The 57,671-nt window shown below is 68.2% G+C and carries 45 protein-coding genes, 1 other RNA gene, 1 pseudogene and 1 riboswitch (1 of these 48 only partly in view); of the genes and pseudogenes, 14 read left to right on the forward strand and 33 right to left on the reverse strand.

The annotated features are described in order from the left end of the window. Positions 1 to 253: 253 nt before the first annotated feature. On the forward strand, positions 254 to 1,030 hold the full coding sequence (locus tag LL964_RS02590; RefSeq protein WP_104584917.1) for an NRDE family protein: 777 nt from the start codon (positions 254 to 256) through the stop codon (positions 1,028 to 1,030). Next, a pseudogene (locus LL964_RS02595) lies at positions 1,021 to 1,173 on the forward strand (CcdB family protein); the annotation flags it as partial. The gene LL964_RS02590 and the pseudogene LL964_RS02595, both read left to right, overlap by 10 nt. Before the next feature lie 469 nt (positions 1,174 to 1,642). On the opposite strand, the gene rnpB reads toward LL964_RS02595, so the two are convergent. Continuing rightward, an RNA gene (gene rnpB, locus LL964_RS02600) (RNase P RNA component class A) lies at positions 1,643 to 2,069 on the reverse strand. A gap of 136 nt (positions 2,070 to 2,205) precedes the next feature. Further along, entirely contained in the window at positions 2,206 to 3,027 is an 822-nt protein-coding gene (rsmI, locus tag LL964_RS02605) for a 16S rRNA (cytidine(1402)-2'-O)-methyltransferase (protein ID WP_104584919.1), read from the reverse strand. Between the two features lie 82 nt (positions 3,028 to 3,109). Between rsmI and LL964_RS02610 the strand changes: the two genes are divergently transcribed. The 4 genes from LL964_RS02610 to LL964_RS02625 are packed head-to-tail and all read left to right on the forward strand — an operon-like array spanning position 3,110 to position 7,164. Beyond that, complete coding sequence (locus tag LL964_RS02610; RefSeq protein ID WP_104584921.1) at positions 3,110 to 4,840, forward strand: penicillin-binding protein activator; 1,731 nt, start codon at positions 3,110 to 3,112, stop codon at positions 4,838 to 4,840. Positions 4,841 to 4,845: 5 nt separating this feature from the next. Continuing rightward, positions 4,846 to 5,214, forward strand: coding sequence for a YraN family protein (locus tag LL964_RS02615; protein ID WP_104584923.1), 369 nt, complete (start codon positions 4,846 to 4,848; stop codon positions 5,212 to 5,214). A gap of 28 nt (positions 5,215 to 5,242) precedes the next feature. Then, entirely contained in the window at positions 5,243 to 5,782 is a 540-nt protein-coding gene (locus LL964_RS02620; RefSeq protein ID WP_104584925.1) for a metal-dependent hydrolase, read from the forward strand. After that, positions 5,779 to 7,164 (forward strand): FAD-binding oxidoreductase, encoded by a 1,386-nt coding sequence (locus LL964_RS02625; RefSeq protein WP_104584927.1) that lies wholly within the window; start codon positions 5,779 to 5,781, stop codon positions 7,162 to 7,164. Before LL964_RS02620 ends, LL964_RS02625 begins: the two co-directional genes overlap by 4 nt. A 13-nt stretch (positions 7,165 to 7,177) precedes the next feature. Here the strand turns inward: LL964_RS02625 and LL964_RS02630 are convergent, their stop codons facing one another. The 12 genes from LL964_RS02630 to LL964_RS02685 form a co-directional block, all read right to left on the reverse strand. Beyond that, positions 7,178 to 7,894: a response regulator gene (locus LL964_RS02630; RefSeq protein WP_104584929.1), complete on the reverse strand. Its 717-nt coding sequence runs from the start codon at positions 7,892 to 7,894 to the stop codon at positions 7,178 to 7,180. Next, positions 7,884 to 10,544, reverse strand: a complete 2,661-nt coding sequence (locus LL964_RS02635) for a sensor histidine kinase (RefSeq protein WP_104584931.1) — start codon at positions 10,542 to 10,544, stop codon at positions 7,884 to 7,886. The genes LL964_RS02630 and LL964_RS02635 overlap by 11 nt, the downstream gene beginning before the upstream one ends. Positions 10,545 to 10,783: 239 nt before the next feature. Beyond that, positions 10,784 to 11,377, reverse strand: coding sequence for a potassium-transporting ATPase subunit KdpC (gene kdpC, locus LL964_RS02640; RefSeq protein ID WP_104585571.1), 594 nt, complete (start codon positions 11,375 to 11,377; stop codon positions 10,784 to 10,786). A gap of 30 nt (positions 11,378 to 11,407) precedes the next feature. Continuing rightward, on the reverse strand, positions 11,408 to 13,456 hold the full coding sequence (gene kdpB / locus LL964_RS02645) for a potassium-transporting ATPase subunit KdpB (protein WP_104584933.1): 2,049 nt from the start codon (positions 13,454 to 13,456) through the stop codon (positions 11,408 to 11,410). A gap of 12 nt (positions 13,457 to 13,468) precedes the next feature. Next, positions 13,469 to 15,283: a potassium-transporting ATPase subunit KdpA gene (gene kdpA / locus LL964_RS02650; protein ID WP_104584935.1), complete on the reverse strand. Its 1,815-nt coding sequence runs from the start codon at positions 15,281 to 15,283 to the stop codon at positions 13,469 to 13,471. 15 nt (positions 15,284 to 15,298) lie between these two features. Continuing rightward, positions 15,299 to 15,391 (reverse strand): potassium-transporting ATPase subunit F, encoded by a 93-nt coding sequence (locus LL964_RS02655; RefSeq protein ID WP_104584937.1) that lies wholly within the window; start codon positions 15,389 to 15,391, stop codon positions 15,299 to 15,301. A 514-nt stretch (positions 15,392 to 15,905) separates the two neighbouring features. Then, positions 15,906 to 17,486 (reverse strand): CocE/NonD family hydrolase, encoded by a 1,581-nt coding sequence (locus tag LL964_RS02660; protein WP_104584939.1) that lies wholly within the window; start codon positions 17,484 to 17,486, stop codon positions 15,906 to 15,908. A 353-nt stretch (positions 17,487 to 17,839) separates the two neighbouring features. Further along, on the reverse strand, positions 17,840 to 18,814 hold the full coding sequence (gene thiL, locus LL964_RS02665; protein WP_104584941.1) for a thiamine-phosphate kinase: 975 nt from the start codon (positions 18,812 to 18,814) through the stop codon (positions 17,840 to 17,842). 215 nt (positions 18,815 to 19,029) lie between these two features. After that, on the reverse strand, positions 19,030 to 19,500 hold the full coding sequence (gene nusB / locus LL964_RS02670; RefSeq protein WP_104584943.1) for a transcription antitermination factor NusB: 471 nt from the start codon (positions 19,498 to 19,500) through the stop codon (positions 19,030 to 19,032). Then, complete coding sequence (ribH, locus tag LL964_RS02675; protein ID WP_104584945.1) at positions 19,497 to 19,961, reverse strand: 6,7-dimethyl-8-ribityllumazine synthase; 465 nt, start codon at positions 19,959 to 19,961, stop codon at positions 19,497 to 19,499. Before ribH ends, nusB begins: the two co-directional genes overlap by 4 nt. Positions 19,962 to 20,334: 373 nt before the next feature. Next, on the reverse strand, positions 20,335 to 21,474 hold the full coding sequence (gene ribB, locus LL964_RS02680; protein ID WP_104584947.1) for a 3,4-dihydroxy-2-butanone-4-phosphate synthase: 1,140 nt from the start codon (positions 21,472 to 21,474) through the stop codon (positions 20,335 to 20,337). Then, entirely contained in the window at positions 21,471 to 22,073 is a 603-nt protein-coding gene (locus LL964_RS02685) for a riboflavin synthase (protein ID WP_104584949.1), read from the reverse strand. Before LL964_RS02685 ends, ribB begins: the two co-directional genes overlap by 4 nt. 167 nt (positions 22,074 to 22,240) lie before the next feature. Beyond that, positions 22,241 to 22,410, reverse strand: a riboswitch (FMN riboswitch). Between the two features lie 215 nt (positions 22,411 to 22,625). Here LL964_RS02685 and LL964_RS02690 point away from each other — a divergent pair. After that, a complete protein-coding gene (locus tag LL964_RS02690; RefSeq protein WP_104584951.1) occupies positions 22,626 to 23,249 on the forward strand; it encodes a hypothetical protein in 624 nt (207 codons plus the stop codon). Between the two features lie 93 nt (positions 23,250 to 23,342). Here LL964_RS02690 and ribD read toward each other — a convergent pair whose 3' ends face one another. The 5 genes from ribD to LL964_RS02715 all read right to left on the reverse strand — a co-directional run bounded on the left by ribD (position 23,343) and on the right by LL964_RS02715 (position 27,552). Next, positions 23,343 to 24,437, reverse strand: a complete 1,095-nt coding sequence (ribD, locus tag LL964_RS02695; RefSeq protein WP_104585573.1) for a bifunctional diaminohydroxyphosphoribosylaminopyrimidine deaminase/5-amino-6-(5-phosphoribosylamino)uracil reductase RibD — start codon at positions 24,435 to 24,437, stop codon at positions 23,343 to 23,345. A 17-nt stretch (positions 24,438 to 24,454) separates the two neighbouring features. Then, positions 24,455 to 24,931: a GNAT family N-acetyltransferase gene (locus tag LL964_RS02700; protein WP_104584953.1), complete on the reverse strand. Its 477-nt coding sequence runs from the start codon at positions 24,929 to 24,931 to the stop codon at positions 24,455 to 24,457. A 6-nt stretch (positions 24,932 to 24,937) separates the two neighbouring features. Beyond that, entirely contained in the window at positions 24,938 to 25,462 is a 525-nt protein-coding gene (nrdR, locus tag LL964_RS02705; RefSeq protein ID WP_104584955.1) for a transcriptional regulator NrdR, read from the reverse strand. A gap of 138 nt (positions 25,463 to 25,600) precedes the next feature. After that, a complete protein-coding gene (gene glyA / locus LL964_RS02710; protein ID WP_104584957.1) occupies positions 25,601 to 26,854 on the reverse strand; it encodes a serine hydroxymethyltransferase in 1,254 nt (417 codons plus the stop codon). Between the two features lie 197 nt (positions 26,855 to 27,051). Next, on the reverse strand, positions 27,052 to 27,552 hold the full coding sequence (locus LL964_RS02715) for an RcnB family protein (RefSeq protein WP_104585575.1): 501 nt from the start codon (positions 27,550 to 27,552) through the stop codon (positions 27,052 to 27,054). A gap of 225 nt (positions 27,553 to 27,777) precedes the next feature. Here LL964_RS02715 and ettA point away from each other — a divergent pair, with 225 nt between their 5' ends. Beyond that, positions 27,778 to 29,439, forward strand: coding sequence for an energy-dependent translational throttle protein EttA (gene ettA / locus LL964_RS02720; RefSeq protein ID WP_104584959.1), 1,662 nt, complete (start codon positions 27,778 to 27,780; stop codon positions 29,437 to 29,439). Between the two features lie 258 nt (positions 29,440 to 29,697). Here the strand turns inward: ettA and def are convergent, their stop codons facing one another. Continuing rightward, positions 29,698 to 30,213 (reverse strand): peptide deformylase, encoded by a 516-nt coding sequence (gene def, locus LL964_RS02725; protein ID WP_104584961.1) that lies wholly within the window; start codon positions 30,211 to 30,213, stop codon positions 29,698 to 29,700. Between the two features lie 79 nt (positions 30,214 to 30,292). Further along, a complete protein-coding gene (arsC, locus tag LL964_RS02730) occupies positions 30,293 to 30,727 on the reverse strand; it encodes an arsenate reductase (glutaredoxin) (protein ID WP_104584962.1) in 435 nt (144 codons plus the stop codon). 620 nt (positions 30,728 to 31,347) lie between these two features. Here arsC and LL964_RS02735 point away from each other — a divergent pair. The 4 genes from LL964_RS02735 (at position 31,348) to LL964_RS02750 (ending at position 35,799) form a co-directional block, all read left to right on the forward strand. After that, complete coding sequence (locus LL964_RS02735) at positions 31,348 to 31,767, forward strand: post-PEP-CTERM-1 domain-containing protein (protein WP_146092301.1); 420 nt, start codon at positions 31,348 to 31,350, stop codon at positions 31,765 to 31,767. Further along, positions 31,760 to 33,418, forward strand: a complete 1,659-nt coding sequence (locus tag LL964_RS02740; RefSeq protein WP_104584966.1) for a PA domain-containing protein — start codon at positions 31,760 to 31,762, stop codon at positions 33,416 to 33,418. The genes LL964_RS02735 and LL964_RS02740 overlap by 8 nt, the downstream gene beginning before the upstream one ends. Before the next feature lie 301 nt (positions 33,419 to 33,719). Then, the gene (locus LL964_RS02745; RefSeq protein WP_104584967.1) at positions 33,720 to 34,130 is read left to right on the forward strand and encodes a hypothetical protein; all 411 of its coding nucleotides are present in this window, start codon (positions 33,720 to 33,722) and stop codon (positions 34,128 to 34,130) included. Further along, entirely contained in the window at positions 34,123 to 35,799 is a 1,677-nt protein-coding gene (locus LL964_RS02750) for a PA domain-containing protein (protein WP_104584969.1), read from the forward strand. Before LL964_RS02745 ends, LL964_RS02750 begins: the two co-directional genes overlap by 8 nt. A gap of 88 nt (positions 35,800 to 35,887) precedes the next feature. Here the strand turns inward: LL964_RS02750 and LL964_RS02755 are convergent, their stop codons facing one another. The 12 genes from LL964_RS02755 to LL964_RS02810 form a co-directional block, all read right to left on the reverse strand. Next, on the reverse strand, positions 35,888 to 40,414 hold the full coding sequence (locus tag LL964_RS02755) for a cellulose biosynthesis protein BcsC (protein WP_104584970.1): 4,527 nt from the start codon (positions 40,412 to 40,414) through the stop codon (positions 35,888 to 35,890). Then, complete coding sequence (gene bcsZ / locus LL964_RS02760; RefSeq protein ID WP_104584971.1) at positions 40,396 to 41,577, reverse strand: cellulose synthase complex periplasmic endoglucanase BcsZ; 1,182 nt, start codon at positions 41,575 to 41,577, stop codon at positions 40,396 to 40,398. Before bcsZ ends, LL964_RS02755 begins: the two co-directional genes overlap by 19 nt. Further along, a complete protein-coding gene (gene bcsB / locus LL964_RS02765) occupies positions 41,574 to 43,892 on the reverse strand; it encodes a cellulose biosynthesis cyclic di-GMP-binding regulatory protein BcsB (RefSeq protein ID WP_104584973.1) in 2,319 nt (772 codons plus the stop codon). The genes bcsZ and bcsB overlap by 4 nt, the downstream gene beginning before the upstream one ends. Positions 43,893 to 43,936: 44 nt before the next feature. Beyond that, complete coding sequence (gene bcsA, locus LL964_RS02770; RefSeq protein ID WP_104584974.1) at positions 43,937 to 46,081, reverse strand: UDP-forming cellulose synthase catalytic subunit; 2,145 nt, start codon at positions 46,079 to 46,081, stop codon at positions 43,937 to 43,939. 82 nt (positions 46,082 to 46,163) lie between these two features. Beyond that, positions 46,164 to 46,640, reverse strand: a complete 477-nt coding sequence (locus tag LL964_RS02775; protein ID WP_104584975.1) for a hypothetical protein — start codon at positions 46,638 to 46,640, stop codon at positions 46,164 to 46,166. A 28-nt stretch (positions 46,641 to 46,668) separates the two neighbouring features. After that, positions 46,669 to 47,124: a cellulose biosynthesis protein BcsD gene (gene bcsD, locus LL964_RS02780; protein WP_104584977.1), complete on the reverse strand. Its 456-nt coding sequence runs from the start codon at positions 47,122 to 47,124 to the stop codon at positions 46,669 to 46,671. Positions 47,125 to 47,299: 175 nt separating this feature from the next. Then, a complete protein-coding gene (gene pncB / locus LL964_RS02785; protein WP_104584978.1) occupies positions 47,300 to 48,508 on the reverse strand; it encodes a nicotinate phosphoribosyltransferase in 1,209 nt (402 codons plus the stop codon). Between the two features lie 78 nt (positions 48,509 to 48,586). Continuing rightward, positions 48,587 to 49,555, reverse strand: a complete 969-nt coding sequence (locus LL964_RS02790; protein ID WP_104584979.1) for a glycoside hydrolase family 113 — start codon at positions 49,553 to 49,555, stop codon at positions 48,587 to 48,589. After that, on the reverse strand, positions 49,537 to 50,808 hold the full coding sequence (locus LL964_RS02795; RefSeq protein WP_167395195.1) for a hypothetical protein: 1,272 nt from the start codon (positions 50,806 to 50,808) through the stop codon (positions 49,537 to 49,539). Before LL964_RS02795 ends, LL964_RS02790 begins: the two co-directional genes overlap by 19 nt. Positions 50,809 to 50,857: 49 nt before the next feature. After that, entirely contained in the window at positions 50,858 to 52,765 is a 1,908-nt protein-coding gene (locus LL964_RS02800; protein WP_104584982.1) for a glycosyltransferase family 2 protein, read from the reverse strand. 13 nt (positions 52,766 to 52,778) lie between these two features. Beyond that, positions 52,779 to 53,669 carry a hypothetical protein gene (locus LL964_RS02805; protein WP_104584984.1) on the reverse strand — a complete coding sequence of 297 codons (891 nt, stop codon included), beginning with the start codon at positions 53,667 to 53,669 and terminating at the stop codon, positions 52,779 to 52,781. Between the two features lie 258 nt (positions 53,670 to 53,927). Continuing rightward, positions 53,928 to 54,767, reverse strand: coding sequence for a glycosyltransferase family 2 protein (locus tag LL964_RS02810; RefSeq protein WP_104584985.1), 840 nt, complete (start codon positions 54,765 to 54,767; stop codon positions 53,928 to 53,930). 495 nt (positions 54,768 to 55,262) lie between these two features. Here LL964_RS02810 and LL964_RS02815 point away from each other — a divergent pair, with 495 nt between their 5' ends. Both LL964_RS02815 and LL964_RS02820 read left to right on the forward strand, forming a co-directional pair. Next, on the forward strand, positions 55,263 to 56,420 hold the full coding sequence (locus LL964_RS02815; RefSeq protein ID WP_104584986.1) for a phosphotransferase enzyme family protein: 1,158 nt from the start codon (positions 55,263 to 55,265) through the stop codon (positions 56,418 to 56,420). After that, positions 56,417 to 57,671, forward strand: the 5' portion of a protein-coding gene (locus tag LL964_RS02820; protein ID WP_146092303.1) for a TonB-dependent receptor. The gene runs 944 nt beyond the window's last position; the window shows 1,255 of its 2,199 coding nt (coding positions 1–1,255); the start codon lies at positions 56,417 to 56,419; its stop codon lies off the right edge, out of view. Before LL964_RS02815 ends, LL964_RS02820 begins: the two co-directional genes overlap by 4 nt.

Genomic DNA, 57,671 nt, shown 5'->3' on the forward strand with positions numbered 1-57,671 from the left:
TCCGATGCCCACCTTAGCAGCGCGTCAAAGGTTGTCAACAACTTTGATGACCCCAAATCGCCAGTCACATCAATGAGTTGCAGCACTCTTTAGAGACTTGTTCAAAGCTTATCCACAAGTTGCTGTTTCGTCTCAGATTTTGAGATTGAACGAAAATTCAGGGCGGTGAAGACCATGTAAACCCGACCCCGGTCTCACTTCACGCTGCGTCAGCTGCACACCGCAACTGCGCAAACCGGCGACAATCTGCAACATGTGCCTGGTTGCTCTTGCCTGGAAATCCCACCCGCGCTGGCGCCTGTTGCTGACCGGCAACCGCGACGAATTCCATGAGCGTCCGACCGCCCCACTCGCGCGCTGGGCAGCACCCGCCGACAACGTGCTGGCCGGGCGCGACCTGCGCTCGGGCGGCAGTTGGGTCGGGTTGGGCAACGACGGCCGCGTTGCGGTGGTCACCAACGTGCGCGACCCGCTCGCCACTGCCTCGGGCCGCTCGCGCGGGCACCTGATTGCGGACTATCTGTCCGGCGGCCTGGATGCCGCCGCGTACGCCCACGCGCTCGCTGGCGCCGCGCACGCGTTCCCGCCGTTCAATCTGCTGCTGTGCGACGCAGACCGCTGCGAGCACCTGAGCAACCACCCACCGTTGGCGCGCCAGCTGGAGCCAGGCATCCACGGCATGTCCAACGGCCCACTGGACGCGGCCTGGCCGAAGACACGCGCCTTGACCGATGCCCTGCACGACTGGTGTCGCGTCGGCAGCGACGACCTGCAACCCCTGTGGGACGCGCTGGGCAACCGTGCCACCGCACCCGATGCGGTCCTGCCCAGCACCGGCGTGGATCTGGCCACCGAGCGCCTGCTCTCGGCGGCCTTCATCGCCGGCCCGGCCTACGGCACCCGCGCCAGTACCGTCGTGGCGGTGGACCATCGAGGCCAGGGATTCATTCACGAGCGCCGCTTCGGCCCGAATGGGATCTTTCAGGGGCAGACCCGGCTGGAAATCACCAAAACGCGCTACTCACCGTGACTGGCCAAAGCGTCATCCTGCAACCGCTGGAAATGACCTCCGTGCCGCTGGCCGCCCTCAACACAGCGGCCGGCACATTGAAGGACCAGGGCCAGAGCATCATCGACGCACTGGGCGAGCTATTCACCCGCTCGTTCGGTTGAGCGCGATACAGAAAACGCCTCAAACAAGCCGCAGCAACGCACACAGCCTCCGCGGCGAGGGCAAAGCCCAAACCAAGCACCAATGAGCGAAGCACCGGATCGCCTGGATCGCAGACGCGGCTGCACCAGGTGCTCGCCCCCATCCGCCCTTCGGGCACCTTCCCCCGCAAGCGGTGGAAGGGAGTCGATCACGTAGTGCGCAGCGCCCCCGCCAACGACCTATCTGCAAGCCCCCTTGAGTCAAGGGGGCGCGGCGACAGCCGCGGGGTTGTGGCATGCCCGGAGCCGGGGCCCATGTTTTGTACCGCCATAGGCGGTACGAAGCGTGGGTGCCTTCTTGGGCGAACGCCCCAGAAGGCAGCGATACAGCCGCGGGGTTGTGGCATGCCCGGAGCCGGGGCCCGCGTTTTGTACCGCCATAGGCGGTACGAAGCGTGGGCGCCTTTTTTGGGCCTACGCCCAAAAAAGGCGGCGGAGCCGGCCGATAAGCCGGGTTCTGTCGTGGACAGTCATTCGTCTAGGCGCTACGTCACCGCAGCGCTCAAGCAACCTACCCGGATCCAGCGCGGGCCACGCCAATGGATCCCTATTTGGTCTTGCTCCAGGTGGGGTTTGCCGTGCCGGTCCGTTACCGGACTCGCGGTGCGCTCTTACCGCACCATTTCACCCTTACCGGCCCCTCGCCACCCCTCTGCGGCCTCCGAATGCACGCGACGATGCGATGCATCGCCGACATGCTCCGGTGGCGCCAGAGGGGTGACGAGGGACGTAGGCGGTATCTTTCTGTTGCACTTTCCGTCGGCTTGCGCCGCCCAGGCGTTACCTGGCACCTTGCCCTATGGAGCCCGGACTTTCCTCGGCACCCTTGCGGGTGACGCGACTGTCTGGCCGACTCCGCCGGGGCGCATTCTACGCTATCGCCGGCATGCAAGACGGCGCGACGATTCCGAGCGCGCCACTGCACGGCAGGAGCCCCCGGGCGCGGGGGCTGACCGACCAACCCTGGGCAGGCACGCCCCTGCCACCACAACCCTAGCCGCCATACAGCGCCTTGCGCGGCGCCCCGGTCAATTCGGCGGCAAGCTTGGCGGCGGTGGACGGCGGCAGGTGCTCGGCGAGCTTGGCATACACACGGCGGCCTTCGGCGAGCTGGCCGTCGGCGGCGTCGGCGGCGCCCTGCACCATCACCACGAACTCGCCCTTGCGCTGGTTGTCGTCGGCTTCGATCCGGGTCTGCACTTGCGCCAGGCTGCCGTCGAGCACGGTTTCGAACAGCTTGGTCAGCTCGCGCGCGATCACCGCCGGGCGGTCGTCGCCAAAGGCAAAGCGCAGATCCGCCAGCGATTCGACGATGCGGTGGGAGGACTCGTAGAACACCAGGGTGCGGGTCTCGCCGGCCAGCCGCGCCAGGCGTTCACGGCGGGCGGCGCTCTTGGCAGGCAGGAAGCCTTCGAAACCGAAGCGGTCGCTGGGCAGGCCGGCGACGCTGAGCGCAGCGATCGCCGCGCATGCGCCGGGCACCGGGCTGACCTTGATGCCGGCCGCGCGGGCGGCACGCACCAGCTTGAAACCAGGGTCGCTCACCAACGGGGTCCCGGCGTCGCTGACGATGGCCAGCGACTCGCCCTCGCGCAGGCGTGCAACGATGCGCTCGGACATGGCGTCTTCGTTGTGGTCGTGCAGGGCCAGCAGCGGGCGGTCGATGCCGAAGTGGCCGAGCAGCTGGCGGGTATGGCGGGTGTCTTCGGCGCAGATCGCGGCCACGCCACGCAACACCTCCTGCGCGCGCGGCGACAGGTCGGCCAGATTGCCGATCGGCGTGGCGACCACGTGCAGGGTTCCAGGGGACGTCATCAGCGGTCTTCCGGGGGCAAAGGGTAGAATCGTAGCGGTTTTCCACGGGCCGCCCTGGCGGCCCCTGTCCAATGGATCTGAAATGAACAAGCGTGTTGCAAGGATCTCCGCCCTGTCGCTGCTGGTCATGCTGGCCGCCGGTTGCGCCACCAGCAGCGTGACCCAGACCGCATCGCCGACACAGAGTGCGGCGCTGGCGTTGCTGGACCAGGGCAAGCCGCGCGAGGCGGCGCAGCAACTGGAAGCCGAGGCCGCCAGCGCCAGTGGCGCACAGCGCAGCCGCCTGCTGGCCGCCGCCGCATTCGGCTGGCACGACGCCGGCGACGACGCGCGTGCACGTACACTGCTGGCACAGGTCAACGCACGCCATCTGGGCGGTGAAGACCGCGCCCGCTTCGGCCTGCTGACCGGCGAACTAGCGGTGCTCGACAAACAGGGCGCCCAGGCGCTGCAGGCGCTCGGCGACAGCCCGCAGGGATTGCCGCAGCCGCTGCAGACGCGCTGGCTGCTGGCCCACGCCGCCGCACTGGAAACCAACGGCGACCTGTTCGGCGCCGCCGCCGACCGGGCGCGTGCCGACGCCAGCCTGACCGGCAACGCGCGCAGCGAGAACCAGCGCGCCATCGTGCGCCTGCTCGCCGCGCTCGACGACGCCACGCTCAAGGGCCGCACTGCCGCGCTGCCGGCCGGCGACCCGCTGTACAACTTCGCCGGGCGTGCGTTGATCAGCCGCGGCCTGGCGCTACCCCGCGCCTTCGAGCGTGATGCGCAATGGGGTTTCGACACCAGCAAGCGGCCGCCGGCCGAACGCGACGGTTATCGCCCACCGGTCAAGCTGGGTGTGCTGCTCCCCCTCACCGGCAACCTGGCCACCGCCGCCGCGCCGGTGCGCGACGGCTTGCTGGCGGGCTATTACGCCGAAACCCGCCGCCGCCCCGAGCTGCGGTTCTTCGACACCGCAGGGACCGCCGCCGGTGCCAATGCCGCCTACGACAAGGCGGTGGGCGCAGGCGTGGACTATGTGGTCGGTCCGCTGGGCCGGGACGAAGTCAGCGCATTGTTCGCGCGCGGTCAGCTCGCCGTGCCGGTGCTGGCGCTCAATCGCCCCACCGACAACAAGGCTCCCCCCACCGGCAGTGCCGGCTTCTCGCTGGCGCCGGAAGACGACGGCATCATGGCCGCCGAATACCTGCTCTCGCGCGAGCGCCGCAACGTGCTGATTGTCGGCACCAGCGACGACAACGGCAAGCGCACCATCAAGGCCTTCCGCGACCGCTTCACCGAACGCGGCGGCACGGTCGCCGGCAGCATCAGCGTGGCCGATGCGCCCGGCGACATCGGCGCGCAGCTGCGCAATTACGGCACCGCCGATGCGGTGTTCCTGGCGGTGCGCGGCAATACCGCGCGCGCGCTGGCCCCGCAGCTGGCACTGGCCGGTTTTGCCGGCAAGTCGCGCGTGGGCACTTCGCAGCTGGTGGCTGGCACCGGCAAGGTCGAAGACGACCTGGCCCTGGACGGCATGATCTACCCCAGCGAAACCTGGACCGCCCTCGGGGTCTCCGGCCTGCCGGCGGCCAGCCAGGTGGCCAGCACGCTGCCCAGCGCGCGCGGCCCGGCCGCCCGCCTGTTCGCGTTCGGCTACGACGCCTGGAAGATCAGCGCCTATCTGGAGAAACTGGCAACCGGCACCGATGGCGGCCTGCGCGGCGCCACCGGCGTGCTGCATCTGGATGGCTTTGGCAATGTACTGCGCACGCCGGCCTGGTCCACCTTCAGCGGTGGCCGCCCGACGCCGATCGCCGACGGCCGCTGATCCCGATGCCGGCAGCGCGCCAGCAACGCGGGGCGGCGGTGGAAGCGGCTGCGCGCGCGTTGCTGGAACAGGCCGGGCTGCGGCTGGTGGCAGGCAATGCCAACTACCGCGGCGGCGAACTGGACCTGGTGATGCGCGACGCTCAAATGCTGGTGTTCGTGGAAGTGCGCTACCGCCGCGATGCCCGCTTCGGCGGCGGTGCGGCGTCGGTGGATCTGCGCAAGCGCCGCAAGCTGGTGCTGGCCGCGCAATTGTTCCTGGCCGCGCACCCCGCCCTTGCCTCGTTGCCGTGTCGCTTCGATGTGGTGGACGCCAGCGGTGAGCCGCCGCAACTGCACTGGATCCGCGACGCGTTTCGCGCCGACGAGTGCTGATTCTTCCAGAAGCTCGCACCGACATCCGATGCCGACCATCATGACCCACGCTGCGGTTCCGCTTGCGCTCTGGTGCGCCAGCGAACGCGGTCGCATCTCGCCACGCCTGCTCGCTGCAGGCATTGTGGCAGCGATGTTGCCCGATGCCGATGTATTGGCGTTCGCGCTGCATATTCCCTACGCCGATGCGTTTGGCCATCGGGGCGCCAGCCACTCGCTGTTGTTCGCTGCGTTGATGGCGTTGCTCGGCGCCGCGGCGCATCGCCCGTTGCGCGCCGATGCCGTACAGGCCGCTGCCTTCCTGCTCGTCTGCACCGCATCGCACCCGCTGCTGGATGCGATGACTTCGGGCGGGCTGGGCGTGGCCCTGGCGTGGCCCTGGAGCGAGACGCGCTGGTTCTCACCATGGCGGCCGATTCGCGTGTCGCCGTTCGCCAATGGATTCTTCAATTCGCGCGGCCTCTCCACGCTGCTCTCCGAGCTGCGCTGGGTGTGGCTGCCGCTCACCGTCGCAGTGCTGGGCTGGAAATGCATCCAGCGCACGGCACCACAGGATCACCCGTCATGACCGATGTGCTTCCCACTGCCCTGGCCGCGTTGCTGGCGGCGCGGCTTGGCCCCGATGGCTGGTTGACCGGCGACGACGCGCGGCGCCGCTATGGCGAGGACGATTCGCGCCGCTGGGCGCTGCCCGCCGCCGTCGCCTTGCCGCGCGATACCGAGGATGTGGTGGCGATCGTGCAGGCCTGTCGCGCGCATGGCGTGCCGATCGTGGCGCGCGGTGCCGGCACCGGCACCACCGGCGCGGCGGTGCCGTTTTCCGGCGGCGTGGTGCTCTCGATGGCGCGTATGAATCGCATCGTGGCCTTGCGCCCGGAAGACCGCTGCGCGGTGGTGCAGCCTGGCGTGCTCAATGGCGATCTGCAGCAGGCCCTGCAACCGCATGGCCTGTTCTGGCCGCCGGATCCGTCCAGCGCGGAGATCTGCAGTATCGGCGGCAATCTGTCGACCAACGCCGGCGGCCCGCGCGCGGTGAAGTACGGCGCCACCCGCGACAACGTACTCGGCCTTGTCGCCGTCACCGGCAGCGGCGAAGTCATCCGCTGCGGCGGGGCGTACACCAAGAATTCCACCGGCTACGACCTCACCCATCTGCTGGTCGGCAGCGAGGGCACCCTGGCGATCATCGTCGAAGCGACCTTGAAGCTGACCCCGCGCGCGGTGGCACAAGCCGGGCTGCGCGCCTTGTACCGCGATGCGGCCAGCGCCGCGGCTGCGGTATCGCGACTGATGGCGCAACCGACCACGCCGACCATGCTGGAATTCATGGATGCCAGCGCGATCGCGCTGCTGCGTCGCAATGGCAGCGACGTGCCCGAGGCCGGCGCGATGCTGTTGATCGAAGCCGATGGCGATCACGACACCCTGCCCTATGAGTTGCAGGCGCTGCACGACGCGGCCGATGGCGAGGGCGTGCTGAGCCTGGACATCGCCGCCGACGGCAGTGCCCGCGACAAGCTGTGGGCCGCACGCCGTGCGTTATCGCCGGCACTGCGCACCATCAAGCCCGGCAAGATCAATGAAGACGTGGTGGTGCCGGTCTCGCGCATTCCCGAACTAGTGACCGGCGTGGAAGCACTGGCGGCGGAATTCGCACTGCCGATCGTCGCCTTCGGCCATGCCGGCAATGGCAACCTGCACGTCAACATCATGTACGACCCGGCCGACGCCGACGAAGACGCCCGTGCGCACGCTGCCTTGCCGCGGCTGTTTGCCCTGGTCCTGGCGCTGGAAGGCACCCTCTCCGGCGAGCACGGCATCGGCGTGGCCAAGCGCGATTTCATGACCCAGGCCTTCAGTCCCGCCACGTTGTCAGCCATGCGCGCGATCAAGGCGGCGCTGGATCCGGATGGGATCCTCAATCCGGGCAAAGTGTTGCCGGACGCCTAGCGACAGGCTCGCCTCAACGCGCCACCCCGATAAACCGCAGTCCCACCCCCGGCTCGGTGACGATGTAGTGCGGGGCGGCGGCATCGTCGTGCAGTTTCTGGCGCAGTTTGCCGACCAGGATGCGCAGGTAATGGGTGTCTTCTTCGTGGGTGGGGCCCCACACTTCGCGCAGTAATTGCGGCTGCGTCACCACGCGGCCGGCGTGCTTGAGCAGCAGCGCGAGCAAGGCGTACTCCTTGCGGCTGAGCGGCACCGCTTCGCCATCGAGGGTGACTTCGCGCAGGCCCAGGTGGATATGCAGGCGGCCATCGTCGAACACGCTTTCTTCCACCGTGCTGCCGGCGCCTGCCTGGCGCAGCAACGCGCGGATGCGTGCCATCAGTTCCTGCACGCCGAAGGGTTTGGTGACGTAGTCGTTGGCGCCGGCGTCGAGTGCGGCGACCTTTTCGGCTTCGCCCGCGCGCACGGTGAGCATGATCACCGGCACGCCGGACCACTGACGGATCTCGCGCAGCACCTCGTGGCCGTCGCGATCGGGCAGGCCGATGTCCAGCACCACCAGCTCGGCGCCCTGCCCGGCCAGCATGGCCAGCCCCTCTTCGGCGGTGCCGGCCTGCAGCACGCGGTAGCCTTGCGCGCGCAGGCTGATGTCGAGAAAACGGCGGATCTGCGGCTCGTCGTCGACGATCAGCACGCGGGCGGGCGGGATGGCAGCGGGGTCAGTCGGCATCGGGGCGTGGTGGCGCGGCAGGAACGAGCAGCGGCAGCGTAATGCGGATCGTGGTGCCCTGGCCATGCATGCCGGCCAGTGCCTGCACACTGCCCCCGTGCGCGCCGATCATGCCCTGGCAGATGGCAAGGCCCAAGCCGGTGCCGTTGCGCCCGCGGTCGCCACGTTCCACGCTGTAGAACATGTCGAAGATGCGCGCGCGCTCGTCTTCGGGAATGCCCGGGCCCTGGTCGCCGATGTCGATCTGCAAGGCTCCACTGCGCAGCTGCGCATGCACGCTGACCGCCGCTTCCGGCGGAGAGAATTTGGCCGCGTTCTCCAGCACGTTGAAGATGGCCTGTTCGACCAGCGCCGGGTGCACCCAGATCGCCGGCAGGTCGGCAGCCAGGTCCAGCTGCAGGCGCACCTCGGGCTGGTAGCGCTGCAACCGGCGCGTGGCAGAGCCGATCAATTCGTCCACGCCGATCCAGTCGCGATTCAAGGTCAGCCCGGTGTGGCCGAGCCGGGTCATGTCGAGCAGGTTCTGGATGTAGCGGTCCAGCCGCTCGCCCTCGAGCTGGATGGTGTCGAGCAGACTGTGGCGGTCGTGCGCGTCCATCGCATCGCCGTAGCTGGCCAGGCTGCTGGCCGAACCGATCATCGAGGCCAGCGGCGAGCGCAGGTCGTGCGACACCGACGACAGCAACGCCGAGCGCAGGCGCTCGGTTTCGCCACTGACGCGTGCGCCTTCCAGATCGGCGACCAGGCGCGTGCGCAGCGCCGCCTGGCCGATGTCTTCCACCATCGCTTCGGCCAGCCGGCGTTGCTCAAGGCCAGGCCGTTGCGCGGCCTGTCGAAAGCGCAGCGCAGCCACGCCCAGCGTGCCGCGTTCGTGGCGCACCGGCAGGCACCACCACTGCGCCCCGGCCAGGGTATCGGTAAAGCGGCCGGCCGGCTGACCGTGGCGCTGGGTCCACTCTGCCGCGCTGCGGTCCAGCGCACCGAACCCGGGCGGCGCCTCGCTCTCGCGCTGCTCCAGGCGCAGCCAGACGTCGGCATCCAGCGCGGTGGCCAGCGCGCGACGGCCCGCTTCCAGCACCTGGCCCAGATCGGCAGCAGTGCTGAGCTGGCGGGCCAGCGCCTGCAAGGCGTTGGCGTGCGCATTGGCGGCGCGCAAGGCCAACACCTGGCTGCGCAGACGCGAGGCCAGCCGCCCGGCCACCAATGCGGCGATCAGGAACAGGCATACCGTCACCACGCCCTGTCGCGCGCTGATGTGCAGGGTGAAACGCGGCTCGATGAAGAAGAAGTTGTAGGCGACAAAACTCAGCAGCGCAGCGATCACTGCGGCTGCCATACGCGTGCGCGAGGCCACCAGCACCACAGCGACAATGAACACCATCGACAGGTCGTCGATGTCGGTCCAGCGTTGCAGCAACCACGCCACGCCGACCGCGCCGGCCGCGGCGATCGCCGCAAAGGCCAGGTCGTAGCGTTGCAGCCACTGGCGCGGGTTACGCCAGCGCTGACGCGCACGTGCGCGCGCATCGGCGGAGCTGACGATGACCAGTTCGTAATGCGCGCCACGCTGCAGCAATTGCTGGGTCAGCGTGCGGTTGAACATGCGCGCCAACGGACGTTCGCGGGTACGCCCCAGCACCAGGGTGGAAACGCCGTTCTGCGAAGCGAAATCCAGCAGTGCCTCGGCGACGTTGGCGCCGTGCAGCAGGGCGGTATCGCCGCCCAGCCGGCGCGCGAGGGCGAAGGCGCGATCGATCTCCAGCTGCCAGTCCGCATCGGCCACGGTGCGCGTCTGTACCGTGGCGACCGTCCACGGCGCATCGCGGCGCTCGGACAGCCGCCGCGCCACCCGCACCAGATACTCCGAACTGCCGCGGCCATCGATGGCCACCACCACCCGCCGACGCAACGCGGCGGTGCCCGGCAGGCCGCGCGCGCTCTGGGTGTCGCGCAGATCGCTGTCGACACGATCGGCGGCGGTCTGCATCGCCAGCTCGCGCAACGCGGTGAGGTTGGACGGGGAGAAGAATGCCTGCAGCGCCTGCGTGGCCTGCTCGGGCAGATACACCTTGCCTTGCTGCAGGCGCTCGATCAGCTCGCGTGGCGGCAGGTCCACCAGCACGATGTCGCGCAGGCGGTCGAACACTGCATCGGGCACGGTTTCGGACACGCGCACGCCGGTGATGCGCAGCACGATGTCGTTGAGGCTTTCCAGATGCTGGATGTTGACCGTGGTGAAGACGTCGATGCCGGCATCCAGCAGCTCGACGATGTCCTGCCAGCGCCGCTCGTGGCGACTGCCCGGCACGTTGCGATGGGCCAGTTCGTCGATCAGGGCCAGATCGGGCTTGCGGGCCAGCAGCGCATCCAGATCGAGCTCTTCCAGTTCCCGCCCCTGATAGCTCACCCGCATGCGCGGCAACAGCGGCAGGCCGTCCAGCAGCGCGGCGGTTTCGCTGCGCCCATGCGTCTCCACTACCCCGGCCACCACATCCACACCCTGGCGCAGCCGCTCGCGCGCGCGCGACAGCATTGCGTAGGTCTTGCCCACGCCCGGCGCCGCGCCGAGGAACACCGTCAGCCGCCCGCCGCGTTCGCGTTGCAGTTCGCCGATCAGGGCATCGGCGTGTTGGGTGCGGGCGTCGGACATGGGGGCGGGGATTCGGGATTCGGGATTCGGGATTCGGGATTCGGGGTTGGGGATTGGGGGCGGGACCCGGGACCCGGGACCCGGGACCCGGGAAGCGTAGCGCGCAACGCTGCGCGATAACGGCGCTTGCCGTTCATGCCATCGGGGAGACACAACGCACAGGGCTGAGGTGCCCATGCTTTACCGGGTCCCGGGTCCCGGGTCCCGGGTCCCGGGTCCCGAGCCCCGAGCCCCGAGAGTTACCGGTCCCTCGCAGCATCCAGCGCCAGATTCAGCGCCAGCACATTCACCCGTGGCTGCCCAAGCAGGCCGAACTGCGGTTGTTCGGTGGCGGCCTGCAGTAGTGCGCTAACGCGTTGTTCCGGCCAGCCGCGGGCCGCGGCGATGCGGCGCACCTGGACCTGCGCGCCGGCCGGGCTCAGGTGCGGGTCCAGGCCGCTGCCGGACTGGGTCAGCAGTTCGCCGGGCACTGCCTCCGGTGCGATGCCGTCGCGTGCGGCGACCTCGGCACGGGTGCTGGCGATGCGAGCCTGCAGGTCGGGATTGGAACGCGCCTGGTTGCTGCCCGCCGCTGCAGTGGGATCGTATTTGGCCGCAGACGGGCGCGGCTGGAAGTAACGCGCATCGGTGAAAGGCTGCGCCACCAGCGCCGAGCCGACCACCTGCGCATCGGAACGCAGCAGCGAGCCGTGCGCCTGCGCCGGAAACAGCGCGCCGGTGATGCCGGTGGCAACCAGCGAATACATGAGACCCAGGCCGAGCAGCGTGAAGCCTGCAAGGCCGAGCGAGGCACGCAGAGCGCCCCCGTCACGCAATGGCAGTGAAGCGAACATGGCAGTGTGTTTGGACGAAGTGGTCATGACTCAGGTACCCAGGGTGGCGGCCAGCGCCAGGTCGATCAGTTTGATGGCCACGAACGGCAGCAATACACCGCCCAGGCCGTAGATCAGCATGTTCCGGCGCAACAGCGCCGTGGCGCTGGAAGGACGGAAGCGCACGCCGCGCAGCGCCAGCGGAATCAAGGCTGGAATGATCAAGGCGTTGAAGATCAGTGCCGCCAGCACCGCATGCCGCGGGCTGGACAACTGCATCACGTTGAGCGCGGTCATCGACGGAATCGCAGCGGCAAACAACGCCGGCAGGATCGCGAAATACTTGGACACGTCGTTGGCCAGCGAGAAAGTGGTCAAGGCGCCACGCGTGATCAGCTGCTGCTTGCCCACTTCGACCACCGCCAGCAGTTTGGCCGGATCCGAATCCAGGTCGACCATGTTGCCGGCCTCCTTGGCCGCCTGCGTGCCGGAGTTCATCGCCAGACCGACATCGGCCTGGGCCAGCGCCGGTGCATCGTTGGTACCGTCGCCGACCATCGCCACCAGCCGCCCGCCGGTCTGCTCGGCACGGATGCGTGCCAGCTTGTCCTCTGGCCTTGCCTGGGCGATGTAGTCGTCCACGCCGGCCTCGGCGGCAATCGCGGCAGCGGTGAGCGGGTTGTCGCCGGTGATCATCACCGTCTTGATGCCCATCGCACGCAACTGCGCAAATTTCTCCTTGATGCCCTGCTTGACCACGTCGCTCAGCTCTACCACGCCCAGCACGTGCCGGCCTTCGGCCACCACCAGCGGAGTGGCACCGCCGCGCGCGACTTCCTCGATGCGGCCCTGCAGTTCCGGCGAGACCGTGGCGCCCTGCGCCTGCACATGCGCCACGATCGCATCGCCCGCCCCCTTGCGGATGCTGCGGCCACCGAGATCGACGCCGGACATGCGGGTCTGCGCGGTGAAGGCGATGAAATGCGCGCTCTCCGGCTCGACAGCCACCGCGCCCTGCTGGCGCGCCAGCTTGACGATGGACTTGCCTTCCGGGGTCGGGTCGGCCAGCGAGGCCAGCATGGCCGCGTCACGTAGCTGCGCGCGATCGACGCCGGCCAGCGGATGGAACGCGGTGGCCTGGCGGTCGCCGTAGGTGATGGTGCCGGTCTTGTCGAGCAGCAGCACGTCCACGTCGCCGGCCACTTCCACCGCCTTGCCGGACTTGGCCAGCACATTGGCAGACAGCGCGCGGTTCATGCCGGCGATACCGATCGCCGGCAACAGCCCGCCGATGGTGGTGGGAATCAGGCACACCAACAGCGCGATCAGCAGCAACGGATCCAGCGTCACACCCACGAAGCCGGCGATCGCCGGCAGCGAGGCCACCACGATCAGGAAGGTCAGCGTCATCGCCGCCAGCAACAGGGTCAGCGCGATTTCGTTCGGCGTCTTCTGCCGGTTGGCGCCCTCCACCAGCGCGATCATGCGATCCAGGAAGCTGTGGCCCGGCTCGGCGGTGACCTTGAACACGATCTCGTCGGACAGCACGCGGGTGCCGCCGATCACGCCGCTGCGGTCGGTGCCGGCTTCGCGCAACACCGGTGCCGATTCGCCGGTCACGGCCGCTTCGTTGATGGTGGCAAGACCGCGCACGATTTCGCCGTCGGCCGGGACGAACTCGCCCTCGGAGACGATCACGTACTCGCCCGGGCGCAGCTCGGCTGCCGGCACCCGCGTTTCGCGCCCACCGAGCGCGCTGTCCACCCGCCGCGCCACCAGATCCTTGCGTGCACGACGCAGCGAGGCGGCCTGGCCGCGCCCGCGCGCTTCGGCGATGGCTTCGGCGAAATTGCCGAACAACACCGTCACGAACAGGATCGCGGTCACCGCCCAGCCGAAGCCGGCATGCGCGTGCCCGCTGGCGGTGATCACCGCCGCCAGCACCGTGCCACCCATCACCACCGCCATCACCGGGCTGCGCAGCAGATGCCGCGGCGCCAACTTGAGAAAGGCGGCACGCATCGCCGCAACCAGCACGGCGGCATCGAACAACGCTGCGTCACCGCGCTCGCGTTTTTCAGTCGTATCGATCGTAGACATTGCTCAAAACTCTCAGGACGCCGCCAGGGCGAGATGTTCGGCGATAGGACCCAGCACCAGTGCGGGCATGAACTGCAGCACGGTCAGCACGAGCACGATCGCCATCAGGGTCAACGCAAAGGTGGGCGTTTCGACCTGCAGGCTACCGGCCGATTCCGGCGCACGCCGCTTCACGGCCATGCGCGCGGCCACCATCAACGGCAGGATCAATGCCGGGTACCGCCCCAGCGCCAGCACCACCGAACAGCTCAGATTCCACCAGTACGTGGCATCGCCCAGACCTTCGAAACCCGAGCCGTTGTTGGCAAACGCCGAGGTGTACTCGTAGAACACCTGGCTGATGCCATGGAAACCGGGATTGGAGTTGGCCGTGAACGCAGGCACCGCCAAGGTCACCGCAGTGAAGCCCAGCACCACCAGCGGCTGCAGCAGGATCAGCAGCGCCAGCAGCTGCACTTCGCGCGCTTCGATCTTGCGGCCGAACAACTCGGGCGTGCGCCCGGTCATCAGGCCGGCCAGAAACACGCTCAGCAACAGATACACCACGAACTGCTGCAGACCGCAGCCGATGCCGCCCCAGATGGCGTTGATCAGCATGTCGACCAATGTGACCAGGCCACTCAGCGGCGCCAGCGAATCGTGCATCGCATTGACCGAGCCATTGGAGGTCTGCGTAGTCAACGCCGCCCACAATGCAGAGGCATCTGCACCGATGCGCACTTCCTTGCCTTCCATCAAGGCCGGCGAGCTGGCACTGGCAGAATGCGCTTCGGACCACAGCAACAACGCCGTGGATGCCGCCGACATCGTCAACATGGTGCCGAACACCAGCGCAGTGAGTCGCTTGCGCCCAGTCAGATAGCCGACCATGAAGACCACACTCATCGGCAGTAACACGATGGCCAAGGTTTCCAGAAAATTGCTCAGCGGCGTGGGGTTTTCCAGCGCCACTGAACTGTTGGGGCCATACCAGCCACCACCGTTGGTGCCGAGCTGTTTCACCGCCACCATCGCCGCCACCGGGCCTACCGGAATGGTCTGCTTGGGCATGCCTACACTGCCGTCCAACGGCGCTGCAGTTGCTGCGCCCTGCAACGTGGATGGCACGCCCTGCCAGCCGAGCAACACCGTCCACAGCAGACACAGCGGCAACAGCACGCGCACGCTGGAGCGGATCACGTCGGCCCAGTAGTTGCCGACATCGGCCTCGGGCAGCGCTTCCAGGCCGGAACCTGCCTGCTGGCGCGTCTGACGCGAAAGTTCAGGCCCCGGAATATCCGCCGCGATCGCCGCCGATTGCGCGTTCGCCGTCGTGTCCGATACCAGTGGGACAGCCGACACACGTGCGGCAGCTCGCCCACCGAACAGGGCACGCAGCGTCGCCACCGCCAGCGCCAGCCCCATCATCGGCGTCACCACCTGCAGACCGACAATGCCGGTCATCTGCGACAGGTACGACAACTGCGATTGGCCCGAGTAGTGCTGCTGATTGGTGTTGGTGAGGAACGACACCATGGTATGCAGCGCGGTATCCCACCGCATGTTGGGAATGGCATCGGGGTTGAGCGGCAGCCACGCCTGGGTCATGAACACCACCCAGGTCAGCAGGCCGACCACCAGGTTGCTGATCAGGAACGCCATGGCATAACCGCGCCAGGACATGCCCTGCTGCGGGCGTGTGCCGAGCAGCGCGTACAGGGGCCGCTCGATCAGCCCGAACACGCCATCGCCGCGCATCGGAGCACCGCGCATCACCGCCGCCATGTACCGGCCCAGCGGCCACGCCAGCACGATGGCCAGCGCGTAAACAAGAAAGGTTTCAGTCATTGCAGCGCACTCGCATCAGAAGTCTTCGGGCCGCAGCACCACGTACAACAGGTACGCAGCGGCCACGAGTACGGCCAGGCCGCACAGCAGGGACAACCAGGCAGGCATGTCGGCTACTCCCCGAAAGACGCGCGAGCGTGCGATGGACCGCCCGCAGCTGCAGGCAGTTGGGTGATGACGACAGGGCAAGGCGCTGCCGCACCGCGCGCGCAACGCCGGTGGGGCAGACAAGTCAAGGGATGCATCGGAATCGTCCACGGCGGAACCGCTCCGCCAACCTGCGCAGTGTCTTCCCCGGCTGCGTAAAATCGCTACGGACCTGCGCTGGCCACCGCGTAAATTCCGCATAAATCACCCACTGCAGACGATCCCCGGGGACGATGGCCGGAGCTCGAAACCGATATGCGTGGGAATCATGATGACCTCGGCAGGAAGCGGCATCCCTGCGCTTCCACGCCTACGCTTCTGCTGTGGTCCTTGCCTGCACACCGTCGCGTGACCTTCCGCGGCATGGATGCCGCGTCAGCGCCGACAGGGACCTCACTTGCAGCGTGTTCCGCGATGGTGGCCGGCAAGAACCTGCAGCAAAGGCGCAGCACTGCGCCTGCAGAGCTGCAACGCCTTAACGCAGCGGCACCGTCAACACCGACGGGGTTGCGGCCGGCGAGGTGAAGGTCACCGTGCCGCCGCCATCGCTGGCATCGGTGTAGCGCGCATCGCGGGTATCGACGACCAGCACCAGCCGCTGCCCGGCCGGGATTTCGGTGGCAGCGGCCTGCAACGGCCAGTCCAGCGTCACCGCACGGCCGGCAGTGGCACCGCGCAGCGAGTAGGGTGCATGGGTCACCAGCTGCGCCACGCCCAGCGCGTCCATGCGGTACAGATACGCGAACAGACTCACGTTCGCCTGGCTGGGCACCACGGTCACGCGCAGCGACGGGCTGCCGGCCAGGCGTCGCGTACTGCTCGATGGCGCGCCCACCCAGACGGCGGCACCGGCGCGATTGACCAGCGGAATCGAGGTAGTCACCGGCACGCCGATGCCCTGCAGCAGACCGCTGACCAGCACCACGCCGGAGTCGGCCAGGGTGGGCACATCGGTGGCGATGCGCGACTGCCAGCCACTGGCGTTCCCGCCGATCAGGCCGCCGGTGGGACTGAGCAGGCCCGTAGGCGCAGAGAGGCCCAGCCGGGTGCCGCCCTGCTGCACCGCCGCCCAATCCGCGAACTCCAGCCATTGCCCGGCGCGCGGCGACAGCCGCACCGGCGCTTCGGCATCCACGCCGTTGTTGCGCTGCTTGAGATGGCGATCGAACCAGCGCGTGGCCGCAGTGTAGATCTCGTTCGGCAGGCCCAGCGCGCCCGGCAATTCGGTCGTTGCATGGTCGCCCTGGCTCAGCAGCAACTGTTTGGGTCCACGCAACCGATTGAAGAACGCGACGGTCTGGTTGGGCGGGAACAGGCCATCGTTGAAGGCGTTGCCCAGCAGCACGGCAGTGCGGTTGGCGTTGAGTGCGTCCACCCCGCTGGCCGGGCTGCGTGAGGCGGCCTGCGGCAGGAAACCCTGCACCGCGCCGTCGTAATCGCCTGCGGCGACCCGTCGACCGATCTGTGCAAGGTCGGGACCGGGCCGGCCGGTCAACGCGCCCGCCCCGACCAGCAGCCCGACACCCTGCTGGCTGACCGTGCGATTGGAATACAGCGAGGCCTCCAGATCGGCCCAACCGCTGAGCGCGGCCACTGCCTTGATGCGTGGATCGCGCTCGGCTGCGAGCAGGCTGATCCCGGCCCCGTACGAGATCCCCGACGCGCCGATCGCATTCGGGTTGGCCGGCGTATGCGCCAGCGCCCAGTCGATCACTGCGCTGACGTCTTCCACCGTGTCCGGCCCGGCGATATCGATCTGCCCGGCCGAATCCCAGAAGCCACGCGAGGTGTAGCTGACCACCACGTAGCCGTCGCTGGCCAGCTGGGTGGCGCGGCCGAGATACTCCAGATTCGGCAGCGACCAGCTGGCCGGCATCACGATCAGCGGAAACGGCCCGGCGCCCTGCCCCTGCGGCACCAGCACCAAGGCTCCCATCTGCGCACCATTCCAGCCGGGGATGCGTTCGTAGGTCTTGCGGAATGCGCCCGCCACTGCCGACGCCGATGCCATCAGCAACGCCAGGACGGCGATGCCACGAATCCAACGCTTGCTCATGCTGCTGTCTCCACGAAGGCCGGGCCGGGATGGCCCAGCGGCGACTGCCATGCATCCGTGGTTCGGGGGAGAACGCCCGTGGAACGTACCAGACGGTACGGTATGGCTCAAGGGCCGGGAGTCGGGAGTCGGGAGTCGGGTCTTGCTGCGCAGAGGCAGGTAACCCGCACGCGCCAAGCCAGCCACGATTCACCGGCACCCCCCTTCTCCCGCCTGCGGGAGAAGGTGCCCGAAGGGCGGATGAGGGCACCCAGTGGATCGGCACTTCCGACCATCGCCTCCGCAGCAACGCAGCGCTCGGTTACACCACGCGCTCGGCGCAGATCCCCCGCACCGCCTTCTTCCCGCAAGCGTCAGCCGACGAAGTGCTGGTAGCCACGCTGCGGCGGATGCCATAGCGCACCGTCGGCGTCGTGCACGACCACGCCCGGTGCGGCCACGATGCGACCGATGCGCGTGGCCACCACGCCAGCGAACCCCATCGCCTGCTCCACCGCATCCCGATGCGGTGGAGCAGCGGTGAAGCACAGCTCGTAATCGTCGCCGCCGCCAAGCTGCCAGCCCAGGCAGGTGTGCGCATCGATGTCGGCGCTTCGCCGCATCGGCGGCAATGCGGCAGAGAGAATCTGCGCGCCCACACCGCTGCGTTCGCACAAGTGGCCCAGATCGGCCAGCAGACCATCGGAGACATCCACGCAGGCGTGCGCAAGCCCACGCAGACGCAAGCCGGCCTGCACGCGTGGCTGTGGGCGCAGCAGACGGCCGCGCCAGGCCTCATGCAAGGGATCGGCCGCCACCTGCGTGACATCCAGCCGACCGGCCTGCCACAGCGACAATGCGGCGGCCGCCTCGCCCGGCGCACCGGTCACCCACACGTCATCGCCTATGTGCGCGCCGTCGCGACGCAAGGCCGCGCCCGACGGCACGCTGCCGATCGCGGTCACCGCGCACGACAACGGCCCGCGCGTGGTATCGCCACCGACCAGGACGATGTCGTGCGCATCGGCCAGCGCGAAGAACCCATCGGCGAACGCATCCACCCACGCCGGATCGTCGCTGGGCAGCGACAGCGACAAGGTGCACCAGCGCGGCTGCGCGCCCATCGCGGCCAGATCGGACAGATTCACCGCCAGCGTCTTCCAGCCCACATCGGCAGCCGGCGTTTCGTGCGGAAAGTGCACGCCGGCATTGAGCGTGTCGGCGGTGATCGCCAATTGCTCGCCCGCCGGCGGCTGCAGCAACGCCGCATCGTCGCCAATGCCCAGCGGCACATCCACGCGCGCGGCGATGCGTGCGCGCAGACGGGCGATCAGATCGAATTCGGGCATTTGAAGGGCCGGGATTGGGGATTTGGCATTCGGGATTCGTCACAGCGGGCTTGGTGAGGTGCGGCACCGGAGCTGGCCGGCCTCACGATCAATGAATGCGGCAGGGCGGAAACGGCCTCACTCGACCCACGGCTGCCTGCCTCACGCGCGCACCTCGCATCGGCGGAGTCGTCGCGCGCGACCAATCCCGATTCACGTGGCCGAATCCCGGCGTTTCAGGCGCCAGACTCGACCTTGCGCCACTCCACCGCGGCGCGATCGAGCACGCCATTGACATAGGTGTGGCCATGTTCGGAGCCAAAGCGCTTGGCGGTTTCGATCGCTTCGTTGATCACCACCCGGTACGGCACGTCCTGCCGGTACAGCAGCTCGTAGGCGGCCAGCCGCAGCACCGCACGCTCGATCGCATCCACCTCTTCCACGCCGCGGTCCAGATACGGCGTGAGCGCGGTATCCAGTTCGGCGCGATGGGCAATCACGCCATCGACCAGATTCTCGAAGTACGCCAGATCGGCGACTTCATGCGCCTGCTCGTGCGCGAACTGGGCGATCACCTGCTTGGCGAAGCCGCCAGAGATCTGCCATGCATACACCGCCTGCAAGGCACGGCGACGCGCGCGCGAACGCAGCACCGGGTCGATACCGTCGCGACGGCCGTGACGGGCGTGTCCACCGGACCTGCTCATGGCAACGCCTCCATCAGGTTCACCAGTTCCAGTGCCGCCAGCGCGCATTCCTCGCCCTTGTTGCCGTGGCTGCCACCGGCACGCGCTTCGGCATCCTCCACGCGTTCGACCGCCAGCACGCCGTTGAGCACCGGCACCCCGGTCTGCAACTGCACGCTCATCAGGCCTTCGGCACACAGGTCGGCCACATGTTCGTAGTGGCGGGTATCGCCACGGATCACGCACCCCAGCGCGATGATGGCACCGTGCTGGCCGGACTGCGCCACGCGATTGGCGGCCACCGGAATCTCCCACGCGCCCGGCACGCGGACCACGTCGATGGCGTCCTCGCCGATACCGTTGCCGGCCAGGCTCTGGCGCGCACCGGCGACCAGCACGTCGGTGATACGGGCATTCCAGCGGCTGGCGATGATGGCAAAGCGCGCGGTGGTGGGGCGAAGATCGCCTTCGTAGTGGGTCATGCGGGTCGGCAACTCGAGGGGGCGGCAAGTTTAACAGCTGCCGGGGCCAGCCCCCGGCCAGGGATCGTAGACAGCGGCACAAGCAGGCCCGGCCTGGCGGCCTGAGGCCCTGGCATGGCCACGATGCGCATGTGGCGGCGGCACCGCCGGCCGCTGCGCCCAAGGGCACCGGGCCGGGCAGCAGCGCCAGACCGTGCCTGGCGCCACCGATGCAACGCCGCGACGGCAACGCCGGCGCGGGAGGACCCACCACCGCACATCGCGCACGACCGGGCCGGGCGCACGCTTGGCGTGTGGCACTGCGCGTGGCGGTGGAGATACCGGGCGCATGCCTGCCTGATGGTCCCTGGCGCCCGCGTGAGCGCACGCGGTCTTACGGCATCGCGCCTGGCGGCACCGGGCGCATGCCTTCGCCGGGATGGCACTCCAGATATTCCACCACTTCCAGCCCGAAGCCGGCCAGGCCGACCTGGCGGCGCGGCGTGCCCAGCACGCGCAACTTGCCCAGGCCCAGTTCGGCCAGGATCTGCGCGCCGGCGCCGTTACGCCGCCACTGGCTCACGTCCTTGGCGTTGGCGGCCGCTTCGGGCTGCTGGCGCAGGCGCGCCAACAGCGCTTCGCCGTCGCGCGGCGCCGACAGCACCACCATCACGCCCTGCCCTTCGGCGGCGATGGCGCGCAAGGCGTCGGTGGCAGCGACGCCGAAGTCCTCGCGCTGCCAGTGCAGCAGGTCGGCCAGCGGATTCTCCACCTGCACCCGCACCAGCGTGGGCGTGTGCGGATCGGGAGTGCCGCGCACCAGCGCGAAGTGCAGGTCGTGCGCGATGCGGTCGCGATAGGTCACCAGCTGGAACGGCCCGAACTCGGTGGCGATCTCGCGCGCGTCCACGCGCTCGACGGTATGCTCGTTGGCCAGGCGGTAGGCGATCAGGTCGGCGATCGACCCCATCTTCAACCCATGCTCGCGCGCGAACACTTCCAGCTGCGGACGGCGCGCCATGCTGCCGTCCGGATTGAGCACTTCCACCAGCACCCCGGCCGGTTCCAGGCCCGCGAGCATCGGCAGATCGCTGGCCGCTTCGGTGTGGCCGGCACGCGTCAGCACCCCACCGGGCTGGGAAATCAGCGGAAAGATATGGCCCGGCTGGCTCAGATCCTGCGGCTTGGCATCCGGACGCACCGCGGTACGCACGGTATGCGCGCGGTCGTAGGCGGAGATGCCGGTGGTCACGCCCTCGGCCGCCTCGATGCTGACGGTGAAGTTGGTCTGGAACTGCGCGGTGTTGTTGCGCACCATCGGCGCCAGGCCCAACTGCGCGCAGCGCTCGCGGGTCAGCGACACGCATACCAGACCACGCGCGTGGGTGACCATGAAATTGATGTCCGACGGCTTGACCAGCTCGGCGGCCATGATCAGGTCGCCCTCGTTCTCGCGGTCTTCGTCATCGACGATCACCACCATGCGCCCGGCGCGCAGTTCGGCGATCAGCTCGGGGACCGGCGCGAACTTCATGCCGCACCCCGCGTGCCGAGCAGGCGTTCGACATAGCGCGCCACCAGATCGATCTCCAGATTCACCGCCGCGCCGATCGCAGTGGCGGCGAACGCGGTATGCGCCACCGTGTGCGGGATCAGGGCGACCTCGAAGCCGGCATCGTCCACTTCGTTGACGGTCAGGCTGACCCCATCCACGCAGATCGAGCCCTTCTTGGCGATGTAGCGCAGCAACGCGTCCGGCGCGCTGAAGCGCCAGCGCTGCGCGCGGGCATCGCCATGCACCGATTGCACCTGACCCAGGCCATCCACATGCCCGCTGACCAGATGGCCGCCGAGCCGGTCGGTGGGGCGCATGGCGCGTTCGAGATTCAGCACGGCGCCTTCGGGCAACGCGCCCAGCGTGGTCAGCGCCAGGGTTTCGGTCGAGGCATCGGCCTGGAAGCTGCCGGCGTCGAACGCGATCACGGTCAGGCAGACGCCATTGACCGCGATGCTCTCGCCCAACTGCACGGCGTCGAACGGCAGGCTGCCAGTGGCAAAGGTGAAGCGCACATCGCCACCCTGCGGCGCGCGCGCGGCCAGGCGGCCGACGCCTTCGATGATTCCGGTGAACATCAGCGTGCCCCCTCCTGCAGCGAAAGCTGCACGACTGAAGGGCAGTGATTGCATGCGGCAAGGCGGAGCGGGTGATGCAAGGACATTGTCGTTTCTCGCAGGAGTTGAGCGAAAAACGCCACCAGGCAAAGCAAACGGGCGCGCGCGCCGCCGCGAGGCTGCGCGTTGGCCGTCTTCTTTCATCCGGACTATACCGTCGGCTCCGGCATCGGACCGGATCTGCTGACCTTCTCCACCGTGCCCGCACGGGGCGGATCGGCGGCGAAGCGCTCGCGGGCTCGCACGTGTGCACATGCCTACCGCCGGTGGGGAATCGCACCCCGCCCTGAAGACGTTCGTGAGTGCCGGAGGACCGGCCGGCAGAGTCTACCAGCGCCGTGAGGGGCGTTCGCTGTCTGCGAGACATCCGCTGGCAGGACGCTGCGTCATGTCAGGGATTTCCCCATAGCCAGTATTGTGAAGGTTCTGTTAAATTGCGCGCCGCGACGGGAGACGTCGCCCTCCGTCCCGCAACGGGATGGACTTACGGATATCACTGGAGAGAAGCACCCCATGCGCAACACCCTCATTCTGGCAGCCCTGCTGGCTGCTGCACCGTTCGCTGCGTCCGCCGAAGGCCTGAGCTACAGCTACGTGGAAGGCGGCTGGAACCGTACCGAGATCAGCGTGAACAGCGATTCCGATGACCTGGACGGTGGCTACATCCTCGGCTCCTGGCAGATCGCCGAACCGGTCTACGTGTTCGCCGGTTACCAGCGCGCCGAAAAGGACTTCAACCTCGGCGCAGGCTTCGTGCTCGAAGGCACCCTGCAGCGGGCGAACCTGGGCATCGGTTACCGCCAGGAAATGACCGAGCGGGTCGAGTTCATCGCCGACATCAGCGTGTTGCGCTCCAAGGTCGAATCCGACCTGCGCCGCGGCAACCGTTCGCTGGGCGATTCTTCCGATACCAGCACCCTGGGGTTCGGTAACCTGGGCCTGCGCGGCAAGCCCTCGCCGCGTACCGAAGCCTGGATCAAGGCTGGCTACATCGATGGCAGCGACGTGGACGAAGGCGAATTCGTCGGCACCCTCGGCGGCCAGGTCAACTTCACCCGTACCTGGGGCCTGGTCGGCGAAGCCCAGTTCATCGACAACGCGAACCAGTACCGAGTCGGCGTGCGCGCCAGCTTCTGATCGATCGCATCAGCGCAATACCAAGGCCCCGCATGCGGGGCCTTCTTGTTGGCGGGATCGCGGCTGTCTGGCGAGGATTCATCTGCTGGAACATCAATCCGCCGTCACTGGCGCATAGCGCAGGCGCAGGTCCTGCCCCAGCTGGCGAAAGTCGAGCAATTGCAGCTGTTGCCGCTGCGCCAGGGTTGGGATCTGCAGCCCTGCCAACAGTGGCCGCGCGGTATCGCCCAGCAGCACCGGCGCCACATAGACCAGCAGCTCATCGACCAGCCCTGCCTGCAGCAGCGCCCCGCTCAGGGTGGCGCCGGCTTCCACATGCACCTCGTTGATGCCGCGCCCGGCCAGCGTAGCCAACACGGCCTCCAGGTCGAAACGCCCCCCGTGCAGCGGCATGCCGAGGAACTCGGCATCTTCCAGCTGCGGCGGCATCACCGCTTCGCCATGCAGATACAGCGTCGACGCACCGCCCTGGCGGATGTTGCCGCAGGCAAGCGTCCCCAGGCCGGCATCCAGTACCACCCGCAGCGGCGGCACGCACGGCGTGTCGTCGCCCAGGCGCACCGTCATCGACGGGTCGTCGGCCAGCACCGTGCCGGCGCCGGTCAGGATCGCGCCGGCACGCGCGCGCCAGCGCTGCACATCGGCGCGCGCGTCGGCACCGGTGATCCATTTGGATTCGCCACTGGCCAGGGCAGTGCGTCCATCCAGGCTGGCCCCCAGCTTGACCCGCAGCCATGGCCGGCCGCGCTCCACCCGCGACAGAAACCCGTGATTGAGCGCGCGCGCCTGCGCCTGCAGCACGCCGGTGGTCACCGCGATGCCCGCCTCGCGCAGCAGCGCGAATCCGCCGCCATTGACCTGCGGGAACGGGTCGGCCATGGCCGCCACCACGCGTGCGACACCGGCCTCGATCAGGGCCAGCGCACACGGCGGCGTGCGCCCGTAATGCGCGCACGGCTCCAAGGTCACATAGGCAGTCGCTCCACGGGCATGCTCGCCGGCGGCACGCAGCGCGAACACCTCCGCATGCGGACCACCGGCGCGTTGATGGAAGCCTTCGCCGACACAGACGCCATCGCGCACGATCACGCAGCCCACCATTGGATTCGGCCGCGTGGTATAGGCACCGCGTTCGGCCAGGCGCAGGGCCTGCGCCATCCAGCGGTGGTCGTCGGCGGTGGCGGTCACGGCGCAAACGCTATCGGTCACGGTGCTGTCTCCTGCGGCGCGATGCACATCACCACGACCTGCATTGGCCCAAGTACGACTTCGGTGTGTATTTGCCATCCCAGGCGTCGATAGAACGGCGCCAGTTCCGGCAGGCAGTACAGGTACAACCGGCCGACGCGCAGGTCTGCAGCGGCCCGCACACAGCGTGCCACCAGCGCCTGGCCGACCCCGTGCCGGCGCGCCTGCGGCCGGACGTAAAGCGAGGCCAATCTGGGCGACCACTGCCGGTCGATCGCATCGTCGGCGTGCAGCAGGCTGACCGACCCAAGCCATTGCGCGCCATCGAGCGCAACCCACGTCGTTGCCATGGCATCGCCGTGCGCATGGCTGCGCAGCTGGTTCAAGGCCTCGGCAACGTTCCAGTCCGGCGACCACCTGCCGAACGCCTGCACATGCGCCCGCGCGATGGCCGGCAGATGCTCCGGTGCTTCCGCCACACGGGCGATGCGCACCAGGCGTCAGCGCTTGCCGGGCTTGCCGGCACGCTCCAGTGCCGCTTCCAGCAACGGCAGCTGCTCGCTGCCGACCGGAAGCTCCCGCTCGAGTTTTTCGATCTCTTCGCGGAAATCGGCCACGTCCTGGAAACTGCGGTAGACCGAGGCAAAGCGCACGTAGCCCACGTGATCGAGCTTGCGCAGCTCGGCCATCACGTACTCGCCTACCCGCAACGAACCGACCTCGCGCTCGCCGGACATCCGCAGCTGATGCACCACCGAACGCACAGCCGCCTCGATCTGCTCCTCGGCCACCGGCCGCTTCTGCAGCGCGCGATCGAAGCTGGTGCGCAGCTTGCGTGCATCGAACGCCTCACGCGCGCCGTCGCTCTTGACCACGGTGGGCAACTTCAGCTCGATCGTTTCCAGGGTGCTGAAACGCTCCCCGCAGGCTTCGCACTCGCGACGCCGCCGGATCGTGGTGCCGTCTTCGGACACGCGTGAATCGATCACGCGGGTGTCGTTGTGCTGGCAGAAGGGGCAGTGCATCAGGAGCGCCGGGACTCGGGACCCGGGACCCGGGACCCGGCAAAACACGAATCGCGCCCCGGTTGCGGGGCTGCACGCATGGCGGCTGGGATGCCCGCTCTTGCGGGTCCCGGGTCCCGGATCCCGGGCGCCAGCATCTCAGCCATACACCGGATACTTCCTGCACTGCGCGGTCACCGCCTCGCGCACGCGGGCGATGACGGCTTCGTCGGTCGGCGCGTCGAGCACGTCGGCGATCCAGTTGGCCAGCTCGATGCTGTCCTGTTCCTGGTAGCCGCGGGTGGTGATCGCCGGAGTGCCCAGACGCAGGCCCGACGTCACGAACGGCGAACGCGGATCATTGGGCACGGCATTCTTGTTGACGGTGATATGCGCCTTGCCGAGCGCGGCCTCGGCGTCCTTGCCGGACACCTCGCGGCCGATCATGTCCACCAGCATCAGGTGGTTTTCGGTACCGCCGGAGACGATCTTGTAGCCGCGCGCGATCAGCGTGCTGGCCATGGCCTGGGCATTCTTGACCACCTGTTGCTGATAGGTCTTGAAGGCCGGCTCCAGCGCTTCCTTGAAGGCCACCGCCTTGGCGGCGATCACATGCATCAGCGGGCCGCCCTGGATGCCGGGGAACACGATCGACTGCAGCTTCTTCTGCAGGTCTTCGTCCGCCCCCTTGGCCAGGATGATGCCGCCGCGGGGGCCGCGCAGGGTCTTGTGGGTGGTCGAGGTGACCACATGCGCATGCTCGAGCGGGCTGGGATAGACGCCGGCGGCGACCAGGCCGGCGACGTGCGCCATGTCCACGAACAGGTACGCGCCGACGCTATCGGCGATGGCGCGGAAGCGGGCCCAGTCGATCTTCTGCGAATACGCGGAAAACCCGGCCACCACCATCTTGGGCTTGTGCTCGGTGGCAAGACGCTGCACTTGGTCGTAATCGATCAGGCCCTGTTCGTTCACGCCGTACTGCACGGCGTTGAACAGCTTGCCCGACGCGTTGACCTTGGCGCCGTGGGTCAGGTGGCCACCGTGGGCCAGGCTCATGCCCAGGATGGTGTCGCCCGGCTGCAGCAGCGCGAAGTACACCGCCTGGTTGGCCTGCGAGCCACTGTGCGGCTGCACGTTCGCATAATCGGCGCCGAACACCTGCTTGATGCGGTCGATCGCCAGCTGCTCGGCGATGTCCACGTACTCGCAGCCGCCGTAGTAGCGCTTGCCCGGGTAGCCTTCGGCGTACTTGTTGGTCAGCTGGCTGCCCTGCGCCTCCATCACCAGCGGGCTGCAGTAGTTCTCGCTGGCGATCAGCTCGACATGATCCTCCTGGCGGCCGGCTTCGTCGGCGATGGCCTTGGCCAGTTCGGGGTCGTAGGTTTCCAGTCGAACGTCGCGCGAGAACATGCAGAGCTCCGGGGCAGCTGTGGCCAGTGAGGCCGCCGATTGTAAGCGCCTCGCGTACGGGTGACCAATCCGCGCGCACTGGCGCAGGCTGCGCCAGGAGAGTGACAAACGCGACGGGCGCACCGAAGTGCGCCCGTCGCCTGGCTGACTCACGGCGGCGGGCCTGCCCGGCCGCTGCCGCCTCGGTTGCTGCTGCCTCAGTTGTTGAGGACCAGGTCGGCAATCACGCCGGTGGCGATGGCCACCAGCAGGAAATTGCCGGTGTTGTCGCGCTGCCAGCGGTAGCCGCGCGGCGGATAGCGCAGGTTGTAGCGGTCGTAATCGTTCACCACATAGACCGGACCGTGATAGCGGTGGCCACGCACATAACGCGGCCCGCCGTAATAGCGCGGAGCGTCGTAATAGACCGGCGCCGGTACGTAGGTGTAGCCGCGACGGTAGCGGTCGCGGTAGCGCGCGTCCCGGTAGCCCTCGCGGTAGCCATGGCTATAGACGCGGCGATCCTGGCGCCATTCGCGACGGTCGTAACGGCGGTCGTCGTGGCGCTCGGCCCGCCAATGGCGGTGGTCGCGGCGATCGTCGTGGTGACGGCGGTCGCGGTCGTGACGGCGGTCCCAGTCGTCAGCCGCTGCCGGGGCCACGGCGCCCAAGGCCAGAATGGAAGACAGCACGACGGTGACGATGCGTTTGCGGTTCATGGCCAGCTCCTGGTTGCGATGTCGCAATTTCATTAAGGCGCTGGCTGCCTTAACGCCCTCTTGCTGAAAACGCTTACGAAATCGCCTATTCAGGTCATAGCTGGGATGCGGTTTAACTGGCAGTGCCCATCCGCGGCTCCAGGCACTTGCCGGTATAATCGATAGCATCCCTCTTCCGCCGCCTCCGGCCTTGGCCGGCGGGCTGCCTGCGTCTACGGAGCACCCATGTCGCAATACATCTACACCATGAACCGGGTCAGCAAGGTGGTGCCGCCAAAGCGGCAGATCATCAAGGACATCTCGCTGAGCTTCTTCCCGGGCGCCAAGATCGGTCTGCTGGGCCTCAATGGCGCGGGCAAGTCCACGGTACTGAAGATCATGGCCGGCGTGGACACCGATTTCGAGGGCGAGGCCCGCCCGCAGCCGGGCATCAAGGTCGGTTACCTGGCGCAGGAGCCGGAACTGGACCCGAACAAGAGCGTGCGCGAATCGGTCGAGGAAGGCGTGGGCGAAGTGCTGCAGGCCCAGGCCGCCCTGGAAGCGGTCTATGCGGCCTATGCCGAGGAAGGCGCCGATTTCGATGCGCTGGCCAAGGAACAGGAACGCCTGGAAGCCATCCTGGCCGCCGGCGATGCGCACACCCTGGAAAACCAGCTGGACGTGGCGGCCGATGCGCTGCGCCTGCCGCCGTGGGACGCGAAGATCGCCAACCTGTCCGGCGGCGAGAAGCGCCGCGTGGCGCTGTGCCGCCTGCTGCTGCAGAAGCCGGACATGCTGCTGCTGGACGAACCGACCAACCACCTGGACGCCGAGTCGGTGGAATGGCTGGAGCAGTTCCTGGCGCGCTACACCGGTACCGTGGTCGCGGTGACCCATGATCGCTACTTCCTCGACAACGCCGCCGAGTGGATCCTGGAGCTGGACCGCGGCCGCGGCATTCCGTGGAAGGGCAACTACACCGAATGGCTGACCCAGAAGGACGAGCGCCTCAAGCAGGAAGACAACCAGGAGAAGGCCCGCCAGAAGGCGATCCAGAAGGAGCTCGAATGGTCGCGCCAGAACGCCAAGGGCGGCCGCTCCAAGGGCAAGGCCCGTCTGGCGCGCCTGGACGAACTGCAGTCGCAGGATTACCAGAAGCGCAACGAGACCAACGAGATCTTCATCCCGCCGGGCGAGCGCCTGGGCAACTCGGTGATGGAGTTCAAGAACGTCTCCAAGAAGTTCGGCGACCGTCTGCTGATCGACAACCTGTCGATGATCATCCCGCCGGGCGCCATCGTCGGCATCATCGGCCCCAACGGTGCCGGTAAGTCGACCCTGTTCAAGATGATCACCGGGCAGGAGAAGCCGGATTCGGGCGAGATCGTGGTCGGCCCCACCGTGCAGCTGTCCTACGTGGACCAGAGCCGCGACAAGCTGGAAGGCAACCACAACGTGTTCCAGGAGATTTCCGGCGGCCTGGACATCCTCAACATCAACGGCACCGAGATCCAGTCGCGCGCGTACATCGGCCGCTTCAACTTCAAGGGCCAGGATCAGCAGAAGATGGTCGGCTCGCTGTCGGGCGGCGAACGCGGGCGCCTGCACATGGCCAAGACCCTGCTGCAGGGCGGCAACGTGCTGCTGCTGGACGAACCGTCCAACGATCTGGACATCGAGACCCTGCGCGCGCTGGAAGACGCCTTGCTGGAGTTCCCCGGCAACACCTTCGTGATCTCGCACGACCGCTGGTTCCTGGACCGTATCGCCACGCACATTCTGGCCTTCGAAGGCGATTCGCACGTGGAGTTCTTCCAGGGCAACTACCGCGAATACGAGGAAGACAAGAAGCGGCGCATGGGCGACGATGCCGGCCCGAAGCGCTTGCGGTTCAAGGCGCTGAAGTAAGAAGCAGTGGGACGAAAAGGGCGCCGCAAGGCGCCCTTCTTGATTCATGGAGTCAGCGGCCGGGGATCTGGTCTGTTGCCGTTGGTTGCTGTCTGCTTCGAAACCCTGCGCATCGACCGATCCGACCGGTCCTTGCCCGCTCACCGTCGCGGGACCTTGCACGGCATGGATGCCGCGTCAGCGCTTGCAAGGACGTGCTTGCAGCGTGCCCCGCGAGGGTGGGCGGGCAAGGGCCCGGCAGCAAGGCACGTGGAACCACTACAGGTCGTACGACAGCACGTCCTCGAAACCGAAGGTGTCGAAGTTTTCGATGCGGGAGGGATACAGGCGACCGATCAGATGGTCGTACTCGTGTTGCACCACACGCGCGTGGAAGCCTTCGGCCTCGCGCTCGATCGGCGTACCGTCGGGCGCGAAGCCGCGGTAACGGATATGGCGATAACGCGGAATCACCGCGCGCAGGCCGGGGATCGACAGGCATCCTTCCCAGCCATTCTCCATCGCGTCCGAGAGCGGTTCGATCTGTGCGTTGGCCAGCGCCGTGCGCGGTACGGCCGGCGCCTCGGGGTAACGCGCGCTGGCCTCGAAACCGAACACCATCAATTGCAGATCGACGGCGATCTGCGGCGCGGCCAGCCCCACGCCGTGCGCGGCGTCCATGGTCTCGAACATGTCGGCCACCAGCGCGTGCAGCTCCGCGCTGCCGAGGTCGGTCACCGGAGGCGCGACGCGCAGCAGGCGCTTGTCGCCCATGCGAATGATCTCGCGAATCATGCGGATGCTCCCGAGCAAACGATGCCGCGATCTTAGAACGTGTGGCGTACGTCGAGGTGAGCGAGGCGGCGTGCGGCGTTCAAGACCGAATGCAGCCGCCGACCGGCCGCCCCGAGTCATCCAGCACCGGTTCGCCATCTTCCTTGCAGAAGCCGCTGCCGGCGGGCGGCAGCACGGCCAGCACCTGTTCCGAGGGACGGCATAGTCGTGTGCCCAGCGGGGTCTGCACGAAGGGACGCTGGATCAGCAGCGGATGCGCCAGCATCGCGCTCAGCAACGTGGCGTCATCCAACGCCGGGTCGTCCAGCCCCAGGTCCAGATACGGGGTGCCCTTCTGCCGGATCGCCTCGCGCACCGACAGTCCGGCCTCGGCGATCAGCGCCTGCAGCGTCTGCCGGCTCGGCGGGTGCTGCAGGTACTCGATGATCTGCGGTTCGATGCCGACATGCCGGATCAGCGCCAGGGTGTTGCGGGACGTGCCGCAGGCGGGGTTGTGATAGATGACGGCGTGCATGCGGGACCTGAGTGGTGCGATGGACTCCGCGTGCAGCCCTGGTTGCCGGCCATCGCAGCGGGACGCGCAGTGTACGCAGGGACTGCGCGCATCTGCGACCCCGCTCTTGCTGCAATCTCTGCTTCTGCCCTGCCCTGCCGCTTGCCGGTACCGGTGGCGACCGGCCGCCCAATGCTGCGGGATCGCAACCTGCCGCATGGCAGGGCGCCGCTCTGCGCGGCCGCCTTGCCCGACGTATCCGCGCCGGGGCACCGACCGGTCAGCGAATCCGAACCATGCATGGTCAGCGGCGATGTGGCCGCGACACGCGGCGTCCGTGCCCTGGCTAACCCGCCGCCCCGTTCCAGGCGAGCAACCGAAAACACGACACGCCCTCATGCATGTCGCCACGTCGGATTTCTGACGGAAGTCGCCAGCTCTTTTCCGGCTTTGCCGTAGTGCAAGTGTGAAACCACGCTCTTCATCACATGACTTCGCTTTTATGACCCCAGACTGTCAAAAGGTTGACACTCGTCACTGATTCATGATTCAGTCATGAACAGACTAAAACGGAAGGATTCTCCCGAACCCGGTTGTCATACGGCGTTCTTTTCTGCAGTTGGCCCAAGGAAACCCCAACGATGATGAGTTCTCGAAAGCCCGGATGGATGTTGTCCGGCATGCTGTGTCTTGCCTGCCTGCCGGCGATTGCCGGGGCCCAGGAGGTCGCCGCCAGTTCCAAGGTCGGTATCGATCCGGCCACCGGCAAGTTGCGCGCCCTGACCGATGCCGAAAGCGCGGCACTGGATCAACAGGCTGCCTCCGCTGCCCGCAGTGCAGCCGGTCGTGCCGCACGCACGGCGATGCCGCAGAGCGAAGCCGCCGCGCAGGCCACTGTCCGTCGGCTGCCCAACGGCACCGTGGCGCGCAAGTTGCCGGCCACGCAAATGAGTTCGCTGACCGCCACCCGTCAGGCCGACGGCCGCATCGTCATCGAACACGGCGAGGACGCCGACACCCAACCCGCCCACGCCGAGCACGGAGCGCTGCCGCATGAATAAGCCCTTGTTGCTATTGTCCCTGGCCGTGGGCGCAGCGCTCGCGCCGCTACAGGCATCGGCTGCCAACGTGACGCTGATCAATGGCGACGCCGGCACCGTGGTGGGCCTGAACGATCCCACCGCCGCCACGCCGCTGGGCGGCAATCCGGGCCGCTCGATCGGCGAGCAGCGCCGGATCGCCTACCAGTACGCGATGGATCTGTGGGGCGCGGTGCTGCAGAGCAATGTGGAGATCAAGGTCTATGCCTCGTTCGCGCGACTGACCTGTACCGCCACCGGCGGCACGCTGGGCCAGGCGGGGCCGAACTGGATCGTCAACAACTTCCCCGGCGCCAAACCCAACACGCTGTATCCCTCCGCGCTGGGTGATGCGATCGCCGGACAGGACCTGGTGCCGGATCCGGCCGACCCGGCCGACGTGTTCTCGCAGTTCAACGGCGACCTGGGCAAGGACGACTGCCTGGCCGGCTCCGGCTGGTACCTGGGCCTGGACGGCAAGACCCCGGAAGGCCAGATCAACTTCCTCAATGTGGTGATGCACGAGATTGGCCACGGCCTGGGCGCTGCCGGCTTCCTCAACAAGACCACCGGCGTGCTCGGTTCGGGCAGCGGGCTGACCGACGTGTATACCTCGCAAGCCTACGACAACGTGCAGAACAAGCGTTTCGACGACCCGGCCATGACCAACGCCTTGCGCGCCGAAGCGATGCGCACGCCGGGCCGTACGGTGTGGGCCGGCACCCGGGTCAATCGCGAGGCGACCCTGATCCTGGATCCGCGCACCCTGCTGCAGGTGACCGCGCCCAGCACCGCTGCCGGCAAGTTCGAAGTGGGCTTCGCCAGCTTCGGGCCACTGGCCACCGCAGGCAATTTCCCGGCGCGCGCGGTGGTGACCGTCAACGATGGCGTTGCGGCCGCATCGGCCACCGATGGCTGCGAGACGCCATTCGCCAACGCCGCCGAAGTGGCCGGCAAGGTGGCCTTGATCGACCGTGGCACCTGCGCCTTCGCCATCAAGGTCAAGAACGCCCAGCTCAATGGTGCGGTGGGCGTGATCGTAGCCAACAACGCCGCCGGCGTGCAGACCATGGGCAATGCGGCGCCGCCGATCACCGACATCACCATCCCGGCGATCATGGTTTCGCAGGCCGACGGTGCACGCCTGAAAGGCAGCACCGCCGTGGTGGCCGGGCTGTACGAGGATCCGGAGCTGCTGCAGGGCACCGACAGCGCGGGCCGCACGCGGTTGTACGCACCCAGCGTGGTGGCCGGCGGTTCGACTTTCTCGCACTTCGATACCGACCTGCAGCCGAATGCGCTGATGGAACCGTTCGACACACCGGAGGTGCAGGCGCATCTGAACATCGACCTGACCCCGGCGATGTTCGCCGACATCGGCTGGACCTTGAACCAGGGCCTGACCCGGCTGGGCAACTGCAATACGCTGGTGCCCACCGTGGAGACCGGCGGTCTGATTCCCGGCGCCAACCTCACCGCCGAGAACAGCCTGTGCAGGACGCAGAATGCGGGCAACCGGTTCGGCTACCTGAGCTGCATGAACGACCATCTGCGCGAACTGCAGGACCAGGGGGCGATCAGCCGCGTGCAGCAGGCAGCGACCTTCATCTGCGCCACCAAGGTTCGCCCCTGAGGCGAGCGCGCATCACTTGATGGGGATGCAGACGGCGCCGCAAGGCGCCGTTCTGCTGTCGGCATGGCCGCCAGCCGACTGGCGCGCCGACGCTGACCGAGCCCCGATGTGCGGCAATGGCGCTGCCGCGTCGCAAGCACATACGACCTATTCCGCACCCTCCTGTTTCGGGCCACGCCTTCGCATCCGGCTGCCCGGTCGTTCGGTTGGCCCATCTATCGTGACGCCCGCGGCGCTATCCGAACGTGGACCGCTGCCTCGCCGTTCCTTCCGATTGTCCAATCCAGGAAAAACCACGACGATGATGCGCTTTCGCAAGCCCGGATGGATGCTGCCCGGCATGCTGTGTGTTGCCTGCCTGCCCATTGCTGCGGGGGCGCAGGACCACTCCGCCGATTCCAAGGTCGGACTCGATCACGCCACCGGCAAGCCGCATGCGCCGACCGATGCCGACAGCGCCGCGCCGGATCGGTCGGCCCGCTTGGCGGCCGGCGACTCCTCGGCCCGGACGACGGTGCCGCAGACCGCGGCGGCCGCACAGGCGAGTGTGCGCGAACTGCCCAGCGACGTCGTGGCACGCCAGCTGCCGCCCGCGCCACTGAGTTCGCTGATCGCGACTCGGCAGGCCGATGGCAGCTTCGTCATCGAGCATGACGACCACTTCGACACCCAGCCTACCCACGCCGAGCAGGGAGCGTTGCCGCATGAATAAGCCCCTGTTGCTGCTATCGCTGGCGATGGCCGCCGCACTCGCGCCGTTGCATGCCTCGGCTGCGCGGCTCACCTTGATCGACGGCAATGCCGGCACCGCGATCGGCCTGAACGACCCCACCGCCACCGCGCCGGTGGGCGGCAACCCCGGCCGCACGCTGGGCGAGCAGCGCCGGATCGTGTACCAGTACGCGATGGACCTGTGGGGCGCGGTATTGCAGAGCAATGTCGAGATCAAGGTGCTCGGCGGGTTCGCACCGCTGCCCTGCACCGCCGATCGCGGCCTGCTCGGCCAGGCCGGCCCGAACGGGTTCCGTTACGGGTTTCGCGGCTCCAGGCCCAACACGCTGTATCCCCCCGCATTGGCCGATGCGATCGCCGGGCAGGATCTGCTTCCGGATCCAGCCGATCCGGCGGACGTGCAATCGCGATTCAACAGCGATGCCGGCAAGCCCAACTGTCTGGCAGGCACGACCTGGTATCTGGGGCTGGATGGCAAGCCGCCCAAGGGCCAGACCGATTTTCTCGCCGTCGCGTTGCACGAACTCGCCCACGGCCTGGGCGTGTGGGCCTATGTCGACACGGCGACGGGGGAACTTGGCGCCGGCACCGGTACCGCCGCCGGCACCGGCATGAGCGATGTCTACACCGCGCAGGTCCTGGACAACGTGCAGAACAAGCGCTTTGACGACCCGACCATGACCAACGCCATGCGCGCCGACGCGATGCGCACGCACGGCCGCGCGGTATGGGCCGGTACGCAGGTCAATCACGACGCGGCGCTGCTGCTGGATCCGCGCCTCATGTTGCGGGTCAACGCCCCTGCCGGCGTCGCCGGCAACTACCGGGTGGGCTTTGCCAGCTTCGGCCCATGGCCTTCGCCCAGGAATTTCCCGGCGCGCGCGGTGGTGACAGTCGACGACGGCGTCGCCGCGACGTCCCTGCACGACGGCTGCGAAACGCCGTTCGTCAATGCGGCGCAGGTAGCCGGCAAGGTGGCGCTGGTCGACTCCGGCAACTGCGAGTTCGCCGTCCAGGTCAGGAACGCGCAGCGCAACGGCGCGGTGGGCGTGATCATCGCCAACCGTTTCGCCGCTTTGCAGACGATGAACAACGCGCAACAACCGATCAACGACATCACCATCCCGGCGGTCATGCTGTCGCTGCCCGATGGCCAGCGGTTGTACGGCGCCACTGGCGTGGTGGCAGGCATCCGCGAAGAGGCAACGCTGCTGCAGGGCGCCGACGACAGCGGCCGCACGCTGCTGTACACGCCCCCCGCAGCGCTGCCCGCCTCGACCTTGACGCACTTCGATCCCGACCTGCATCCGGACATGCTGATGGAGCCGTTCACCGCGTCCGAGTCCTCGGTGCATCTGCACGCCGGGCTGGTCCCGGCGATGTTCGCCGATATCGGGTGGACGCTGAACCGCGGGCCGGCGCGATTGGGCAACTGCCCGACGCAGGTGCCGATCCTGCAACCCGGCGGTTTCATTCCCGGCGCCAATGTCCAGGCCGCGAGCAATCTGTGCAGGAGCCGGAACGCCGGCAACCGCCTCGGGTACATGGCCTGCATGCAGGAACACGCGGCTGCGCTGCAGAACCAGGGTGCGATCAGCTTTCCGCAGCAGATGTCGGTCCTGGCCTGCGCAGCGACGGTGAATCCGTAGAGCGCGCACCCGTCGCCGCAACGCAACTCGCACGAACGGCGCCGTGAGGCGCCGTTCGGCGTTTCGAGCAATCGGACCGGAGGGCGCCTCAGCGATCGGCGGCGTAGGGCGAGGTCAGCACCTGCGGTGCACGGCCCAAGGCGGCGCCCAACCGGTCCATCACGAACCGCAGATAGAGATTGCTGCTGAACTGGTTGTAGTCGCGCGCGTTGTTGAAGGTCATGCGCCCACCCAGGAACAACTGCGGCGCCACCTGCCACTCGGCCGCACCGCTGAGGTTGTAGGACACCCCGGTGCGGCTTTGACCCGCGTACACCGGATCGGTGTAGCGATCGACCAGACCGAGCAGCGCGGCCAGCGAGGCGGCGTCGTAGGCCGCCTGCTGCAGGCCCGGATCGGTGGGGAAGTACGGCGTGGGATCGGTCTTGAAATGCTGCACGCCGATGCTGGCATCGACCTTCCAGTTGACGCTCTGCCCCGCGCTGCGGCCGCTCCAGTGCACCGGGAAGCCGAGGTCCACATACTCCTGCGGGCTGAAGTAACCGCCGTGGCCGTAGGTGAAGCCGCTGAGGTTCTTGTCGTATTGCATGGCGGTGAGGTTGACGCCGGCGGTCAGCGACTGATTGCGGGTTTCCAGTGCATGCACATAGAAGCCCAGGTCGGCCTGGCGGTGGTCGTTGTCGGCCACATTGTTGCCGGTCAGGCGGTGCGCGGCGAGATTGGCGTAGCCGCCGAGCAGGCCGTTGTCGGCCGTGGCCGACAGCGCGATGCCGCTGCTGGTGACGCCGCCCCATTCGCGGCCACTGCGGCCGTCCTGCGTGCCGGCGAACGACAGCACGCTGTCGGTGACCGCGCGCCGCGAGGCATCGGCCGACCAGCTCACCGTCTCGCCGAGCTCGCCGCGATAGCCGACCCCGCCGACGATGTTCTGCTCCTGGAATCCGATCGGCGTGCTGCCCACATCGGCGCTGAAGCCGCCGTTGCGATAGCGCACGCCGACACCCACGCCGGTATCGTCCTGGCCGAGCCGGCGCGCGCCGTTGCCGGTGGCGGCCATGCCGTTGAGCGTGGCCGCCAGCGTGGTGGGCGTCTGCTGCGCAGCAGCGCTGCTGCCGGCCAGCGCCTGCAGCGCGGCGCCATCGCCAGCGGCGAGCTGCTCGCGGATGGCGGCGTTGCCGAGGATGTCGCGCGCCAGCTGGGCGATCGGGGTATTGGCGGCGTTGACGCTGAGCAGGTACGCCGGCAACGGTTCGTTGGCCAGCGCGGCCACCGCGGCCGGCGTGCTGTTGTTGTTCTCGGTCAGCAGCTCGCCGAACAGGCCGGTGTTCAAGGCATAGCGCCGCAGGCGTTCGCGCGTGGCGGCGGTATTGCCCTGGGTGGCGAGCAGTTGATACACCGAGGAATTGACCAGCGTATCGATGGGGCTGCGATCGGCGGCCAGCGCATCGTTGACCGCCGTCTGCGGGCCGGTGCCGAAGCGGCTGGCGGTGGCGTAATCGGTGGTCACGGTGCCGGCATCCACCACGGTCGGCGTCAGCGTCACGCCGAGCTTGCCCTCGCCGACCGCGAACTCGGCCTGCACCGGCATCTCGATGTCGTCCAGGCGGCCCAGGCCGTCCTCGCCATCGCGCGAGCGATACAGCGCGCCACCGGCGAGGTGATCGCTGTTTTCCGACTGCACCGCGCGCAGTTCGTCGAGCACGCTGTTGCCGCTGCTGGCTGCGGGCAGCGCCTGTGCCGCGACGCCGCGCGGACGCAGGTCGTCGGCCGCTGCCGGCGTTGGCGCGCTGCGCGTGGGCAGACGCGTACGGCTGGTCGGTGCGGGCAGCACCGACGGCGCAACGCTGGCGCTCACCGGAGGCGGCAGGAGATCGGCACTATTGCCGGCGTAGGCATCCGCGCCGGCGGTGACAGGCGCGGTGACGGGCGCAGCGAAGCGGGCAGCGGCCGGTTGCGCGGGCAGCGGCACCAGCGCGGTCTGCGCGTAGGCACTGCCGGCATCCATGCGCTCGGACAGCACCGCCGGCGAACGCGGCGTGCCGCCGGTCATGCCGGAGAACGGATTGAGCGGGCGGCCGGACGAGGCCACGGCGACGGGGCCGCGGGCGGCCGGCAGGCCGTTGTCGAGCTGGCCGGCCTGGCGTTGCTGGGCGGCCAACGCGGCGCGGAAATACTGCTCGGCCTTGCGGTTCTTGCCGGCGCTGCGATACACCCGGCCGGCCGCGGCGAGCACGTCCGGCGACTCCGGCGCCTGCGCCAGCGCGCGCTGCAGAAAGCTTTCGGCATTGCGCAGGTCCGACTGCGCGGCGGCGCTGTTGGCGGCGGCGGTGAGCGTGTCCAGATCGTTGGGATGGCGTTGCAGGATCTGCTGATAGAGCGCCAGCGCCTGCGGCTGGTCGCCGGCCGCGGCATACAACCGGGCCAGCGCCGCCTGCGCGTCGCGGTTGTCCGGTTGCTGCGCCAGGATCGGCGACAGCGCGTCGTAGGCAGCTTCCAGATTGCCCAGCTCGCGCAAGGCATCCACCTGCCGCAAGGTGTAGGCGCTGCGCAGGCTCTGGTAGCGACGCAGCTGCTCCGGGGTCAGGGTGGTGGCCTGCAACTGGCGCAGCACCGCAGAGAGTTCGGCGTCCTGATGCGCGCGCAGCAACACGCCGGCATATTGCAGGCGGTCTTCGGTGCGCGGGTTGGCACCGGTGACCAGGCGCTGGGCCAGCACGAGGGCGCGCTGGGTGTTGCCGGCATCGGCATGCGCGCCAGCCAGCGCGGCCAGCAGTTGCGGGTCGTCGAGCTGGTTGCCGAGCGCGGTTTCGGTACGCGCCAGCAGTTGCTGCGCCTCGCCCACCCGGCCCTGCTGCACCAGCCCGCGCGCCTGGCGTGCCTGCAGTTCGATCCAGGCGGTGGTGCGCAGCTGGGTCATCTCCTGCGTGCGCGCAGCAGCGGGAATGCGATCGAGGCTGTTGTAGGCCCCCTGCCAATCGCCGCTTTCCTGGGCGAACACCGCATTGGCATGCAGCGCTTCGGGTTGGTCGGCATGCACGGCAAGCAGGCCGTCCATGACGCTGCGGGCCTGATCGGGGCGGCCGGCCTGTTGGTACAGGCGCGCCAGATCCAGGCGGATCCAGCCATCGCCGGGACGTTCGACCATGGCCGCTTCCAGCTCGGCCTGCGCGCTGACCGCATCGCCGGCCTCCAGAAACTGGCGGGCGCGGGCACGCTGTACGTTGGAACGCAGCAAGGCCTGTCCACCGGACTTGGCGCGTTCGGCGGCCGGCAGGCGGTTGAACAACTCGGTGGCCTCTTGCATGCGGCCCTGGCGGCTGTACAGCCCGACCAGGCCCTGCAGGGCGCCGGCATTGTCGGCGTCGCGTGCCAGGGCCTTGCGATAGCTGGCCTCGGCCGCGGCCGGATCGCTGGCGGCCTGCAATCCGCCCAGTGCCACGTGGCCGGCCGGCTCGTTGGGCAGCAACTGCACAGACTGCTCCACCAACTGGCGTGCCTGCGCCAGATCGCCGCGCGCGCGCGCGGCCTCCGCCTGCTGTAGCTGCTGCCAGTAGCGCGCGCTGTCCAGCGCGGTCTTCCACTTGCCGTTGCTGGCCGCGGCCGGGCGCAGCAACTCCTGCGCTTCGGAGAAGCGCTGCTGACGCAGGCGCACCGAGCCCAGCCCGCCCAGCGCTTCGGGATCGCGTGCCCGCGCGCGCAACACCTGGGTGAAGCGTTGTTCGGCCACACCCAGATTGCCGGCGTTGAGCGCGCGGAAGCCTTCACCGAGTGCGATGCCGTTGGGATCGGCGGACGCGCTCTCGGCAGTGCGGCGCTCGCTCAGCTGGCCGAGCTTGGCCGTGATGTCCGCATCGTTCGGGGTGCCGGCCAGGAACGCCTGGTACAGCGGCGCATCGGCGGTGCTGGCATTGAGCCACAGCAAGGCCTGGCGCCAGCTGGTCCGCGCCGGGCCGCCCACATCGGCGCGCTGGGCCAGCGTGCGCAGCTGCGCGATGCCCTCGCGGCGAGTGGGTTCGCGGTAGCTCAGCACCTGGGCCAGCGCCAGTTGCACCGACGGGTTGGCCGGCTCGCTGGACTGCAGCTTGCGCAGACCGTCACGGGCGCGCTCCCAGCCGGTAGGCGTGCCGGCCAGCGACTGGTAGTACTCCAACGCCAGGTTCGGCGGCGGCGGCTTGCCGGCAAACGCGGCTTCGTAATTGCGTGCGGCTTCCACATACCGCCCGGCCGAGGCGGCGCGGCGCGCGTTGCGCAGATTGGGATCCTCGCCGGCGCCGCCACTGCCGCGCGCACCGATCGCCACGCGCAGGCGCTGGGCCTGCGGCGACTGCGGGTGGGCGGCTTCGAGCTGTTGCAGGCGCTTGCGCGCTTCGGACTGGCGGCCTTGTGCCAGATCGATCTGGGCCAGACCGAGCAGGGCGTCGGGCTGGTCCGGATCGATGCCGAGCAGCTTCTTCCAGGTATCGGCGGCCAGATCGTCGCGGCCCTGGTCGTGCCAGTAATTGCCCTGCCCGACCAGCTGCTGGGTGGCGCTGGTCTGCGCCTGCGCCGGGCCGGCGAGCAGGCACAGGTCGATCATGCCGGCGAGGTAGAGCGGGGTCAGTTTGTTGCGGAGCATGCAGGCGTTCTCCAGGCGGGCAGCAGGCGCCCGTCTGCGGCAAAGCGGTAACGGTTCTCAAGCCAGCCCTGTCCGAACAGGGCCAGCGTGCGTTCGTAATACGGCAGGGCGGCGGCCGCAGGCTGGGCGGCGGCGGGAATGCGCTGCGCCTGCGCCTTGAGCAATGCGGGCTGGCCCAGGGCGCTCAGGTAGGGCAGCAGCGCGGCGGAAAATCCCACCGGCACCGCGCCGGTGCCCACGCCGCGCGCGGTATCGATCTTCTCGGCGAAGCCGGTGCCCGCCGCCAGCAGGTCGGCCGGGCCGGACAGGTCCTGCAGCAACTTGCTGCGCAACGGTTCGCCGGCATCGAGCATGCCGGCCCACAGATACACGCGGATGGCGTCGTAACTGCCCAGGTTGCCGCGTTTGGGATCGGCCGCGAAGGCCTTGCCGTCCCACACCGTCCAGTCGGGGGCGAAACCCACCGGCGCACTGTCGCGCAGCACGCGCGCGCTGTTGACGGCGATGGCGGCCCAGGGGCCCTTGGGATCGGCGCCGGCGCAGCGGCGCAGGACCTGGATCGGTAGGTAGCTGGGGTTGAGCATCCAACGGCCCTGTTCGACGAAACCACTGCGGCTGGGCAGCAGCATCGGGCCCAGCCCCGGCAGCGTGGCCACTTCCTGCGCGCGTATCAGTTGCAGGATCTGCTGGCCGGCCTTGACGTAGCCGGGGCGGTTCCACAGCCGGCCGGCTTCCAGCAGCGCGTAGGCGATCCACAGCTCGCCGTCGCTGGCGGTGTTGGAGTCGAGCACACGCCAGGTGCCGCCTTCGTCGCGGCCCCATAGCCAGGCCGGCAGGTTCAGGTCCGGGCGACCGCCGCACAGGTTGTGCCGGGTCCAGCCCAGCACCTTGTCGAACAGCACCTGGTCGTTGGCCACCAGCGCGAAGAACAGCGCATACGACTGGCCCTCGGAGGTGGAGCGCTGATCGGCGTTGAGGAAATCCACCACCCGCCCGTCGGGCTGGATGTGCCTGGACACGAACGCGTTCCACAACGGCCAGCTGCCGCACTGCGCGGGCACCGGCTTGGCGCCGGCAGGCAGCACCGCGGCCAGGCCAGCCAGCGCACCGGCGCCCAGCAGGCGGCGGCGGGTCAAGCTACGGCTATCGTCGTGTGCGTTCATGCGCTTTGCCCCTCGTTGAGACGTTCTGCGGTGTGCCGGCGCAGCACCACGCGGGCAGCCAGCGCCAGCAACAGCGCCAGCAGCACCACGGTCAACGCCAGCCACACCGGGTGGTGTGAGAAGTACCAGCGCAACCAGGTCGGCAGCGGCAGGTGCCCGACATAATAGGTCTGGTTGCCGACCAGGCTGGTGACCTTCTTCTGCTGCAGCAGCACCACGCTGCCCTGGAAGTCCTTGAGCAGGGCCGGGTCGAACCAGGCATCGAACAGGCGGCTCATGTTGGCCGGGTCTTCGGTCTGGAACGCCACCACGCTGCGACCGGATTTCAACGGCGATTCGAAACCCATCAACAGCACGTCGTCCGGCTGCGGCTGCAGCGCGATCTCGGCGGTGGTCGGCAGGTCGGTGCGACGCGCGTCGAAGGACAGGAAGCCCGGCAGCTTGTCCAACAGCCAGTCGGTCAGGCCCATGCGCCGGCTTTGCCCGTCCTGGCTCAGCGGCAGTTGCGCCTGCCATTGTTTGAACAGGGGCTGCGAGGTGGCGCTGCCGAGCAGCAGCAGGTCGCGATCGGCGTGTTGCTGGATCGCGCTGGCGCCGATGATCTGCGCATGCAGCGCCGGGTAGCCGGTGGAGGCGCCAAAACGGCCAAGCAGGGTCAGCACATTGCCCAGATCCTGGTCGCCGGGATTGTTGGGCAGCACGATGGTCGACTCGGACAGGTCGGCCAACCGGGTGAACGGATAACCGGCATTGGCGAAGGCGGCCAGGTTCGGCATCGCCATGTAGTGGTGGAAGCCACTCAGGTCGATGGTGGAATCGGCATCGATGGCGCCGGAGACGTCCGGGAAGGTGTTCTTGCATTCCTCGCCCTGCGGGCGATCGAAGAAGAAGTGGAAGCGCAGCTGGCTGTTGGCCGAGAACGCGCCCACCGGCAAGGTCAGATCCTGATGCACCGGCATGCTGCCGCGCGCACCCAGGCTGTTCCACCAGCGCACCGGGGTGGATTCGGCATACGGGCGCCCGGTCAGCGGCAGCGTGGTCACGAACGACTCGTTGATGCTGACGTTGAGCGCGGACTTGTTGTCCACCTCCGGCACCGTGTAGCGGTACTTCAACGCCACCGGAATGCCGTCGCGTTCCCACACGAACAGGTCCGGCGGCAGCTGCAGGCTCACCCGGATCAGGTCCGGGTGATAGCCGGTGACGTTGAGCGCGCCGGGCTGGCTGACCAGATCGCCGAAGCGCACCGGATGCTCGCTGGACACCCACTTGGGCGCGTCGTAGGGCTGGCGCGGCGCCGGTGCGGACATCTCGCCGATCCGGGCCACCGCACCGGTCAACGGCGCACGCAGCGCCAGTGCGGCGGCGGCGCGCTGCAATTCCTCGGTCGTGCGGCCGAGCACCAGCAGCAGCTTGCCGTTGGGATCGGTCGGGTTGACCACCACCGCCACGGTCGGGCCGCGGATATCGGCCACGCCGCTGTCGGCGGTGGCGAATTGCGCCGGCAAGGTGGCGGGGGTGGCCAACACCACCGCATTGCCGCTGGCCGGCAGGGCCGTGGTCGAGGCCGGGAACACCGCGCCGCGATATCCGGCCAGGGTGCCGAACCACGAGGCCACCGTGCCGGCCGCCTGCAGCGTGGCCAGATCCGGCTGCTGCGGGAAATAGAACGGCAGTTCCAGCCGGCGCGTGTCGCGCACATCGAAGAACGGCACCGGCAGCAGCGCCAGGTTGTTGGCCAGCGCCAGCGGCGTGGTGGTCAGCGACAGGCTGGTGGCCGCGTCCACGTTCGCCCACAGGCTGCTGTGATCGGGGTCTTCGCACTCGCGCGTGTAGTGGCCGATCAGCTGCAGGTTGAGCTGGTTGTAGTCGGTGATCAGGCGCGGATCGACCGGCAGATCGGCCGAGAGCAGCTTGCCGGCATTGGCCTTGTCGGTCGGCAAGGTGGCCACGGTGACGCCGTTGATGGTGACCTTGACGTGCGACAGGTCCGGCAACAGCGACGGCGAATAGCTGTACTTGAGGTTGAGCGTGGCGGCGGTGACGATCTCGTCGCTGCGCACGCTGAAGGGCACGCCGGCGCTGCCCTGCACGCCGCGCAAGGTGATCTCGTAATCGATGCCCAGATCGCGCAGCGTGGCCGCGCGCGTGCTGCCGGCCGGCAGCGGCGCCCCCGGCGCCTCTGGTGCGGCGGACGCAATCGTGGCCTGCGGATCGGCGCCGGCCGGCGCTGCGGATGGCACGGCCTGCTGCGCCTGCGCCAGTCCGGTCAGCAGGGTGAGCGCGCAGGTCAACAAGGCGGGGGACATTCGCATCAATCGGTTCTTGGCGAGGGAAAGGGACACAGCACGCATCGAACTCACGACTCCAGATCCAGCGGACGCGCCGGGCGGAAACCCTGCCGTGCGCTGTCCACCATGTGCCGGCCCAGCCGCCCGAATCCGCGCGCGCTGGCTTCCAGCACCTGGCCCATCGAGCGCCAGAACGAATCGCGGTCGTGCTGGCCCCACTGCGACAGCCAGATATCGGCGCGCGCGAAGGTGGACGCCACCAGCCAGCGTTCCTGTTCCATCGACATCTGCGTGAACTGGATGCTGACCTGGCCGTCGCGATCCTGCCGCACCACCGCCGGCAAGGTCTGTTCGATGCCACGATGGCTCAGGCCGATCTGGACCGGCAGGCCGGGTTCGATCGGCTGCGGCTGATCAAGCTTGATTGCCATGCCGCCGGTGGAAAAATTCAGCGAGCGGCTGGCCAGCACGTTGCCATCGGGCAGGTACAGGTTGACCGGGATATCCAGCGGCACGCGGTGTGCGCTGCGCACCTGGCGGGTTTCGCTGGCAGTGGCGATCGTGGCGCCCAGCAGCACCATGTTGTACAGCGTCCAGGCCAGGTTGAACCAGATCGTCTGCTGCTCGCCGCTGCCGCCCACATAGATCAGCCGCAGCACGCCGGCCACCACGCCCACCACGTTGAGCAGCAGCAGGAACAGATAGGGCTTGGCGATCTGCGCGTCGAAATAGCTGCGCGCCACCAGGCCACCCTTCGGGGTCACGTTGAACTTGCCCAGCTTGGGATTGATCAGCGCCACCAGCGTCGGGCGGAAGATGTACCAGGCCAGCGTGGTCTCGTAGACCTCGTTCCATAGCAGATGCCGGAACCGGCTTTGCACGCGCAGATTGGTCAGGTTCGCTTGCAGGATGTGCGGCAAGGCGTACGCCAGGATCATCAGGGCCGAGGCCTGGATCACGTGCGCACCGAAGAACAGGTAGGCCAGCGGCGCGGTGAGGTAGATGATGCGCGGCAACCCATAGAAGAAGTGCAGCATCGCATTGAGATAGCACAACCGCTGCGAGAGCCTGAGCCCGCGGCCGAGCAAGGGATTGTCGATACGGGCGATCTGCGCCATGCCGCGCGCCCAGCGGATGCGCTGCGCCACGTGGCCGGACAGGCTTTCGGTGGCCAGGCCCGCGGCCTGCGGGATGGCCAGATACGCGGTGCGATAGCCGCGGCGCTGCAACTTGAGCGCGGTGTGCGCGTCCTCGGTGACGGTTTCCACCGCCACCCCGCCCACCTCTTCCAGCGCGGTGCGCTTGATCACCGCGCACGACCCGCAGAAGAAGGTGGCATTCCACTGATCGTTGCCATCCTGCAGCAGGCCATAGAACAGCTCGCCCTCGTTGGGCACCTTGCCGTGGGTGTCCAGGTTGCGTTCGAACGGATCCGGCGAGAAGAAATAGTGCGGCATCTGCACCAGCGCCAGCTTGGTGTCGCGCAGGAACCAGCCCATCGCCACCTGCAGGAACGAGCGGGTGGGAATATGGTCGCAATCGAAGATCGCCACGTACTCGCCGCTGCACTTCTTCAAGGCGGCGTTGATGTTGCCGGCCTTGGCGTGCGCATTGTTGGTGCGGGTGACGTAGTTGATGCCGACCTCGGCGCAGAAGTCGCGGAACTCGTCGCGGCGGCCGTCGTCGAGCAGGTGGATGGTGATCTTGCCGGCCGGCCAATCGATCACGCTGGCGGCCAGCACGGTGGTGCGCACCACCGACAGCGGCTCGTTGTAGGTGGGAATGAACACGTCCACGCTCGGCCACAGGCTCTGGTCGGACGGCAGCGGCACCGGCTTGCGGTTGAGCGGCCACAGCACCTGGAAATAGCCCAGCACCAGGATCACGAAGGCATACAGCTCGGCACCCAGCAGGCCCAGGCCGAGGATGAAATCCACCGCACTGCCCACGCCCATGGTCTGGGTCATGCGCCACCAGATGTAGCGGCACGACACTGCCAGCGACATGCCCATCATCATCAGGATGACCAGGCGTCCGCCGCGGTTGCGCACCGCCAGCGCCACGGCGAACAGCACGCCGGAGAACACCAGCTGCTGGTTCACGTCCATCGGCACGGCCACCACGAACACCAGCAGCAACGCACCCAGCAACCACAGCGCCCAGGTCGCCAGCCTGGGCAACGGTGATGCGGAACGGGCACGGGTCTCGGTCATCGGGCGGATCCTTTCTGGCGTGGCGGCAAACGGAACGGGCAAGCGCAGCGGCGCTTGCGGCAAGTGACTCAATCGAGCGCGATCACCGCGAGCGCAGCCGCTTGAGCGGGCTGTGCGCCGAGCCGCGCGCATCGGCCTGCAACAGCCGCTGGAACAGGCGCTCCAGGGGTGTCTGCGCCGGCCGCTCGGGCGGGGTCAGCCCGCGCGGGCCGGGCTCGTCGAGTTGGCGCAGCTTGCGCAATGGCGCCAGTGCATCGGCCGGTAGGCTGGCCGCCTGCTCGGCGGACGCAGCGGCGTGCGGCGCAAGCCAGGTCGGCACTCCCGGCGCCGCTGCCGGTACGGGCGGCGGCACAGGCGCAGGCGGCGCGACCGCTTCCTGCGCGGGCGGCGCGGCCTCGGCGGCGGGTGCCGCATCGGGCGCCGCCGCGCCCGGCTTGCGCGGCGGCAGCTGGGGATACGCGAAGTCGTGATACCCCTCGCCCGCTTGCGTTCCCAGCCGTGCGAACAGGCCAGACACGTCGTCGTGCCCGGATGCGTTCCTGGTGTTCTTCGGTGCCATCACATTCCCCTTACCCGATCGCACATGCTCATGCCGTTCGCGCCAGTACGAACTGGCGCAGATCGACGGTGTCGCCCGGCACGGTCTGCACCGCCAGGCCAGCCAGCATCCCCAATTGCTGGAACCACCCTTCATACACGCCCTGCAGGAAGCCGTCGCTCCATGCGGCCCCCTCCAGCACCACGCTCAACGGCGCACCGGCATGCAGGATCTGCACGTGATCGGCCTGTTCGTCCATTGCGCACCGGCCCCAGTCGCAGCTGTCCCAGACCGCATTGGCGGCCTGCTGCAGCTCCTCCAGCGTCGCACACGGCAGCAACCGGTGCGCGCGCGCGAAGCGGCTGCCGATGCGGGCCATCAGCATCGCCAGATCCTGCTCGGGCAGCTCGGCGCCGAACTCCTCGGCCATCGCACGCACGAATCCCGACCATTGCCGGGAACAGCTGCGAGTGCGGTACAGCGACAACGGATCCGGTGCTGGCATTTCGGGAGCTTTCGCGAAGGAGGGACACCACATACGACAGATGCACCAGAAGTGATGCAAGCGTGATGCCAATGTTAACGCCTGCCAACTGCCAATTGAGAGATACATCTCACTTTTTCAGCCATACCCCGACAGCGGCTGCGCACCAGCGGCAGATTGCGCCAACCTGCGTCGCTCACTGCCGCGCGCAGTCACCTTGCTCGGCAGCCTGTTCGGCGGTCGGGGCCAGCCCGAACACGGTGCGCAGATAGCGCAGATAGCCGGCGTCCTCGCACATGCTCTTGCCCGGCGAATCGCTGAGCTTGGCCACCGGCTGGCCGTTGCAGCGGACCATCTTGATCACGATCTGCAGCGGCGTTGGCCCCAGGTCGTTGGTCAGGCTGGTGCCCACCCCGAAGGCCAGCCGGCAGCGGGCATGGAAGTGCTGGTACAGCTTCATCACCTTGTCGATGTTGAGGCCATCGCTGAAGACCAGCACCTTGGTCCTGGGATCGATGCGATGGGCTTCCAGGTGCGCAATCACCCGCTCGCCCCATTCGAACGGGTCGCCCGAGTCGTGGCGCATGCCGTCGAACAGTTTGCAGAAGTACAGATCGAAGTCGCGCAGGAAGGCATCCAGCCCCACCACGTCCGACAGCGCAATGCCCAGATCGCCACGGTATTCGCGTGCCCACGACTCCAGCGCGGCCACCTGCGAATCGCGCAGCCGCGGTCCCAGCGCCTGGAACGCCTGCAGGTACTCGTGCGCCATCGTGCCCAGCGGGGTCAGCCCGTAATGCTTGGCGAAGTACACATTGCTGGTGCCCACGAACTGCCCGCCCAGGCCATCGCGCAGCAGCGGCAGCAGCTCGCCGTGCCAATGCCGCGAGTAACGGCGCCGGGTGCCGTAATCGGCGATCTTGCAGCCGGCCGGCATGCTGCGCAGGCTGGCGATCTTCTCGCGCAGGCGGCAGCGGCCTTCCTCGAAATCCGGCTCGGAGGTGTTGCGGAACCACACCTCGTTGATGATCGCCAGCAGCGGCACTTCGAACAGGATGGTATGCAGCCACGGCCCGCGGATGGTCAGCTCGATCTCGCCAGGGTGGGCAGCCGATGCCGACAGCTGCAGATACTTGCGATCCAGCTGGAACAGCGCCAGGAAGTCGGCGAAGTCCGGCTTGATGAAGCGCAGGCCGCGCAGGTAGTCCACCTCGTCCTCGCGCAGGCGCAACCGGCACAGTGCGTCGATCTCGCGCGAGATTTCATCGATGAACCGGGCCAGATCCACCCCGGGCGTGCGGCATTTGAAGCGGTACTCGACCTGGGCGGCCGGGTGCTGATGCAGCACCGCCTGCATCATGGTGAACTTGTACAGATCGGTGTCGAGCAGCGAATGGATGATCATGCGGCCCGATTATGCCCGCCGCCGCGCGCAACCGCCGTGCACATGCTGGTGGGCCGACGATCGCCGCCAGCCCGCCCCTCAGCGTGCCAGCACCTGCTGCGCCGGCTTGCCCTGCACGGTGAAGTCGCTGTCGCCCGGGCCGCCGGCCTCGGGGTCGGTGTACCAGCACCATAACGCCACACCGTCGATGCCGTGCGCCTGCAGCACCGTGCGCCACTGTTGCAGCACCTGCAGCTGCAGCTGCGTGTCCACTGCCGCGCTGCGCTGTTCCGGACTTTCCCATGGCGCGGCCAGGCTTCCGCGCGCCGAGCGCAGGCCCAGCTCGGCCACCCACACCGGCTTGCCCACGCGCTGCCCCAGCCGCTGCAGCCGCTGCGCGGCGGCGTTCATCTCCGCCGTGCGTGCGGTGGCCGCCTCCGACAGGCGCGGATACAGACTGGTACCCACCGCATCGAACAGCGACCAGTAGCGAAAGCCCTCGGCATGCTCCATTCCGTCGGCCACATACAGCAGCTTGCCGCGGTAGACCTTGCGCACCGCCGCCACCAGCGCAGGCCATTGCGGCGCGTCCTGGAGCTTGCGCAGCTCGGTGCCGATCACCAGCGCCTCGGCGTGTTCGTCCTCGGCCAGCTGCGCCAGCGGCAACACCGCCTTCTGGTAGGCGGCGAACCAGGCGGCCTGATCGGCAGGAGCCAGCTCACCGGCCCAATGACCGGGAATCCACACATGCACCTTCAAGGTCGGATCCAGACCCGCGCGATGACTCTGGCGTAGCGCGGCACGCATGGCCTCCAGGCTGCTGTCGCTGCCCAGCACCGGGTCGCTGGATTGCGGGGTCGCCTGCCACACGAAGGCCACCAGCAGCGCCTTGCTGGCGCCGGTCGCGGCCAGTGCCTGCAGCGATCGCCCGGCGGCGGGACTTTCCCACGGCGCGTTGGCCGAGACCTTGACGTTGGCACCCATCCACATCGGCGCGGCCGCATTGCAACCATTCGCCAGCAGGCACACGCCCAGCACCGCAGCGAGCGTCAGAACGCGCCTGAACATGCGACTGCAGCCTCGGTGGTGGATGCGGCCGCATCCTGCCCGCAGGTGGTCGCGCCCTGGGTGGCCCGCACGGTCTGCGGCGCTGCCGTCGGCGCTTGCGTGGCCGGCGCACCGGCCAGCGTCGAGGCACCGACATCGCCTGCTGCCTCGGCGTCGGCCTGTGGCGACTCGACCGCCACCGTTGCCGTGCGATCTACCGGCAGCGATACCGGCGGTGCCATCACCACTGCCTCGCCCCGCAGCAGTGCCTGTTCGTCGGCCGGCGTGGCGCGCAGCCAGCTCCCCCAACCCTGCGGCTGCACCCAGGCCGCACCCAGCAGGCCGAGCAACAGCAGGCCGGCCGCCTGACCGCGCTGGTCCGGCTGCAGGGCACGCAGCAGCAACGCGGCCGGCACCCACAGCAGCACCAACGCATCGAACCCGGCCCAGCCGAAGGCAAACGACAGCGCCGCCGCGCAGATCACCGTACCGGCGCTGGCAACCACACCCCGCGCGAGCGCGGCACTGCGCGCGCGCAGCACCAGCGCCAGCACCGGGAAGCAGACCACTGCCGCCACGCCCCAGCGCACCGCCGGCAGCCAGTCCTCTGCCTGCGCGGCCAGCGGCAACGGCAGCGGATGCCCACCCTGCGCGATGCTCGACAACGTCGGCCATGGCGCATTGAACACGGTCAGATTGACGTAAGCCCACATACCGACCAGGAACGCGAACGGCAGGTAGCACACCAGGTAGAACGACCCCGGCGCCTTGCGCAGCATCTGCGGCGGCATCACCAGCAGCAGCCACGGTGCCACCATCGTCGACAGCGCCAGCGTCTGCAGGTCCAGGCACAGCAGAATGCACAGCCAGCCGGCGATGCGCAGGTAGGTGAAGGCTTCCACCGGCGCCTGCAGCCGGCGCAGCGTGCGGCACAGCCCGTAGAACGCCAGCAAGCCCACCGCCTGGCTGCCGCCGGCCGCGATCGGCAGCAGGAACAGCGGGTTGCCGCCCACCAGCAGGGTCAGCCCGCTGGCCCAGCCGCGCCCGAACACGCCGGCCAGATCGCGCCAGAGCAGCGACAAGAACAAGGCGTTGGCGGCCACCGCCAGGAACGGCCAGACCTGGAAAGGCAGCTGCCAGCGATGCAGCGCCAGCTCCACCGCCCACGCCAGCAGGCCGCTGGCCGGCACGCCGACGCCAGGCGCTGCGGCCGGTGCGGCGCCGCCCAGCGACTGCAGCAGCAATGGCTGACTCAGCAGCGACAGCGCCACCACCGCGACCAGGAACGCCGGCAGGCCGCTGTCGCGACGCGCCGCAGCCGGCTCACTCTTCGAGTGCGGCGCGGCGCTCGTTTTCCGAATGCTTGCTGATGCCATGCGTGGTCTTCTCCCAGTAGAACGGATTGCGGATCAGCTGCCAGAGCCCCTTGTAGGCGGCAATGGACTGCAACGCCCAATAGAGCGGCACCGTCAGCGCGTAAGGCGCCAGCTTGAAGTAGTCGCGCTTGAACGCGGCCACCAGCGTGATGTAGATGAAGAACGCATTGGCCAGCAGCAGATTGACCAGCGACACCGCGCCCAGCCATGGCGGGAAGAAGCGATCGAAGGCACTGGTACCGGTGAGCATCCATACTGCGTACAAGGCCCACAGCACCGGCACGCCCAGCGCCGTGAAGAAGCCGCCGCCGATGAAGAACTGGAACCCCCAGAAGCCCTTGAAGCCGGTACTGCGATACAGGTGCACCGGGTCGCGCATGTGCACCAGCCAGGTCTGCATATAGCCCTTGAGCCAGCGCGAGCGCTGCCGGATCCAGTTGGGGATGCTGACATTGGCTTCTTCGAAGGTGGTGGAGTTCACCACGTTGACGCGGTAGCCGTTCTGGATCAGCCGCACGCCCAGGTCGGCGTCCTCGGTGACGTTGTACGGATCCCACGCGCGCACCTGGCGCAACACGTCCAGGCGGAAGTGGTTGGAGGTGCCACCCAGCGGGATCGGAATCCGCAGGTACTCCAGCGCCGGCAGGTAGAAGTCGAACCAGAGCGTGTACTCCAGCGTGAACATCCGCGTCAGCCAGTTTTCGTCGGCGTTGTAGTAGTTCAGCCGCGCCTGGATGCACACCACATCCTGCTCGGCCTTGCGGAACGCCGCCACCACGCGCTTGAGCTGATCCGGCTCGGGCTTGTCTTCGGCGTCGTAGATGGTGAGCAGCTGCCCACGCGCGAAGTGCAGCGCGTAGTTGCAGGCCTTGGGCTTGGTCTTGGGCTGCGAGGGCGGCACCCGGATGATTTCGAAGAACGCTTCCAGGCCGAGCTTCTTGGCCGCTTCGATGGTCTCGAAGTCGTCGGCCTCCAGCACCAGCTTCACGTCGAGCTTGCTGATCGGGTAATCCAGCTTGCGCAGCGCGTTGGCCAGGATCGGCAGGACTTCCGGCTCCTTGTACATCGGCACCAGCACGGTATAGACCGGCAGGTCGTCGTCGCGCAGCGCGGCCACTTCGTCCTCGGTGACCTTGATGTCGATGCGGTGGCGCGAGCCGAACCACACCAGCAGCAACTTCAACCCGAAGGTGGCCAGAAAGCCCAGCGCCACCAGTACGTTGATGGCGATCAACGCCGGCACCGGAAACACCGCCAACGTCGCGACCAGCACTGCAGCCAGCCCCCACAGCGCGATCTTCTGCCCGTGCGTGACCACCTGGCGCGCCGAATAGGTGGGCGCGTGCGCCGCCAGCAGGTTCAGGGCGTTGTCGGTGAGCTGCTGATCGGCATAGCGCTGCAGACTCCAGATGACGTCGAACTTGGCGGTGCCGACGAAGCGCACCTCTTCGCCGTAGTGCGCGCGCGCCCAGGCGAACAACGCCGGGTCGGGATCGGCGACCGCCAGCACCAGGACGCCGTGTTCGCGCCGCCACGGCAGCAGCAGGCGCTGGGCGTAGCTGTCCAGGTCGCCGGCAACCAGCAGGGTCGGATCCGGCGGTTGCTGCACCAGGTCGACGAATTCCAATCCGAAGTGCGCCGCCACGATGGCGTAGAAGCGCTGCGCCGGTACGCCGCGCTGGGCCAGGATCACATCGCCCAGGCGCGAGTTCCAGCGCTGTTGCAGCGCCAGCGCGGCGCGCAGTTGCGCATCGGTGATGACGCCCGCCGACACCAGCGCGCGGCCCAGCAGCCCGCGTTCGCGGCCGATGTCCGGCGCCCGTCCCAGCGTCTCCATGTCGCAGGTGACCGTCATGGGCGCGGCGTCCTCAGAACCGCCACCAGGCGGCCACGAAGGGTCCGCCTGCGGCGCCGGTGTTGCGGCCCATCACCGGCTGCTGGTAGCCCAGCTGCCATTGGCTGCCGCCGGGCGCGGTGTACAGCGCCGACAGCTGCAGCTTGGTGAGGTCGTAATTGGTGCCGGTGGCGACGAAGCCCGCGCCACCGCTCTGGCCCGGCACAGCCACGTTGTTGCGCCCGTTGCCCAGGCCCTGGATCACGTTCGCCTCGCCCAGCAGCAGCCACTGCGGGGTCAGGCTCAGCCCGGCGGAGGCATCCAGCCGCACTTCGTCGGAGGCGGCGCTGCCGCGCAGGCGCACGCCGCCGCTCAGGTCGACGTAGCCGTTGCGCCCGCCCAGCGTGTAGCCGCGTCCGCGGCTGTAACGCAGCTCCAGGCCGTAATCGCCCAGGCCCAGGGCCGGATCGCTGCCCGGGTTGTTCGGGTGATAGGTCTTGCTGCGACCATAGGCAGGGATGCTCACCAGCGCCTGCACCGCGCTGCGCCAGGCATCGTCCGCCGCACCGGACAGCGCATAACGCAAGCCGATTTCCTGATCGGCGAACCCGGTGGTGGTGGTGCGCTGACGCAGCGGCACGCCATTGCGGCTGCTGTCGTTGCTGAAGCCGACCTCGGTGAAATAGAAATTGCCGATCAGGCTCAAGCGGTCGGTCAGGCCATGCTCCAGATAGACATTGAGCTGATCCTGGCGACTGCGGCCATTGTTGGCGAAATCGCCACGGTGGTGCGCATCGTCGAACCAGCCGGTGCCATCGCTGTGCAAAGCCTTGACGATCAGCAGTGTGTCGCCTTGCGGCTGGGTCCAGGCACCGGCAAGAGCGGTGGCCGGTAGCACGGATGCGGCGACACCCAGCGACAGCATGACCGCCGCCGCGACCGGCAGGCGGCAGGGGCGACGGTGCAATAACGCGGAAGGGCCAACCGAACTGGACTGCAGGAAGGCAAGATGCGACTGACGCACCCGCGGTTGCGGGTCGTTGCTTGAAGACATGTGTACGATTCCTGATGGGGGACCCGTTAGGGACAGGAAGCACGGGCTGGATCACATTGCGTCGCGCAACGTATCACAGTTGCGAACGCTCCCCCATCACGGATTTATCACTAATTTAACGGCGCAAATTCATTTCGCCCGTAACAATCTAGGCACCTGCACGAGGGCGTGGGTCCAGATCGCCAACCAGACCCCCATCCGGGTCGGCAAGCCCCGCCGGCTCGCCTCGAACTTGCGGAAATACCGCCACAAGCCGCGATGCTTGTGCCATTCCACGAAGAATGGACGCGCCCGGCTGGAAACCCCGCGCACGTGCACCACCTGCAGATCGTTGGCCACCGCGACCAGGGCGCCGGCCTGACGCGCGCGCCGGCACAGGTCCAGGTCTTCGGCATGCAGCCGGTACCCGCCATCCCAGCCGCCCAGGCGGTCGAACAGGCTGCGCTGCATCAGCATCAATGCGCCGGAGATGGCATCCACGCGTTGTAGCGGCATGCCCGGGTCGGCCGGCACCGCCAGCTGGGCAGCAGCGCGCGGCGCGCGCAACATCGCCGCGAAGTCCGGGTCGCGCCGTCGTACCGCCGCGTCCGGCCGGCCTTGTTCGTCCACCTGCTCCACCCCCAGCAGCACCGCGGCGTGCCCGACGGCGCGCGCGCAGAGCCGGACCAGGGTATCGCGCTCGACCATCAGGTCGGGGTTGATGAACACCAGCCACGGCGCCTGCGAATCGCGTGCGCCCTGATTGCAGGCAGTGGCGAAGCCGGGATTGTCGGGATTGGCGATGAAGTGCACCCGCGGATCGGCCAACGCATGCCGTTGCACCACGTCCACGGTGTCGTCGCTGGACGCGTTGTCGACCACCCGGATCTCGCTGATGCCCTCGGCCGCGCGCAGCCGCAACAGGCAGGCATCGATGGTGCTGGCGCTCTGGTAGGTGACGACGACGGCGGCGATCTGGACAGGGCTCATGCGCGCATTATCCGGCGACCGGGCGATACGGCGCCATCACGAAAACGGCGAGCGATGGCCGAACGTCGGCGCACGCATCGCATTTGGCCAGGCGTGGCGCAACGCCGGCTGCCGATTGCGCACGACCTGCGGCAGCCGCCGCCGGCAGGCGCTGCCTGCAAACTCCACGCATCCATGCCAGCGGGCCGGCATGGCGGCGGCTGCCCGGAGCGGGCATACTGCGCGCCCGACAGCCGCGATGCGGCTGCGTCAGTGCCGCCTGCGGCGCACCACCCTCGATCTCCGAGATGACAGCCAGCGACCTTCCGGTTTGCCGCTGCCTTTTCACTTTCTGCTACGCGACGGCCTGATGCGGCCTGCGCGGCAACGACGGCCTGGCAGCGCCGTCCGTGGCAATGCCGGCCTGGTCGTCGGACGACGCGGGATCGCCCACCCAGCCTGGTCTATACCACTGTACGTCTCACGCGTGGTCACCGGCCTCGCGAGGGGAGCATCGTGAGCGCGCCCCACCAGGTGCACGGCATGAGCCTGGAGCTGGCGCTGCCGGATTGGCCTGCGCTGACGATGGACGAGACCCAGCGCGTGCTGCGCCAGTTCGCCCTGGCCGACGCCAGCGAGACCGTGCGTTGGCACAGCGCGCGCCCGTTTTCCGCTGCGGCCTGCGTCGATACCGCCACCGGGCCGGTGATCGTCAAACGTCACCATGCCAGCGTGCGCAATGTCGCCGCATTGCGCGAGGAACACGCCTTCATGGCGCATCTGCGCTGGGCCGGCGCGCCGGTGGTGGAGGTGCTCCATACCGCCGACGGCCAGACCGCGCTGGCGCAGGCGCAATGGGTCTACGAAGTGCAGCGTGTCGGCGCCGGATGCGACCTGTATCGCGACGCCTTGTCGTGGACGCCCTTCACCGAACTTGTCCATGCGCACGCTGCCGGCGCGGCACTGGCGCGGCTGCACCATGCCGCACAGGGCTTCGACGCTCCGGCCCGCTCCACCACCGTGCTGGTCGCCAATCTGCGGCTGTTCGCGCAGGCCGACCCGTTGCAGGCGCTGCAACGCGCGTTGCCGGCACGCCCCTTCCTGGCCGCGGCACTGCACGACTACCCCTGGCAACGCGATCTTGCCGCCCACCTGTTGCCCTGGCATGCCAAGGCCTGGCCACGGTTGTCGGCGCCGGGCGCGTTGCCGCCGCTGTGGACGCACGGCGACTGGCATGCCTCCAACCTGCTCTGGAAGCGCGACGCCGGCCACGCCGAGGTCAGCGCGATCTTCGATTTCGGGCTAAGCGATCGCAGCAGCGCGCTGTTCGACCTGGCCACCGCCATCGAACGCAATCTCATCCCCTGGTTGCAGCTGGACCTGGGTGCGCGCGCGCAGCCTGAACTCGCCCAGCTCGATGCCTTACTCGATGGCTACACCCTGCACCGCCCGTTGAGCGCCGCGCAGCTGCAGTGCCTGGCGGCGCTGCTGCCGATCGTGCATGCCGATTTCGCCTTGAGCGAGATCGAATACTTCGCCGGCATCACCCGTTCGCGCGAGAACGTGGACATCGCCTATCACCGCTATCTGCTCGGCCATGCGGACTGGTTCGCCAGCGCCGATGGCCAGGATCTGCTCGCGCATCTGCTTGCGCGGGCGCGCCGCTCGCCATGAGCGCCCTCTTCTCTCGAGTCCTTTGCATGTACGCATCACGCCCCCCACTGCTCTGCCGCTGCCCGCTCACCCTCGCACTGACGCTCTGCCTGAGCGCACCTGCGCTGGCGCAACAACCCGCCGACACCACCGCAGTCGAACTGGACGCGGTCAACGTGCGTGGCGAACGCAACGACACCGCCACCGCGCTGAGCGGTTTCGGATCCACGCGCCTGCTGGATGCGCCGGCCTCCATCGCCGCGATCGACCGCCAGCAGTTGCTCGACCGCCAGGCGCGCGTGCTCAGCGACGTGCTGCGTGCCGAGGCGTCCGCCGGCGATGCGTACGCACCGATCGGCTATTACGAAAACTTCGTGCTGCGCGGCTACTCGCTCAATGCGGCCAACAGCTACCGCATCAACGGGCTGAGCGCGGTGGGCGAACAATCCATCGCGCTGGAGAACAAACAGCAGGTGCAGATTCTCAAGGGTCTGTCCGGGCTGCAATCCGGCGTCAACGAACCGGCCGGCCTGATCGACTACCGCACCAAACGCCCCGAGCCCGTCCGCAGCGTGACCGTGGGAACCGACGAGCAGGCCTCGCGCTATCTCGCCGCCGATCTGGGCGGCTGGCTCGGTGCCGAGCGCGCGCTGGGCCTGCGCGTGAATGCCGCGCGCGAAGACATCGACAGCTATGTCGAGCACGCCGACGGCTATCGCAATTTCCTGTCGTTGGCCGGCGACTGGAAGATCGATCCACAATCGCTGCTGCAGCTCGATGTGGAATACCAGCACCGCCAGCAACGCTCGGTGCCGGGCTATCAGCTGCTCGGCGGCACCGAGGTACCGCGCGGCATCGACGTGCGCCGCCTGCTCGGCTACCAGCCGTGGGCGCGCCCGGTGGAGATGGATACGCTCAACGCGCAGCTGCGCTACGCCTACCAGTTCAACGACGACTGGCGCGCCACGGCCGAGGCGGCGCACAGCCGCTCGGCGATCAACGATTTCTCCGCGTTCGCCTGGGGCTGTTACGGCGCGGCCGGCTGCGCCGACATCGTCACGCCGAACGTCTTCAGTGCGCAGGGCGAGTACGACATCTACGACTATCGCAGCCCCGACGACACCCGCGTGCACGATCAACTGCGTGCCACCCTGGAAGGCAAGCTGACCACGGGTGTGCTGGAACACCGCCTCAGCATCGGCGGCGATTGGCTACGCCGCACCATCGATCGCTTCGGCTCGGTCAACGAATTCGTCGGCAGCGGCCGCATCG

It is taken from the genome of Xanthomonas melonis (genome assembly GCF_020783655.1).
Classification (GTDB): domain Bacteria; phylum Pseudomonadota; class Gammaproteobacteria; order Xanthomonadales; family Xanthomonadaceae; genus Xanthomonas; species Xanthomonas melonis.

What these genes read in the sequence shown, in the direction of transcription:
- LL964_RS02590 (WP_104584917.1), top strand. Translation starts at nt 254, where the DNA reads ATGTGCCTGGTTGCTCTTGCCTGGAAATCCCACCCGCGCTGGCGCCTG.
- rsmI (WP_104584919.1), bottom strand. Translation starts at nt 3,027, where the DNA reads ATGACGTCCCCTGGAACCCTGCACGTGGTCGCCACGCCGATCGGCAAT.
- LL964_RS02610 (WP_104584921.1), top strand. Translation starts at nt 3,110, where the DNA reads ATGAACAAGCGTGTTGCAAGGATCTCCGCCCTGTCGCTGCTGGTCATG.
- LL964_RS02615 (WP_104584923.1), top strand. Translation starts at nt 4,846, where the DNA reads ATGCCGGCAGCGCGCCAGCAACGCGGGGCGGCGGTGGAAGCGGCTGCG.
- LL964_RS02620 (WP_104584925.1), top strand. Translation starts at nt 5,243, where the DNA reads ATGCCGACCATCATGACCCACGCTGCGGTTCCGCTTGCGCTCTGGTGC.
- LL964_RS02625 (WP_104584927.1), top strand. Translation starts at nt 5,779, where the DNA reads ATGACCGATGTGCTTCCCACTGCCCTGGCCGCGTTGCTGGCGGCGCGG.
- LL964_RS02630 (WP_104584929.1), bottom strand. Translation starts at nt 7,894, where the DNA reads ATGCCGACTGACCCCGCTGCCATCCCGCCCGCCCGCGTGCTGATCGTC.
- LL964_RS02635 (WP_104584931.1), bottom strand. Translation starts at nt 10,544, where the DNA reads ATGTCCGACGCCCGCACCCAACACGCCGATGCCCTGATCGGCGAACTG.
- kdpC (WP_104585571.1), bottom strand. Translation starts at nt 11,377, where the DNA reads ATGTTCGCTTCACTGCCATTGCGTGACGGGGGCGCTCTGCGTGCCTCG.
- kdpB (WP_104584933.1), bottom strand. Translation starts at nt 13,456, where the DNA reads ATGTCTACGATCGATACGACTGAAAAACGCGAGCGCGGTGACGCAGCG.
- kdpA (WP_104584935.1), bottom strand. Translation starts at nt 15,283, where the DNA reads ATGACTGAAACCTTTCTTGTTTACGCGCTGGCCATCGTGCTGGCGTGG.
- LL964_RS02655 (WP_104584937.1), bottom strand. Translation starts at nt 15,391, where the DNA reads ATGCCTGCCTGGTTGTCCCTGCTGTGCGGCCTGGCCGTACTCGTGGCC.
- LL964_RS02660 (WP_104584939.1), bottom strand. Translation starts at nt 17,486, where the DNA reads ATGAGCAAGCGTTGGATTCGTGGCATCGCCGTCCTGGCGTTGCTGATG.
- thiL (WP_104584941.1), bottom strand. Translation starts at nt 18,814, where the DNA reads ATGCCCGAATTCGATCTGATCGCCCGTCTGCGCGCACGCATCGCCGCG.
- nusB (WP_104584943.1), bottom strand. Translation starts at nt 19,500, where the DNA reads ATGAGCAGGTCCGGTGGACACGCCCGTCACGGCCGTCGCGACGGTATC.
- ribH (WP_104584945.1), bottom strand. Translation starts at nt 19,961, where the DNA reads ATGACCCACTACGAAGGCGATCTTCGCCCCACCACCGCGCGCTTTGCC.
- ribB (WP_104584947.1), bottom strand. Translation starts at nt 21,474, where the DNA reads ATGAAGTTCGCGCCGGTCCCCGAGCTGATCGCCGAACTGCGCGCCGGG.
- LL964_RS02685 (WP_104584949.1), bottom strand. Translation starts at nt 22,073, where the DNA reads ATGTTCACCGGAATCATCGAAGGCGTCGGCCGCCTGGCCGCGCGCGCG.
- LL964_RS02690 (WP_104584951.1), top strand. Translation starts at nt 22,626, where the DNA reads ATGCGCAACACCCTCATTCTGGCAGCCCTGCTGGCTGCTGCACCGTTC.
- nrdR (WP_104584955.1), bottom strand. Translation starts at nt 25,462, where the DNA reads ATGCACTGCCCCTTCTGCCAGCACAACGACACCCGCGTGATCGATTCA.
- glyA (WP_104584957.1), bottom strand. Translation starts at nt 26,854, where the DNA reads ATGTTCTCGCGCGACGTTCGACTGGAAACCTACGACCCCGAACTGGCC.
- LL964_RS02715 (WP_104585575.1), bottom strand. Translation starts at nt 27,552, where the DNA reads ATGAACCGCAAACGCATCGTCACCGTCGTGCTGTCTTCCATTCTGGCC.
- ettA (WP_104584959.1), top strand. Translation starts at nt 27,778, where the DNA reads ATGTCGCAATACATCTACACCATGAACCGGGTCAGCAAGGTGGTGCCG.
- def (WP_104584961.1), bottom strand. Translation starts at nt 30,213, where the DNA reads ATGATTCGCGAGATCATTCGCATGGGCGACAAGCGCCTGCTGCGCGTC.
- arsC (WP_104584962.1), bottom strand. Translation starts at nt 30,727, where the DNA reads ATGCACGCCGTCATCTATCACAACCCCGCCTGCGGCACGTCCCGCAAC.
- LL964_RS02735 (WP_146092301.1), top strand. Translation starts at nt 31,348, where the DNA reads ATGATGAGTTCTCGAAAGCCCGGATGGATGTTGTCCGGCATGCTGTGT.
- LL964_RS02740 (WP_104584966.1), top strand. Translation starts at nt 31,760, where the DNA reads ATGAATAAGCCCTTGTTGCTATTGTCCCTGGCCGTGGGCGCAGCGCTC.
- LL964_RS02745 (WP_104584967.1), top strand. Translation starts at nt 33,720, where the DNA reads ATGATGCGCTTTCGCAAGCCCGGATGGATGCTGCCCGGCATGCTGTGT.
- LL964_RS02750 (WP_104584969.1), top strand. Translation starts at nt 34,123, where the DNA reads ATGAATAAGCCCCTGTTGCTGCTATCGCTGGCGATGGCCGCCGCACTC.
- LL964_RS02755 (WP_104584970.1), bottom strand. Translation starts at nt 40,414, where the DNA reads ATGCTCCGCAACAAACTGACCCCGCTCTACCTCGCCGGCATGATCGAC.
- bcsZ (WP_104584971.1), bottom strand. Translation starts at nt 41,577, where the DNA reads ATGAACGCACACGACGATAGCCGTAGCTTGACCCGCCGCCGCCTGCTG.
- bcsB (WP_104584973.1), bottom strand. Translation starts at nt 43,892, where the DNA reads ATGCGAATGTCCCCCGCCTTGTTGACCTGCGCGCTCACCCTGCTGACC.
- bcsA (WP_104584974.1), bottom strand. Translation starts at nt 46,081, where the DNA reads ATGACCGAGACCCGTGCCCGTTCCGCATCACCGTTGCCCAGGCTGGCG.
- LL964_RS02775 (WP_104584975.1), bottom strand. Translation starts at nt 46,640, where the DNA reads ATGGCACCGAAGAACACCAGGAACGCATCCGGGCACGACGACGTGTCT.
- bcsD (WP_104584977.1), bottom strand. Translation starts at nt 47,124, where the DNA reads ATGCCAGCACCGGATCCGTTGTCGCTGTACCGCACTCGCAGCTGTTCC.
- pncB (WP_104584978.1), bottom strand. Translation starts at nt 48,508, where the DNA reads ATGATCATCCATTCGCTGCTCGACACCGATCTGTACAAGTTCACCATG.
- LL964_RS02790 (WP_104584979.1), bottom strand. Translation starts at nt 49,555, where the DNA reads ATGTTCAGGCGCGTTCTGACGCTCGCTGCGGTGCTGGGCGTGTGCCTG.
- LL964_RS02800 (WP_104584982.1), bottom strand. Translation starts at nt 52,765, where the DNA reads ATGACGGTCACCTGCGACATGGAGACGCTGGGACGGGCGCCGGACATC.
- LL964_RS02805 (WP_104584984.1), bottom strand. Translation starts at nt 53,669, where the DNA reads ATGCTGTCGCTGGGTGTCGCCGCATCCGTGCTACCGGCCACCGCTCTT.
- LL964_RS02810 (WP_104584985.1), bottom strand. Translation starts at nt 54,767, where the DNA reads ATGAGCCCTGTCCAGATCGCCGCCGTCGTCGTCACCTACCAGAGCGCC.